The sequence below is a fragment of the Pseudomonas sp. SZ40 genome (assembly GCF_052958135.1).
The window spans coordinates 1-56346 of record NZ_JBQWIF010000032.1 but is presented as its reverse complement, the minus strand read 5'-3'; the positions used below and the strand labels follow the sequence as shown (position 1 = coordinate 56346).

The window sequence follows — 56346 nt, the reverse complement described above, 5'->3', positions numbered from 1 at the left end:
GCCGCTGCTCGACAAGGTCGAGGCACGCGACCGTGGCCTCGCTCAGGACCTGGCCTTCGGCGCCGCGCGCTGGCAGCCACGTCTGGCGCTGATCGCCGACAAGCTGCTGCGCAAGCCTTTCAAGGATGGCGACCGCGACCTCGAAGCCCTGCTGCTGATTGGCCTCTACCAACTGTTCTACACACGCATACCCGCCCACGCGGCCATCGGCGAGACGGTTGGCTGCGTCGACAAGCTGAAGAAGACCTCGGCCAAGGGCCTGCTCAATGCCGTGCTGCGCAACGCCCAGCGCGACAGCGAGAGCCTGATCAAAGAACTGGATCGCGACCCGGTGCTGCACACCGCTCATCCGCGCTGGCTGCAAAAACAGCTCAAGGCATTCTGGCCCGAACACTGGCAGGCGATCTGCGCAGCCAATAACGCCCACCCGCCGCTGATCCTGCGGGTCAACCGTCGCCACGGCAGCCGCGATGACTATCTCGCTCGGCTGCGCCAGGTCGGTTTCGAAGCAGAGCCCTGCACCTTCAGTCGCGATGGCATCCGCTTGCTGCAAGCCTGCGACGTGACCCTGCTGCCAGGGTTCGCCGAGGGGCATGTCAGCGTGCAGGACGAAGCCGCGCAGCTGGCTGCCGATCTGCTGCAACTGGCGCCCGGGCAACGCGTGCTGGACGCCTGCGCCGCCCCCGGTGGCAAAACCTGCCACCTGCTCGAAGCCGAGCCCGGGCTGCAACAGGTGGTCGCCGTGGACCTGGAAGCCAAACGCCTGCTGCGCGTGCGCGAGAACCTCGATCGCCTGCAGCTCGATGCCACCCTGATCGCCGCCGATGGCCGCGATACCGCTGCCTGGTGGGACGGCAAGGCGTTCCAGCGCATTCTCCTCGATGCGCCCTGCTCGGCCACCGGGGTGATCCGTCGCCACCCCGACATCAAGCTGACCCGTCAGCCCGACGACATTCAGGCGCTGGCCAACCTGCAGGGCGAAATGCTCGACGCACTGTGGCCCACGCTGGAAGTCGGCGGCATGCTGCTCTACGCCACCTGCTCGACCCTGCCGACGGAAAATACCGAGGTGATCGGCGCGTTCCTGGAACGTACGCCAGGTGCCCGCGAACTCGACATCGCCGGCCCCTTCGGCCTGCAACAGCCCCATGGCCGGCAACTGCTCGCCCAGCAGGACGGCCACGACGGCTTCTACTATGCCAAGCTGATCAAGATCGCAGCTGCTGGAGCACCCCGATGAAGATCATCATCCTCGGCGCAGGCCAAGTGGGCGGAACGCTGGCCGAGCACCTGGCCAGCGAAGCCAATGACATCACCGTGGTGGACACCGACGGTGACCGCCTGCGCGACCTCGGCGACCGCCTCGACATCCGTACCGTCCAGGGCAAGGGCTCGTTCCCGACCGTACTGCGTCAGGCCGGTGCCGACGATGCCGACATGCTGGTGGCGGTGACCAACAGCGATGAAGTCAACATGGTCGCCTGCCAGGTCGCCTATACCCTGTTCCACACGCCGACGCGCATCGCCCGCGTCCGCGAAGCGGCCTACCTGACCCGCGAAGCGCTGTTCGACAACGAGGCGATTCCGGTCGACGTGCTGATCAGCCCCGAGCAGGTGGTGACCAACTACATCAAGCGCCTGATCGAATACCCCGGCGCCCTGCAGGTCATCGACTTCGCCGACGGCAAGGCGCAACTGGTGGCGGTCAAGGCCTACTACGGCGGCCCGCTGGTCGGCCAGCAACTGCGCCAGCTGCGCGAGCACATGCCCAAGGTCGATACCCGGGTGGCGGCGATCTTCCGTCGCGACCGGGCGATCATGCCCCAGGGCGATACGGTGATCGAGGCCGATGACGAAGTGTTCTTCATCGCCGCCAAGGCCGACATTCGCGCGGTGATGAGCGAGATGCGTCGCCTCGAGGAAAGCTACAAGCGCGTGGTGATCGCCGGTGGCGGGCACATCGGCGAGCGCCTGGCCGAAGCCATCGAAAGCCGCTATCAGGTCAAGATCATCGAGATGAACCCGGCGCGCTGCCGCTACCTCTCGGAGAACCTGGAAAGCACCATCGTGCTGCAAGGCAGCTCCTCCGATCGCGACCTGCTGGTGGAAGAGAACATCAAGGATGCCGACATCTTCCTGGCCCTGACCAACGACGATGAAGCCAACATCATGTCCTCGCTGCTGGCCAAGCGCCTGGGCGCGCGCAAGGTGATGACGCTGATCAACAACCCGGCCTACGTCGACCTGATTCAGGGCGGCGAGATCGACATCGCGATCAGCCCGCAATTGGCGACCATCGGCAGCCTGCTGACCCACGTGCGTCGTGGCGATATCGAGAGCGTGCACTCGCTGCGCCGCGGCGCAGCCGAAGCCATCGAAGTCATCGCCCACGGTGACGCGCGCTCGAGCAAGGTGGTCGGCAAGGCCATCAAGGAAATCTCGCTGCCGCCTGGCACCACCATCGGCGCGATCATCCGCGACGAAGAAGTGCTGATCGCCCATGACGTGACGGTGATCGAGTCCGGCGACCACGTGATCCTGTTCCTGATGGACAAGAAGCACATTCGCGACGTGGAACGGCTGTTCCAGGTCGGACTGACGTTTTTTTGAGTGGCCAGCCTCGAGCGCTTTACATGCCGCGTGAGGCTTGCCGCTTGAAGCTGCCGACGAAGGAGGCGCCATGAGCACCGAAGCACTGGAAAAGATGCTCGCCAAGGGTGTGGATAACTCGCTACTGCGCTTCGGCCTGGGCAAGGGATATCTGGATGCCGGCGAGGCCGCGAAGGCCGCCGAACACCTGCAGCGCTGCGTCGAACACGACCCGCAGTACTCGGCCGCATGGAAATTGCTCGGCAAAGCCCACCAGGCCGCCGGCAACCCGGACGCCGCCCGCAGCGCCTGGCAAAGCGGCCTGCAAGCCGCACAAGCCAAGGGCGACAAGCAGGCGGAAAAGGAAATGAGCGTGTTCCTGCGCAAGCTGGACAAGAACGCCAGCGCTTGAGCCGCGGCGCAGTGCGCAGCCTCCAGCCCGTAGCCTGGGTTGAGGGCAGCGATACCCAGGTACTCGTTCCCGGATGCCGCGGCGCTCTACCCGGGCTACCGAAAGCCATTGAGCCCCATCTATTTGCGCGCCTGCACTTCCCGAGTCAGCAGATCGATAAAGGCCTGCGCCAGCGGCGAGCGTTCCTGGCGCCGCTTGACCAGCCATACCGCGGTGGTGGCATCGGCATCCATCAGGGTGCGGAACACCACGCCGTCGATGCGGATGCGCCGGAACGAGGCCGGTAGCACGGACACCCCGAGGCCCGCGGCCACCAGGCCGATGATGGTCAGCGCTTCGTGAGCCTCCTGAGTGACCCGCGGGGTGAAGCCGGCCTGCCGGGCCAGGTTGAAGAACTGGCCATACAGACCTGAGCCGTAATTGCGTGGAAAGTACACGAAAGGCTCATCAGCCAGTTCGGCCAGGGCCAGCCCCCGATCCTGCTCGCCGGCCAGCGGATGGCCAGCATGCAGCAGCGCCACCAGCGGCTCGCTGAGCAGCTCCACGGCGTCCAGCTCGGCGGGCAGCTCCAGCGGGCGAATCATGCCGATCTGCAGTTTCTTTTCCAGCAGCGCCTGGCTGACCTGGCGGCTGGTCATTTCCTGCAGGTTGAGGTGCACCGCCGGAAACGCCTGGCGAAAGGCGAACACCGCCCGCGGGATGATCGACACGAACGGCGCCGATGCGGTGAAGCCGATCTGCAACTCGCCGATCTCGCCCTGTTCGGCGCGGCGCACCACATCCACCGACTTGCTGACCTGGGCCAGGGTCTGCCGGGTCTCCTCGAGGAACAGTCGCCCAGCATCGGTGAGCGCCACATGGCGGTTGCTGCGCTCGAACAGACGCACCCCGAGTTCCTGTTCCAGCGCCTGTATCTGCTGGCTCAGCGGTGGCTGGGAAATGCCCAGCAGCTCGGCGGCGCGGCCGAAATGCAGCTCTTCGGCGACGGCCACGAAGTAACGCAGATGGCGCAGCTCCATGAATTCTCCATAGGTCGTAAAACATATCGATCGTGTCGAATATTATATTGGAAAGAACTTGCTCGCCTATTTATCCTTGTGAACATTCCCAATTACAAAAAACCAAGCCATGCTGGCATCCGCCAGTGCATACGGCAGCGTTTCGCCTGGGAATCGAGTTTTCAAGAGGTCGTAATGAGTCAGCCCGTTCCACACGCGCCCAACGAGTGCGTGCCCGCCAGCAGTGAGCAGCCAGCCCCCCGCAGCCTCGCCGCAGAGCCTGTTTATATCCAGAAAGGCACCCGCGCCTTCCTGCGCACCATTCTCGCCATGTGCTCCGGTGGTTTCGCCACCTTCGCCCTGCTCTATTGCGTGCAGCCGATGATGCCGATGCTGGCGCAGCAGTTCGAGCTCAGCGCCGCGCAAAGCAGCCTGATCCTGTCGGTTTCCACCATCACCCTGGCCGTCGGCCTGTTGATAACCGGGCCACTGTCCGACGCACTCGGGCGCAAGCCGGTGATGGTCGTCTCGCTGCTCGCCGCTGCCGTGTTCACCGTCGGCAGCGCGCTGATGCCGACCTGGGAAGGCGTGCTGGTGATGCGCGCACTGGTCGGCCTGGCCCTCAGCGGCCTGGCCGCCGTGGCCATGAGCTACCTGAGCGAGGAAATCGACCCGCTGCACCTGGGCCTGGCCATGGGCGTATATATCGGCGGCAACGCCATCGGCGGCATGAGTGGCCGTCTGCTCAGCGGCGTACTGGTGGACTTCATGTCCTGGCACGCCGTGCTGGGCACGCTCGGCGGCCTGGGCCTGCTGGCCGGTGCGCTGTTTTGGCGCCTGCTGCCCGAATCCCGCAACTTCCGTCCTCGCTCGTTGCGCCCGCGCAGCCTGCTGCAGGGCTACACCCTGCAATTCCGCGATGCCGGCCTGCCGTGGCTGTTCCTGCAGGGTTTCCTGCTGATGGGCGCCTTCGTGACGATGTTCAACTACATCGGGTACCGCCTGATCGAAGCACCGTTCAAACTCGACCAGACCAGTATCGGCCTGCTCTCGGTGGTTTATCTGTCGGGTATCTACAGCTCCGCGCAGATCGGCGCTCTGGCCGACAAACTGGGCCGTCGCAAGGTGCTCTGGGCGGTGATCGGCCTGATGCTGGCGGGTCTGGTGCTGACCCTGTTCGACGTGTTGCCGGTGATTCTGGTCGGCATGCTGCTGTTCACCTTCGGCTTCTTCGGCGCCCACTCGGTGTCGAGCAGCTGGATCGGCCGCCGCGCCACCCAGGCCAAGGGCCAGGCCTCATCGCTGTACCTGTTCTGCTACTACCTGGGCTCCAGCGTTGCCGGCACTCTGGGCGGCGTGTTCTGGCAGGCTGGCGGCTGGGACGGCCTGGGCCTGTTCATCGGCTCGCTGCTGCTGGTGTCCCTGGCCGTGGCCCTGCATCTGTCGCGCCTGCAGGCGTTGCCGGTGGCCATGCCTACGCGCTAAGTCATCAACGTCGCAACGAAAAACGCCGGACACCCTGAGGGGCTCCGGCGTTTTCGTCTGATGATGGTTCAGTTCACCACGGTACGCTGCGGCAGCCTCTTCACGATGGCGCCAAGCAGCACGCCATACAGCGGCACGAACAGGATCAGGCTGACCGCCAGCTTGATCACGTAGTCGACCACGGCGATCTCCACCCAGTTGGCCGCCATGAAGGGGTCACTGCTCTGCCAGAAGGCGATGGAGAAGAACGCCAGGGTATCCATGGCCTGGCCGAACACGCTGGAGGCTGCCGGAGCGACCCACCAGTGCTTCAGCCTGCGCAGGCGGTCGAACACCTGAATATCGAGCAGTTGCCCAAGCACGTAGGCCAGGAAGCTGGCCAGGGCGATGCGGAACACGAACAGGTTGAATTCGCCGAGGGCCGCCACGCCACCGAATGCGCCCTCGTGGAACAGCACCGAGACGATATAGGACGCGACCAGTGCCGGCACCATCACCCGGGCGATCACCACCCGTGCGGCGTGCTTGCCGATCAGCCTGACGGTCAGGTCGGTCGCCAGGAAGATGAATGGAAAGCTGAACGCGCCCCAGGTGGTGTGCCAGCCGAAAAGGGTGATCGGCAGCTGCACCAGGTAGTTGCTGGCGATGATGATGAGGATGTGAAACGCGATCAGCGCAGCCAATACGGCGCGGCTGACCGATGCGGGAAGCAGGGTCATGGCATGTCCTTTTTCGTGGAATGGGGTTAGGGAACCCATTGCCGCGACCGACATGGCCACGAGCGGCGCGCAGTGTACCGCCTGCACCGGCACCAGGACAGCCCGCCGGCGGATGGCAGACGGCTTCATCGGTGCCGACTTGAAGGCGATAGCGGTCATCGGTGCAGTACCTGTGGGAGCGGGCCATGCCCGCGGTTTTTTCGCGGGCATGGCCCGCTCCCACAGAATGTAGACCGAGCTTCTACTTCCACTACTCAGCTGTAGGGTGGGCTTCAGCCCACCAAACCGAACGGCTGCTATCGCCTTACAACAGTCGTTTCGCCGACTCCGTCAGCCGTTGCTGGCCAGCTGGGTTTCTTCCGGCATCACCCGGCGAGCCAGCTGGAAATGCTTTTTCCAGTAGCCGTCGCTGAGCTTGTCGATACGCACGTTGCTGCCGCGCCGTGGCGCGTGGATGAAGCGGTCGTTACCCAGGTAGATGGCCACGTGATCGACGCTGCGCCCGCGAATGCGGAAGAACAGCAGGTCGCCAGGTTCCAGATCGCCCTTGGCCACCTTGGGGCCATCGACCCGGGACAGGGCACGGGAGGTACGCGGCAGTTCCAGGTCATCGACCTTCTTGAACGCATAGTTGACCAGGCCGCTGCAGTCGAAACCACGCTCCGGGCTGCTACCGCCCCAGCGGTAAGGCGTGCCCAAGGTGCTCATGGCTCGCTTGACCACGCTTTGCGCCGGCGTGTGCTCGACCTTGGTCGGTGGCACCACGCGGCTGCTACCGTCCTGCAGGTGAACGCGAAAACTGGCGGAGGCATTACCGACGGCGGCGCAGCACAGGGCGCCACCGAGAAACAGAGACAGGAAAAATTTATTCAACGTGATGACCTTGAAGATACCCAAGCCGCCGTGAATCCTTTCCTGAAATCAGCCACTTGTAACATTGATGAAATAGAGAGGGGGCACTCCGCTCGTCCCGCAGGACGGACAAGCGAAATCGACGGCAAGTTCAATCTTTTCGCCGATCCCTCGACCAGCGGTCGTGCTGTTTATCAGTATGCACGGAGCCTGCTGTCCAGCTGCTGAATGAACCCAGAGGATCGATACAGCCTTGCCGATTTTCAGCGCCAATTGCCTTGCGCTGCCGTGCTGACAGCCCTAGGGTTAGGGCTCCCTATGCAAAAGGACGATGCCGATGAAGCCCCTGAAGACCGTGATCGCCGTCAGCCTGCTGGCCATGAGCGCCAGCTTCCACAGCATGGCGGAAGACGCCAAGTGCGCCACCGTCAGCCTTGCCGATCCGGGCTGGAGCGACATCGCGGTTACCAACGGCATCGCCAGCCTGCTGCTCGACGGCCTTGGCTACAAGCCGCAGACCCGTACCCTGGCGGTGCCGATCATCTTCGCCGGATTGCAGAAGGGGCAGGTCGATGTATTCCTCGGCAACTGGATGCCGGCCGGGCAGCACGACTACGAGCGCTACGTCACCAGCGGCCAGGTCGACAAGGTGGTGGAGAACCTCGGTGGCACCGAGTACACCCTGGCGGTACCGACCTATGCCTACGAAGAGGGCGTGCAGGACTTCAAGGACCTGAACAAATTCGCCGCGCGCTTCGGCAAGAAAATCTACGGCATCGGCTCGGGCTCACCGGCCAACGACTACATCCGCCAGATGATCGCCAACAACGAGTTCGATCTTGGCGACTGGGAACTGGTCGAGTCGAGCGAGCAGGCCATGCTGGTGCAGGTCGGCAGGGCCGAGAAGCGTGGCCAGTTCGTGGTCTTTCTCGGCTGGACACCGCACCCGATGAACATCCAGTACGACATGCAGTACCTCAAGGGCGGCGAGAAATTCTTCGGCAGCACCGGCTCGGTCAACACCCTGGCGCGCAAGGGCTACGTGGCCGAGTGCCCGAACGTCGGCAAGCTGCTGACCAACCTGAAGTTCACCCAGGACATGGAGAACACCATCATGGACCAGGTGCTGAACGGGAAGGTCGCCAACGCCACGGCCATCAAGACCTGGATCAAGGCCAACCCTGAAGTGCTCGATGGCTGGCTCGACGGTGTAACCACCCGAGACGGTGGCGATGCGCTGCAAGCGGTCAAAGCCAAGCTCTAGCCCAGCCTCGCTGCTGCCTGCCACCGTTGCGCTGCAGGCAGCAGCGCAACCTTAGTGGCGCGGGACCTCGAACGACAGGGTCGCCACGTGTACCACGCTGTCGTAGCGCTTGCCGTCGACGGTGGCGGCGCCGTTGACCTGGGCGGTCACTTCCAGCACGTAGCGAGCGGGGAAGGAGGGGTCGAGGGTCACGATGCCCTCGGCATTGGGCTTGAGGGTTCGCGTCCATTGCTCGGAGGTGTACACATTGACCTGCGAGGCCGATACCACGGTGCCTTTCCAGTGCAGTTCGAAGGCGTTGCCGTTGGGCTCGGTCGGCACCAGTTCCAGGTCATTGACCGCCTTGGTTTCGCTGCGCCCGGCCTTGGCTTCGTAGATCACCAGCTTGTCGCCTTCCGGCAGCTTGGCACTGACGCGCAGATCCCCCTGGCCGTCGTCGACGATCGGGTAAGCATCGCCACTGGCATGCAGCGCGGCGGCCTTGCCGTCGGCCTGACGGGTACTCGCTTCCAGCAGCTTGCCGAGGCTCAGTTGCTCCGTTGGCTGGAAATCACTCAGATAAGCCTTGGCTTGCGGAGCAGGGCCACGCTCGATCCACAGGTACTCGGCCTGGGCGAAGGGCAGGGCCAGGCTGCAGCCCACCAGCAGGGCCAGGGAAGCCGCGTGGCGGCAACGGATCGGGGTCATGGGAACTCCTTTTCACGGAATTGAACGAGAGGCCCGGCACCAGCGCCGGGCAAAAAAAGTGGTGGTTCATCTACAAAGACGGATAACTCGGGGAAAACCCGCACTCCGCGATGAAAAAACGCCACGACTCATTCGACAGCCATGAAAAGCAGCGTGCCCACGCAAAGGTGGGCACGCCAGGAAGTTGCAGCAGCCAAGCTGTCAGTCGCGGATGAAGCGCAGCCCGACCCCATCGGGATCGACGCGCATCACTTCCATTTCCAGGATCGGTGCTTCGAAGGGCATGTCCTGCACCTGGCCGGTCACTCGTGTACCCAGCTCCAGAGCTGCCAGGTCCTCATGCCGGACGTACACGCCACCATCGGAAAGATCGCGGGTCTGAGCAACCCGTTCACCGAAGCTCGGATGGCAGATCTTGATGCGGCACTTCATCGGTGTACGGGGATACTGGCGCTGGTTGGCGGACATGTCCTGAACAGCCTCGTGCGAAAAGATTTGCCCTGTTAATAACTCAATTTTCCGCTTACGCCCAGCCCACCGGCGCCTCGTTGCGAGGCGCCGTGGATTTCAGTACCAGCGCTCCTCACCTTCGGGGCGCTTCTTGAAGCGTTTCATGCTCCACATGTACTGGCTCGGGTAGGCACGCACGTATTTCTCTACCACGGCGCTCATGGCCGCCACGGCGGTGTAGGTGTCTTCGCTGTACATGCCTTCCGGCGCGGCTTCCAGGATCACCTTGTAACCGGAGCCGTCTTCCAGACGCAGCGCATGCAGGAACACGCCTACCGCTTTGCCACCGGCGAGCATGCCCGGCACGAACTTGCTGGTCAGCGCCACGGTGCCGCAGAAGGGCACGAACATGCCGGACGACAGGCTCGGCTCGGGGTCCGCGGGGATGCCCACGGCACCGCCCTTGCGCACTTCCTTGATGACGCTGAGGATGCCTTCCTTGGTCGACGGTGCCACGCGGTTGCCCAGCTGCACGCGCTGCTCACGGAGCAGATCATCCACGGCCTTGAGCTTTGGCGGACGGTAGAAAATGATCGGTTTGCACTGCGAACAGTAGAAGTGGTTGAGCACTTCCCAATTGCCCAGATGGCTGGTGATGCCAACCACGCCCTTGCCGGAGGCGAGGGCGGCTTCGAGCACTTCCAGGCCTTCGACCTCACGCACGCGGGCCAGCGACTTGTGCGCCGGCCAGACCCAGGCGCAGGCGCTTTCGGTCAGTGTGCGACCAATGTCCATCAGGCTGCGGCCGACCAGCTTGTCGTGCTCGGCGGCAGTCAGTTCAGGGAAACACTTGGCCAGGTTGATGCGCACCACATCGCGCGAGCCCGATGGCAGCTTCCACATCAACCAGCCGATCATCGCGCCAAGCGACTGCACGGCTCGCCATGGCAACAGGGCGAACAAGCGCAGGGAACCGACCACCAGCGCGCCTTTGAGCTTTTCCACAAGCTGCTCCCATCCAAAAAGGGAGCGCATTGTAACCGGCTGAGGGGTCGCGTGACTGTTACATACACGTGCAGAAACGAGGAAACGTTCAGTAGAGCATGGTTTTCAGGCGTTCCTGCAACTCGCGCTCATAGGCCTGCGCATCGAATTGCGGGTCCATGACCGCCTTGAGGATGTCGCCCGCCGACGGCAGGCTGGAGCGCTCGACATGGCGCTCGGCATCCCACAGCCCGGAGCGCACCGCCGCCTTGGAACACTGGAAATAGCAGGTGTCGACGCTGATACGCAGCACGCTGCGCGGCAGCTTGCCCTGTGCGCTGCAACGTTCCAGCAGGGCGGGATCGACGGAAATGCTGGCACGGCCATTGACCCGGAAGCTCTCGCCAACCCCGGGAATCAGGAACAGCAGCGCCACGTGGGGGTCGTGGACGATATTGCGCAGGCTGTCGATGCGGTTGTTGCCCGGGCGATCCGGCAGCAGCAGGGTGCGCTCATCGACGACCCGCACGAAGCCCGGCGCATCGCCACGGGGCGAGCAATCCAGCCCATCCGGGCCATGGGTACCAAGCACCACGAAGGGCGACGCAGCGACCAGTGCCTGATAGGGCTCGCTGAGGTAGGGGATTTCCTTGCGCAACGACCGCTCGTGGGCTTGGCCGTACAGCGCCTGCAGTTGTTCCAGGGTGTCGATGGTGGTACTCAAGGGCGTGCCTCCTGTTGCAGCTCTGCGTAGCGATCACAATCGCGGGTGTGGTCCATGACCATGCCGGTGGCCTGCATGAAGGCATAGCAGATGGTCGGGCCGACGAAAGTGAAGCCGGCCTTTTTCAGCGCCTTGCTCATGGCCTCGGCTTCGGGGGTGACCGCCGGCACGTCGCCGCGGCCGTCGAAGTGATTGATTTTCGGCTGGCCGCCGACGAACGACCAGAGCAGCGTCACCGGATCGTCGAGGCGCAACCAGGCCTGGGCGTTCTTGCGCGCGGCCTGCAGCTTGAGACGATTGCGGATGATGCCGGGATCCTGCATCAGGGTTTCGATATGGGCGTCGCTCATCGCCGCCAGCCGTTCGGCATCGAAACCGAACAGGACTTCGCGGTAGCGCTCGCGCTTCTTCAGCACCGTGATCCACGACAATCCGGCCTGGGCGCCTTCGAGCAGCAGCATCTCGAACAGGTGCTGTGGGTCGCGGGACGGCACGCCCCATTCCTGGTCGTGATAAGCCTGATAGAGCGGGTCGTCGTTACACCAGAAACAGCGGGGCATGGCAATCGGCTCGGCGATGGGCGAGGGCAGACTATAACCGGGGATCGATTACGAGTGAGCCAGCGCCGACTCTCGTAGCCTGGGTAGAGCGCAGCGAAACCCGGGAAGCAGTTGATCGTTCCCACGCTCTGCGTGGTAATGCATTGGCAGGACGCTCTGCGTCCGTACATCGTTATCCGAGTTCGCAAATCGTGGCGCGGAGCGCCACAGGATGAATGCCCACGCAGAGCGTGGGAACTATAGGCCCCTACACATCCGTCACTCAGGATTCGCGTTCGAGAAACGCCGCCAGCTCGGGCGACACTTTGTCGATGTCCACCGCCGCGTGATGCACGCTGCCGTCCTTGCCTTCCACGGTCAGCCACAGCTGATCGCTGAGTGTGGCCTTGGCGGGAATCTGGATTTCCACCCAGCGATCCCAGCGGTTGCCAGAGAACACCAGGCCCGCGGCACGCAGTGAACGTGGCTTGCGGATCTTCAGATAGGCCGCGCGTATCTGGTCATCACAGGTTTCGCAAAAGCGTACTTCGAAGGCCTTGAATGGCGTGCCCAGTACCCGATGCGGTGCCTTGCGCTGCGCCTCGGCCAGGGTGAACGCCCAGGGGCCGACCTGGCCCTGCACGGCATCGTCGCTGTGTAGCGGCTTTGGCGAAGCGGTCAGTAACAGGCCGAGCACCGCCAGGGGCACCAGCAGCAACACGCCGGTGGCTCCACGACGCATCCAGTGCAGGCGCTCGACCGGCTGCGCCACGAGGTTCTCGACCAGCGCAGGTTTCTTCTCGCGACGCGGCGCGGCCTTACCCGGCGACGGCTGCCAGGGCCACTTCGGCAGGTAGAAAACCAGCACGATCCCGGCGACCGACAACCAGCCCAGCCAGGCCGCCGCACCGACACTCACGCCCCACCGACTGAGGCTCAGGCCCAATGCCAGGGCCAGCAGCGACCAGCCTGCGATACGCAAAGCACGCAACCAAAACGGCGACAGTACCCGGCGCAGCAGGTGCTTGCAGTGCTTGTCCATGGCCAGCGCCAGGGCGATGAACCCACCCAGGCTGGCGAGCAGAATGGAGAGGTTCAGGGTCATGCCGGACCTCCCGATTGCAGCACCCAGCACAGCAGCGCGATCACCGCGGTGGGGATCAGCATGCCCAGCCAGGCGCGGGTCACGCTGCGCACGCTGAACACCCAGATCACCGCACCGGCATACAGGGTAAAGCTGAGCATCGTGGCAGCCAGCACGGCCTGGCTTTTCGGCAGCGGCCAGACGAGCGACAACAAGACGGTCAGCGCGGAGGTCAGGGCATAGCCACCCAGTGCAGCAGCCAACACGCGCGAGGCGACCAACCAGCGATAACGCGCCATCGAACCTTCTTTCATGCCAGCGCCTCCTTGCCCGACAACGCAGCAGCCGCATCGGCCTTCAGCCAGCGACGACGAATCTTCATGGCGCCATAGGCGAACAGCGCCGCCAGGCCGAACATGCTCAGATCGAACCCGGCCAGCACCCAGTCACCCTCGACGAGGGTCACGCCCAGATGGCGGTCGGTGGTCAGGCCGTTGATCACGGGAACCAGCCCGTAGGCCGCCACGGCCATCCAGGCCATCTCCAGCCAGGCCTTCTTCAGCGGCCGCAGCGAAGCATAGAGGAACAGCCAGCCCCAGGTCAGGAACAGGCAGTGCATCTCCCAGTCCGCACGATCCCCCATGCCCACCGGCAACAGCCGGTTGGCCCAGAAGTAGGCGGCCACCGCCACCGGCAGGCCGACCAGGGTACCGGCATTGAGCACTTCCACGAGGCGCAGGCCGTAGGCGTCGAACAGTGCCGCACCATCATTGCGCTTGAGGTGCTGATTACGCCGCTTGACCGTCCACAGCACCAGCCCGGTACCGATCATCCCGCAGCCGAGCAGGCCGGCGATCAGGTACAGCCAGCGCAGCCACCAGTCGGCGAACAACCCCTCGTGCAGGCCGATCAGCATGCGGTGGGTCTTGCCGGCGCCATGGGTCTTGTCCGGGTAGAGCGTAGGCTGGCCATCGGCAGCGGCGAAGCTCAGCATCACCGGGTCATAAACGTTGACCGAGTCGCCGATGATCCGCTGCACGTCGACACGCGCCGGCTCGCCCTTCACCTGGCTGATGGTCAGGCTCGACACGCCGCGCTCGGGCCATTGCGCTTCGGCGCGCTGCACCAGTTCTTCGAGCGAGGCTTGCGGCCGGCTGGCGGGCAGATGCTCGCGCTTGTCACGGGCAAAGAGGTCATCGAACAGCGCGCGCTGCTGCAGGTTGCCGGTGCCATATACCGCCGCGACCCCTGCCGGCATGTAGTTGAAGACGAAGAAGACCAGGCCGCTGTAGGTGATCATCAGGAAGAACGGCAGCGCCATCACGCTGATCACGTTGTGCGCGTCCAGCCAGGAGCGCTGCCCCTTGCCAGGGCGGAAGGTGAAGAAGTCCTTGAAGATCTTCTTGTGGGTGATGACTCCGGTGAGAATCGCCAGCAGCATCAGCATGGTGCACACGCCGACGATGGTGATGCCCACGTTGTAGGGCATGTAATGCAGTATGTAGTGCATCTCGTAGAGGGCGGCACCGCCACCGGTGGCGCGCGGCTCGACTTCCTGGCGCGGCAGGCCGGTTTCGGCGTTCAGCTCTTCACGGCCGCGGCGGCCGAAATCGTGGCCACGCTCGGGCAGGTCTTCCCAGGCGATCGCCAGACCCTGCTCGCCACGCGGACGCAGCGAAGTGTGCGGCAGGGTGATGGTCCAGCTCTTGGCGTTGCTGGCGACCTGCTCCAGGCGCTTGAGGCCGCGCTCGAGCATTGCGCTGCGTTCCACGCCTTCGACGCGTACCTGCAGCGGCCGCTCGGGCTCCATCCAGCGGGTGATTTCATCGTCCACGTAACCGGCGGTGCCGGTCACGAACACGAAAAACAGCACCCAGCCCACCACCAGCCCCGTCCAGGTATGCAGCCAGGCCATGGACTGGCGAAATCCCTCTTTCATCGACACACCCTGTTTATTGTCATGAACACGGTCGGCTCTGCGTGCGACGCAGGCCTGACACCGTGGCTTTCCGTAGATAAACGATGCCGCTCTGCAAGACGATTCGAGCATCTGCATGCGAGTAGGCGGAGCTCATCCCCATCTCCATAAAGACGGACGAGCGCAGAAAAACCGGCATTTTAACGCGAGTGATTATTATTGACAGGATATTTCATGGGGTCGTAGCCGATGTGGCCAACGCACCACCGTCGCGCACGCAAGTCGGTCAGTAGAGACGGCGCAGCATGCGGGCTGCGCCTTGCTTCGGGTATACTCTCCGGCTTTCTGTCGCAGCCCCAACAGGTGAATTTTTCGTGAGCCAGACAACGCCTGCCGTGCGCACCTTCCAGGACTTGATCCTCGCCCTGCAACAATACTGGGCCGAGCAAGGCTGTGTGGTATTGCAACCCTACGATATGGAAGTGGGCGCCGGTACCTTCCACACTGCCACCTTTCTGCGTGCCATCGGCCCGGAAACCTGGAATGCCGCTTACGTGCAGCCATCGCGCCGCCCGGCCGACGGTCGTTATGGGGAGAACCCCAACCGTCTGCAGCACTACTACCAGTTCCAGGTGGTGCTCAAGCCGAACCCGGAGAACTTCCAGGAGCTGTACCTGGGCTCGCTGAAGGCCATCGGCATCGATCCGCTGGTGCATGACATCCGTTTCGTCGAAGACAACTGGGAATCGCCGACCCTGGGCGCCTGGGGTCTGGGCTGGGAAATCTGGCTCAACGGCATGGAAGTCACCCAGTTCACCTATTTCCAGCAGGTTGGTGGCATCGAGTGCTACCCGGTCACGGGTGAGATCACCTACGGGCTCGAGCGCCTGGCCATGTACCTGCAGGGCGTCGACTCGGTCTACGATCTGGTGTGGACGGACGGCCAGTTCGGCAAGGTGACCTACGGCGACGTGTTCCACCAGAACGAAGTGGAACAGTCGACCTACAACTTCGAACACGCCAACGTCGAGAAGCTGTTCGAGCTGTTCGATTTCTACGAGAGCGAAGCCAATCGCCTGATCGCACTGGAGCTGCCACTGCCGACCTACGAGATGGTGCTCAAGGCCTCCCATACCTTCAACCTGCTCGACGCCCGCCGCGCCATTTCGGTGACCGCGCGCCAGCAGTACATCCTGCGCGTGCGCACCCTGGCCCGCGCCGTGGCGCAGAGTTATCTGCAGGCCCGACGCCGCCTGGGCTTCCCGCTCGCCGCCCCCGATCTGCGTGATGAAGTACTGGCCAAGCTGGAGGCAGCAGAATGAGTGCGCTCGATTTTCTCGTTGAACTGGGCACCGAAGAGCTGCCACCCAAAGCCCTGAAGAACCTCGGCGATGCCTTTCTTGCCGGCGTTGAAAAGGGCCTCAAGGCCGCTGGCCTGAGCTACAACAGCGCGCGCATGTATGCCGCGCCGCGCCGCCTCGCGGTGCTGGTCGAACAGCTTGCCACCCAGCAGCCGGATCGCACCGTCAATCTCGACGGCCCGCCGCTGCAGGCCGCCTTCGACGCCGACGGTAACCCGACCCAGGCCGCCCTGGGCTTCGCCAAGAAGTGTGGCGTCGAGCTGGACGCCATCGATCAGAGCGGGCCGAAGCTGAAGTTCAGCCAGCACATCCCGGGGCAGGGCGCCGCCGGGCTGCTGCCGGGCATCGTGGAAAACTCGCTGAACGAACTGCCGATTCCCAAGCGCATGCGCTGGGGCGCGCGCAAGACCGAATTCGTCCGCCCGAGCCAGTGGCTGGTGATGCTGTTCGGTGACCAGGTGATCGATTGCGAAATCCTCGCCCAGAAGGCTGGGCGCGTGTCCCGCGGGCATCGCTTCCATGCCAACCACGAGGTGCGTATCTCGGCCCCGGCCATGTACGCCCAGGAACTGCGTGCCGCCTATGTGATCGCCGATGCCAGCGAGCGTCGTCAGCTGATCGCCAAGCGCGTCGACCAGTTGGCTGCCGAGCAGCAGGGCACGGCCATCGTGCCACCAGCACTGCTCGAGGAAGTCAGTGCGCTGGTCGAGTGGCCGGTACCGCTGGTCTGCTCTTTCGAAGAGCGTTTCCTGGAAGTACCGCAGGAAGCCCTGATCACCACCATGCAGGACAACCAGAAGTACTTCTGCCTGCTGGACGCCAACGGCAAGCTGCTGCCGCGCTTCATCACCGTGGCCAACGTCGAAAGCAAGGATCCGGCGCAGATCATCTCCGGCAACGAGAAGGTGGTGCGCCCGCGTCTCACCGATGCCGAGTTCTTCTTCAAGCAGGACAAGAAACAGAAGCTGGAAAGCTTCAACACGCGTCTCGCCAACGTGGTCTTCCAGGCCCAGCTCGGCACCGTCTATGACAAGGCCCAGCGTGTCTCGGCCCTGGCCGGCTTCATCGCCGAGCGCATCGGTGGCGACGCCCGCCGTGGTGCCCGCGCCGGTTTGCTGAGCAAGTGCGACCTGGCCAGTGAAATGGTCGGCGAGTTCCCGGAGATGCAGGGTATCGCCGGTTACTACTACGCGCTGAACGACGGCGAGCCACAGGACGTTGCCCTGGCGCTGAACGAGCAGTACATGCCGCGCGGTGCCGGTGCCGAACTGCCGAGCACGCTGACCGGTGCCGCCGTGGCGCTGGCGGACAAGCTGGACACGCTGGTCGGTATCTTCGGTATCGGCATGCTGCCCACCGGCAGCAAGGACCCCTACGCCCTGCGCCGGGCGGCACTGGGCGTGCTGCGCATTCTCATCGAGAAGGGTCTCGATCTGGATCTGGGTGCCACCGTCGACTTCGCCATCCGCCAGTTTGGCGGCAAGGTCAAGGCACAGGGCCTGGCGCCACAGGTGCTGGACTTCATCTTCGACCGCCTGCGTGCGCGTTATGAAGACGAAGGCGTGGATGTCTCCGTGTACCAGGCCGTTCGTGCGGTAAACCCTCAGTCGCCGTTGGACTTCGATCAGCGCGTGCAGGCCGTTCAGGCCTTCCGCCAGCTGCCGGAGGCCGAGGCCCTGGCCGCGGCCAACAAGCGTGTGTCGAACCTGCTGAGCAAGGCCGACGGGCAGATCGCCAAGAGCATCGAGGCGCATTACTTCGATACGCCAGCCGAGTTCACCCTCAACGCGGCCATTCAGCAGGCCGACAACGCTGTGCAGCCACTGGCGCGAGAGCGCCAGTATCGCGAAGCACTGGCGCAGCTGGCGTCGCTGCGCAAGCCGGTGGACAGCTTCTTCGAAGCGGTGCTGGTCAACGCCGAAGACCCCAAGGTACGTGCCAATCGCTATGCGCTGCTGGCGCGTCTGCGCGGGCTGTTCCTGGGTGTCGCCGATATCTCCGTGCTGGGCTAGAGCAGCCGCAAGCTGCAAGCCACAAGCTGCACGTAGCGGCTTTGGCCTGCAGCTTGAGGCTTGGAGCTTGCAGCTATGAAGCTGATCATTCTCGACCGCGACGGCGTCATCAATCATGACTCCGATGCGTATATCAAAAGCCTCGACGAGTGGATCCCGATAGCGGGCTCCATCGAGGCCATCGCTCGCCTGAGCAAGGCGGGCTGGACGGTGGCGGTGGCGACCAACCAATCCGGTATCGCCCGCGGTTACTACCCGCTGGCCGTGCTGGAGGCCATGCACACGCGGCTGCGCGATCTGGTGGCGGAGCAGGGCGGTGAAGTCGGCCTGATCGTGCAGTGCCCGCATGGTCCGGATGATGGCTGCGATTGCCGCAAGCCGAAGCCCGGCATGCTGCGCCAGATCGCCGAGCACTATGGCGTACCACTGAGCGGAATCTGGTTCGTCGGCGACAGCGGCAGTGACCTGCAAACGGCACTGGCCGTCGATTGTCAGCCCGTGCTGGTGAAAACCGGCAAGGGTCAACGCACCCTGGCCAAAGCATTGCCAGCGGGAACCCTGGTATTCGATGATCTGGCAGCGGTCGCTGCTCAGCTTCTCACTTGATAGCGCAGGCCAGGCCTGCAACGGTAATTGCTCACATGTCGACAGTGCAGTTCTTCAGAACCTTCCTCTTCTATCTGTTGCTGTCCTCCAGCTCGTTCGTCTGGTGCATCATCAGCGTGTTCGTCGCACCCTTCCTGCCGTTCCGGGCACGCTACCGGTTCGTGGTGCAGAACTGGTGCCGCTGCGCCGTATGGCTGGCCAAGGTGGTCGCCGGCATTCGCTACGAGATCAAGGGCCAGGAGAACATTCCCGACCAACCCTGCGTGATCCTTGCCAAGCACCAGAGCACCTGGGAAACCTTTTTCCTGTGCGCCTACTTCGAGCCACTGAGCCAGGTGGTCAAGCGCGAGTTGCTGTACGTGCCGTTCTTCGGCTGGGCGATGGCCATGCTCAAGCCAATCGCCATCGACCGCAGCAACCCCAAGGCGGCCCTCAAACAGCTCGCCAGCCAGGGTCGCGCACGTCTGGAGCAGGGCGCCTGGGTGCTGGTCTTCCCTGAGGGCACACGGATTCCGGACGGCCAGATCGGCAAGTTTTCCCGAGGTGGTACGGCGCTGGCGGTTAACAGCAAGCTACCGGTGCTGCCCGTCGCCCACAACGCTGGCCAGTTTTGGCCGAAAGAGGGCTGGGGCAAGAAGCCGGGTACGGTGCAGGTGGTATTCGGCCCGCCGCTGTTTGCCGAGGGCGAAGGCCCGCGAGCGATCGCCAACCTCAACGACCGCGCTTTCGCATGGGTCAGCCAGGCGCAACAGGAACTCGGTGCTCTCGATCCACAGAGCACTGCCGTAGAGACGGCCAACGATCTCGCCTGAGTCGTCACGATCTGTGGATAACCTGTTGAACGTTTTACCGTAAAATCTAAATAGTCCTCTCAAGGTACTGATAAAAATGGACTTTTATCGGTACCTGAAATGTCGATAAATTGGGCATAAGTTTTCATGCGGCAACATGACAATGATCACGTTGGCGTATCGCTTGTGGGTGCCCGACCGGCTAAGCTGGCGTTCGGCCACATACAGAAAGATGGCGGAAGGGAGTTCCAAACATGCTTTCGATTTATCAGCTCAAACCTCGCTTCCAGAACCTGCTGCGCCCATTGGTTCAGCGCCTCTTCGACCGTGGCGTGACAGCCAATCAGGTCACGTTGAGCGCTGCCGCCGTGTCGGTGCTGATAGGTCTGCTGCTCGCCTTTTTTCCCGACCACCTCTGGCTGTTCGCGCTGATCCCGCTGTGGATGCTGCTGCGGATGGCGCTCAATGCGGTGGACGGCATGCTGGCCCGTGAGTTCGGCCAGCAATCCACACTCGGCGCTTACCTCAACGAACTCTGCGACGTGATCGCCGATGCCGCGCTGTTCCTGCCTTTCGCGCTATTGCCCGGCGTGTCTCCCGTGCTGGTGGTGCTGTTGGTCATCGCCGCGCTGATCAGCGAGTACGCCGGCGTCATGGGGCCCATGGTGGGCGCTTCACGGCGCTACGACGGGCCGATGGGCAAAAGCGACCGCGCCTTCTGCTTTGGCGTGCTCGGCGCTGGTGTAGCTACCGCGCTGCTGCCGCTGAGCTGGATAAACCCGATTCTCGCGGTCATCACCGCGCTGCTGCTGTACACGCTCTACAACCGCGTACGCCAAGGTCTGGCGCAAGCGGCTTCCCCCACTGTGGAATAGGGATGCTCCAATGAATGAAGTCCGCTCCAATACCTTCACGACCCATGACGGCGTCAGCCTGTTCTACCGGCACTGGCCTGCTGCAGATGCACAGCCCGACACGCCGCGTCGTGCTGTCGTCATGTTCCACCGCGGCCACGAACATGGCGGGCGCATGGCCCACCTGGTCGAGGAGCTGGGCCTGCAGGGTTTCGATTTCTTCGCCTGGGACGCTCGCGGTCACGGTGAATCACCGGGTGCACGGGGCGATAGCCCAAGCTTCGCCACCAGTGTGCGCGACGTGCAGACCTTCATCGATCACATCGCCAGTGCTCACGGCATCGATACCGCGGACATGGTGGTACTGGCGCAAAGCGTCGGTGCGGTGATCATCGCCACCTGGGCGCATGACTACGCACCGAAGATCCGCGCACTGGTGCTCGCCTCACCCGCCTTCAAGGTCAAGCTGTACGTACCGTTCGCACGGCCCGGGTTGAAGCTCATGCGCGCCTGGCGTGGCAATTTTTTCGTCAACAGCTACGTGAAGGCCAAGTACCTCAGCCACGATCCGCAGCGCATAGCGTCCTTCGAACAGGACCCGCTGATCAGCCGGCCGATCTCGGTGAACATGCTGCTGGGCCTGTACGAGGCTGCCGAGCGCGTGGTCGCCGACGCTCAGGCGATCCAGATCCCCACCCAGTTGCTGATCTCCGGCAGCGATTTCGTGGTGCACCGCAAGCCCCAGGAGCAGTTCTTCGAGCGCCTGGGCAGCCTGGACAAAGAAATGCACAGCCTGCCCGGGTTCTTCCATGACACCCTGGGCGAGCGTGACCGTGCCCACGCACTGACCCGCATTCGCCGCTTCGTACTGAAAGCCTTCGAGCAGCCGCTGCAGCGACCCTCACTGCTGGACGCCGACCGCCTCGGCTGGAGCTGCGCCGAGGCGGAAGAACTGGCTGCACCGCTGCCGAAGAACTCACTGCGCGATCTCTACTGGCGCGCCACGCGGGCCAGCATGCGGCTTGGCAGCAGTGTTTCTGCGGGCGTGAAGCTGGGTTTCGACACCGGCTTCGATTCCGGCAGTACCCTGGATTACGTTTACCGCAATACGCCCACCGGCAGCTCGCCAGTGGGCCGACTGATCGATCGCAACTACCTGAACTCCATCGGCTGGCGGGGTATCCGTCAACGCAAGGTGCACGCCGAAGAACTGCTGCGCCTGGCCATGGGCAAATTGCGTGAGCAAGCGCGCCAGGTACGCATCGTCGATATCGCTGCAGGCCACGGCCGCTACATCCTTGAAGCGCTGGAGCAGGGTACCGACAAGCCCGACTCGATCCTGCTGCGCGACTACAGCGACATCAACGTGCGCGACGGTGCCGCGCTGATCGAGCAGAAGGGCCTGGGCAGCATCGCCCACTTCGTCAAGGGCGATGCCTTCGACAAGGCCGACCTGGCTGCGCTGGATCCGAAGCCGACGCTGGCAGTGGTCTCCGGCCTCTATGAGTTGTTCGGCAGCAACCAGATGGTCGGCGACTCGCTGGCGGGTCTGGCGGCAGCCGTGGAAGAGGGCGGCTACCTGATCTATACCGGTCAGCCGTGGCACCCGCAACTGGAGCTGATCGCTCGCGCGCTGACCAGCCACCGTGGCGGCGAGGCGTGGGTGATGCGTCGGCGCAGCCAGGCGGAAATGGATCAGTTGGTCGAAGCGGCAGGCTTTCGCAAGCTGACTCAACGTGTCGACGAGTGGGGCATCTTCAGCGTGTCCCTGGCGCAGCGGGTGTCTTGATGACGCCCGCCGCGGTCATCCGCGAAAGCGGGTTATGGAAGCGCGGCGTCCTCTGGCTGCTACTGCTCGCGCCACTGTTCTTCGGCACCTATGGCTTCGCCAACTGGTTCACCGGGCAGCGCGATGACGTCGGCAGCCTGGTATTCGCCTGGGAGCGGCAGATTCCCCTGTGGCCCTGGACGATCATTCCCTACTGGTCGATCGATCTGCTCTACGGCCTGGCCTTCCTGCTACCGGCCACCCGTGGTGCAGTGGACAGGCTCGGCTTGCGTTTGCTGACCGCGCAAGTGATCTGCATCACCTGCTTCCTGCTCTGGCCGCTGCGCTTCACCTTCGACCGTCCGGCGCTGGATGGCCTGTTCGGGCTGATGTTCGACGTACTGATGGGCTTCGACAAACCCTTCAATCAGGCACCCTCGCTGCACATCACCCTGCTGGTGGTGCTCTGGGCCTGCTTTGCCCATTCGGCGGCTGGTGTATGGCGTGTCGTGCTGCACGTCTGGTTCTCTCTGATCAGTTTGTCGGTACTGACCACCTGGCAGCATCATTTCATCGACGTGCCGACCGGCATGCTCGCCGGCTTCCTGTGCCTGTGGCTATGGCCCAGCAAGGGGCGCAGCCCACTGTTCGCCTGGCGCCTGGCTCGCGATCCGAAGCGCTGGCGGCTGGCCTTGCGCTACGCCTTCGGTGCAGCGCTGTGCAGTGCGCTGGCGATCCACTTCGGCGGCTTCGCTCTGTGGTTGCTGTGGCCGGCGGTTTCGTTGCTGATGGTGGCGCTGAACTATGCACTGTTCGATGCACAGGGTTTTCAGAAGCGTGCCGACGGCCGCCTCAGCGCTGCCAGCACCTGGTTGTTGGCGCCTTATCTGCTGGGTGCCTGGATCAACTCTCGGGCCTGGACGCGCAAGCATCCGCAACCCGATGAAGTGGCCGACGGCGTCTGGTTGGGTCGCATTCCAGCCAAGGGAGAAGGGCAGGCCTTCAGCGCTATCGCCGACCTGTGTGCCGAACTACCGTGCCGGGTTGAAGGCAAGGTCTACCGTGAACTGGCTTGCCTCGATCTGATCGCCCCGAGCACTGCGCACTGCCTGCAGGCCGCGGTGGCCATCGACGATCTGCGCGAGCACGGGCCGGTGCTGGTGTGCTGCGCGCTGGGCTACTCGCGCAGCGCCACCGCTATCGCTGCCTGGCTGCTGCACAGCGGCCGCTGCAGGAGCGTCGCAGAGGCTGTTTCACAGCTTCGCCAGGCTCGCCCCCAGGTTGTGCTTGGAAACGCTCATTTACAGGCGCTGGAGGGCATCTTGAGCCAACCGGCCGCCACGGCTGGAGGCGCCTTGCATGACCGATGAAATGCACCTGCAACTGATCGCCGGGCTGTTGCGCCGCGGCAAAGCCCTCGACCGTTTCTCCAGCGCCCTGACCCTGATCGCTCTGGTTATCGGCCTGGGGCCGCTGCTCGGTTTCATGGCGCTCACTACCGGCGGTGCAGTGTGCGTACTTCTGCTGGTCTGCGGCCTGCTGCAGAAGTACTACGCGCTGCGCGTGGCGCTGGATGCCGAGCTGTTCACGCACGTGTCGGGCGACCCCACGCAACTCGCCCGCCGCACCGCCGAGCTCGATCAGGCGCTGGTCATGCTTGGCCATAAGGCCGATCAGCGTTTTCGCTCCTGGGATCAACGCGGCCAGGGCGCGCTGCGTCTGCTGCGACTTCAGGGCCTGTGGCTCGGCCTGCAGGTATTCATCGCCCTGGCGGCCATCGTCTTGATGCCCTGGCTTTCACACATTCGATTCGGATAAGGAGCTGTCCATGCTTGCGTCACTGGTCGCCTTTCTCATCACCTCCGGTGCGCGTCTGCTCACGGGAGCCCGCGCCTTGTGGCTGGGCAGCACCGCGCAACCGGTACAGCGCATCTACTACGCCAATCACAGCAGCCACGGTGACTTCGTGCTGCTGTGGGCATCGCTACCTGCCGAATTGCGCAAACGCACCCGCCCGGTAGCCGGGTCGGATTACTGGATGAAGGGCTCATTGCGCAGCTTCCTGATCCAGCGGGTTTTCAATGGTGTGCTGGTGGACCGTCAACGCAGTGACCCAAATGCCAACCCACTGCAGTCGATGCTCGACGCATTGGCAGAGGGCGACTCGTTGATCGTCTTCCCGGAAGGCACACGCAACCTCGAGGACGGCCTGCTGCCCTTCAAGGCAGGTCTCTATCACCTGGCCAAGACGCGGCCGGACGTGGAAGTGATTCCGGTATGGATCGCCAACCTCAATCGGGTGATGCCCAAGGGCCGAGCCCTGCCATTACCGCTGCTGTGCACCCTGAATTTTGGCGCACCACTGGGCTTGGGCGAGGAGGAGGGCAAAGACGCTTTCCTCGAACGCGCCCGCGACGCTCTGCTGGCCCTGGCTCCCGAGGAGGTTTGAGATGGATCGCAATACCTTGCTGTTGTTCGCCGGCATTGGCGCCCTGCTGCTGCTCGCCAGCCTGATCGGCTGGCTGCTGAAATTTCGTGCCGGCCCCGGTCCACATCCGGTCATCGACAACCTCAATGCGCGCATCAATGCCTGGTGGGCGATGGTGCTGGTCATCGGCTTCGCCTTCCTGTTCGGCAATATCGGCGTGGTGGTGCTGTTCTACTGCGTGTCGTTCTATGCCCTGCGCGAGTTCATGACCCTGACGCCGACCCGGCGCAGCGACTATCCGGCACTGGTCGCGGCGTTCTACTTCGCGCTGCCGATGCAGTACCTGCTGATCGGCATTGGCTGGTACGGTCTGTTCGCCATCTTCATTCCGGTCTACCTGTTCCTGCTGCTGCCGATCCTTTCGTCCCTGGGCGGAGACACCACACGCTTCCTGGAGCGCACGTCCAAGGTGCAGTGGGGGCTGATGATCGCCGTGTACTGCATCTCCACCGTGCCGGCGCTGCTGACGCTGCAGATCGCCGGTTACGAGGGCCGCAACCTGCTGCTGATCGCCTGGCTGGTGATCGTGGTGCAGATATCCGACGTGCTGCAGTACGTCTGCGGCAAGCTGGCTGGCAAACGCAAGATCGCCCCCAACCTGTCGCCGTCGAAGACCGTGGAGGGCTTCTTCGGTGGCGTGGCCCTGGCGACCCTGATCGGCGCGTCGCTGTACTGGATCACCCCGTTCGCCTTCTGGCAGGCCGGCCTGTTCGCCTTGCTGGTGTGCCTGCTCGGCTTCGCCGGTGGTTTGGTGATGTCGGCGATCAAGCGCGATCGCGGCGTGAAGGACTGGGGCCACATGATCGAAGGCCACGGCGGCATGCTCGACCGACTCGATTCGGTGTGCTTCGCGGCCCCGGTGTTCTTCCATATGGTGCGGTACTGGTGGGCTTGAAGCTCAAGTATCGATAACTAGCTGATTAACAATAAAAAACCCGGCTTTAAGCCGGGTTTTTTGTGCATCGCAAATGCAATTCTCAGACGTCGAGGTTGGACACCGCCAAGGCGTTGGTCTCGATGAAGTCGCGGCGTGGTTCCACTTCGTCACCCATCAGGGTGTTGAAGATCTGATCCGCAGCGATGGCATCTTCGATACGCACCTTGAGCATGCGACGAACTTCCGGGTCCATGGTGGTTTCCCAGAGCTGATCCGGGTTCATCTCACCGAGACCTTTGTATCGCTGAATGCTGTGACGCTTGGTGCTTTCGGTCATCAGCCAGGTCAGGCCTTCCTTGAAGGTGGTGACCGGCTTCTTGCGTTCGCCGCGCTGCACGTAGGCACCTTCTTCGAGCAGGCTGTTCAACTGGTCACCCAGAGTGGTGACGGTCTTGTAATCGTTGCTGGTGAAGAAATCACGGTTGAAGGTGATGTAGCTGGAGTTGCCGTGGGAGATCAGCTCCACCACCGGCAGCCACAGGTGGCGCTCGGTGTCTTCGCGCAGACTGGTCTTGTAGGCCAGGCCGGACTTTTCCATGGTTTTCAGGCGAGCGTCGAACAGGGTCAGCCAACTTTCCATCGCAGCCTTGTCGGCCATCAATTCGCTGGTGACACCCGACAGGTAGACGAAATGCTCGGTGAGCTCCATGGGATACAGGCGCGAAAGGCGCTTGAGGGTCTTCATCACCAGGCGGTAGTCGTTCACCAGGCGCTCAAGCGCTTCACCGGACAGGCCAGGCGCACTTTCGTTGACATGCAGGCTGGCGTCTTCAAGGGCCGACTGGGTCATGTATTCCTCCATGGCCTCGTCGTCCTTGATGTACTGCTCCTGTTTGCCCTTCTTGACCTTGTACAGCGGCGGCTGCGCGATGTAGATGTAGCCGCGCTCTACCAGCTCCGGCAGCTGACGGAAGAAGAAGGTCAGCAGCAGGGTACGGATGTGCGAACCGTCGACGTCAGCATCGGTCATGATGATGATGTTGTGGTAACGCAGCTTGTCGATGTTGTATTCCTCACGGCCGATGCCGCAACCCAGAGCGGTGATCAGCGTGCCGACCTCCTGGGAGGAAATCATCTTGTCGAAGCGTGCTTTCTCGACGTTGAGGATCTTGCCCTTGAGCGGCAGGATCGCCTGGGTCTTGCGGTTACGGCCCTGCTTGGCAGAACCGCCCGCGGAGTCACCCTCCACAATGTACAGTTCGGAAAGGGCAGGGTCCTTCTCCTGGCAGTCGGCCAGTTTGCCTGGCAAGCCGGCAATATCCAGCGCGCCTTTACGGCGAGTCATTTCACGAGCTTTACGCGCCGCTTCACGGGCACGAGCAGCGTCGATCATCTTGCCGACAACGGCCTTGGCTTCGTTGGGGTTTTCCAGCAGGAAGTCAGAGAAGTACTTGCCCATTTCCTGCTCGACCGCGGTTTTCACTTCGGAAGAGACCAATTTGTCCTTGGTCTGCGAACTGAATTTCGGATCTGGCACCTTGACCGAAATGATCGCGGTCAAACCTTCACGGGCGTCATCACCCGTGGTGGCGATCTTGTGCTTTTTGGCCAGGCCTTCCTGCTCGATGTAGTTGTTCAAGTTACGCGTCAGCGCAGAACGGAAGCCAGCCAGGTGGGTACCGCCGTCACGCTGAGGAATGTTGTTGGTGAAGCACAGCAGGTTTTCGTTGAAGCTGTCGTTCCACTGCAGGGCCACTTCCACACCGACACCGTCATCTCGTTGCACGGAGAAGTGAAACACCTGGTTCACGGCTGTCTTGTTGACGTTCAAGTACTCAACGAATGCACGCAGGCCACCCTCGTACTTGAACAGCTCTTCCTTGGCGGTACGCTCATCCTTCAGAAGAATGCCGACACCAGAGTTCAAGAACGACAGTTCGCGCAGGCGCTTGGCCAGAATGTCCCAACTGAAATGAATGTTGGCGAAGGTGTCAGCCGACGGCTTGAAGTGGATCTGCGTACCCGTGGTATCGCTGTCACCAACCGCTGCGATTGGGGCTTGTGGCACGCCATGCACGTAGGTCTGTTCCCAGATCTTGCCGCTGCGACGGATGGTCAACACGAGCTCCTTGGAGAGCGCGTTGACTACCGAAACACCAACACCGTGCAGGCCGCCAGAAACCTTGTAGCTGTTGTCGTCGAACTTACCACCGGCGTGCAGCACGGTCATGATGACCTCAGCAGCAGAAACGCCTTCTTCCTTGTGAATGTCGACCGGAATACCACGACCATTGTCACGCACACTGATCGACTCATCCGGGTGGATGGTGATGGTGATGTCACTGCAATGACCGGCCAGGGCCTCGTCGATGGAGTTATCGACCACCTCGAAGACCATATGGTGCAGACCGCTGCCGTCATCGGTGTCGCCGATGTACATGCCAGGCCGCTTGCGTACGGCATCCAGGCCCTTGAGGACCTTAATGTTATTGGAGTCGTACGTTTGGTTTTCGCTCATGCTTCACTCCCGGTGGTCGAGGTCTGGGTGATACGTCCATGTTCCACGTGGAACATGGAAACCGGCGTATCCGTTTGCCAGCCATCGCTCAACAATTCATGGTCTACACAGGTGATGAATACCTGGCAGTTCAAATCTTCCAATAAACGGCACAATGCGCGGCGGTGCTGTTCATCCAGTTCTGACGGCAAGTCATCCACCAGATAGATACATTGGCCACGCTTGGCCTGATCAACCAAATGCCCTTGGGCAATCCGCAAGGCGCACACCACCAGCTTCTGCTGGCCCCGGGACAAGATGTCCGCTGCATTGTGCGCACCAAGCCTCAACCTGAGGTCTGCTCGCTGCGGGCCGGATTGAGTATGCCCAATCTGCTGGTCACGCAACAAAGAAGACGTCAGCACTTCATTCAGGGGGCGCTCTTTGTCCCACCCCCGGTAGTAGCTCAGCGTAAGCCCTTGGAGCTCAACCAGCTCGCTGAGGGTACGCTCGAAGACAGGCTTCAGTTGCTGTATGTAGGATCGCCGATAACTGTCGATTTCATCGCTGGCCAGGCACAACTCGCGATCCCAGGCCGCTTGAGAAACGGCATCAAGTGTACCACGGCGAAGCCACGAGTTCCGCTGCTTGAGGGCCTTCTGCAGGCGTTGCCAGGCGGGGAGAAACCGAGGTTCCACGTGGAACACTCCCCAGTCGAGGAACTGCCGGCGAATTTTCGGAGAGCCCTCCAGTAAACGGAAGCTGTCCGGATTGATCAGTTGCAGGGGCAGGGTTTCGGCAAGTTGCGCAGCACTGCGCGCGTTCTGACCGTCGATGCGGATCTGGAACTCGCCCTGGCGATCGCGCGAAACGCCAAGATTGCTCTGCCGACCGTCCGCCAGACTTACTTGCCCGAACAGGGTGCAGACCTGTTGCTCGTACTGGATGACGGGCAAGAGACGGGCACTGCGAAACGAACGCGCGAGTCCCAGCAGGTGAATACCTTCGAGAACGCTGGTTTTACCGCTGCCATTAGCGCCGTACAAAATATTGATGCGCGGGGAGGGAGCCAACGTCGACGGTTCGAGGTTGCGCACTGCGGTCAGGTTAATACGGATCAGGGACATCAAGCGGACCGTGGAGGAGGGGAGCAAACAATTGAGGGACCAGAAACGAAATCAGCTTTGGATGTGCGGATCAGGATCTGATCCGAACATGCCAAAGCTGATTTCAATAACGCCTGGAGTGCCGCTAGCGGCAGCGACAATTACAGGCGCATCGGCATGACGACATAAGCCGAGTCGTCGTTATCGGCTTCCTGCACCAGTGCACTGCTGTTGGAGTCGGACAGAATCAGACGCACCTTCTCGGTGGTCATTACACCCAGGACATCGAGCAGATAGCTGACGTTGAAACCGATCTCCAACGCACCACCGTTGTACTCGACGGCAATTTCTTCTTCGGCTTCTTCCTGCTCCGGGTTGTTGGCCTGAATTTTCAGAAGGCCGGACGCCAGTTGCAGGCGAATGCCGCGGTACTTTTCGTTCGACAGAATCGCGGTGCGGCTGAAGGCTTCACGCAGGCCCTGGCGATCAGCGACGACCAGCTTGTCACCGCCACGCGGCAATACGCGCTCGTAATCCGGGAACTTGCCGTCTACCAGTTTGGAGGTGAAGGTGAATTCACCCGTGGTCGCGCGGATGTGGTGCTGGCCCAGGACGATGCTGACACTGCCATCCTGCTCGGTAAGCAGACGAGCCAGTTCCAGGATACCTTTGCGCGGCACGATCACCTGATGACGCTCGACCTGCTCGATGCTGGCTTCCATGGAACACATCGCCAGGCGATGGCCGTCGGTAGCGACAGCGCGCAGAACACCCGTCTGCACCTCGAGCAACATGCCGTTGAGGTAGTAACGTACGTCCTGCTGGGCCATGGCGAAGCTGGTACGTTCGATCAGACGACGCAGCTTGCTCTGCACCAGATCGAAGGTCAGCGAACCCGGGCCTTCTTCAACGGTAGGAAAATCGTTCGCAGGCAGGGTGGACAGCGTGAAGCGACTGCGACCGGCCTTGACCAGCAGCTTCTGCTCATCGACACGAATGTCGATCAGCGCATCAGACGGCAGGCTTTTGCAGATGTCCATCAGCTTACGCGCCGGCACGGTGATCTCACCCGGCTCGGCAGCATCTTCAAGCGCCACACGCCCGACCAGTTCGACCTCCAGGTCAGTGCCGGTCAGCGACAGCTGCTGGCCTTCGACGACCAGCAGAACGTTGGACAGAACCGGCAAGGTCTGGCGGCGTTCCACGACGCCGGCGACCAGTTGCAGGGGTTTCAACAGGGCTTCGCGTTGAATGGTGAAGTGCATGGTCTAGTCCCTTGCCTCGTGCATGGAATTGCGCATCACGTTGTCAGTGTACGCAGCAGGTTCTTGTAATCCTCGCGGATATCCGCGTCGGATCCTCTAAGTTCAGCAATCTTACGACAGGCGTGCAATACAGTGGTGTGATCGCGACCGCCGAAGGCCACACCTATTTCAGGCAGGCTGTGGTTGGTCAATTCCTTCGACAACGCCATGGCCACCTGACGCGGCCGCGCGATCGACCGCGAACGGCGTTTGGACAACAGATCGGTAATCTTGATCTTGTAGTACTCCGCCGTGGTGCGCTGGATGTTGTCGATACTGACCAGCTTGTCCTGAAGGGCCAGCAGATCCTTCAACGACTCGCGAATCAGCTCGATGGTGATATCGCGGCCCATGAAGTGCGAATGCGCGATCACACGCTTCAGCGCACCTTCAAGCTCACGTACGTTGGAACGAATACGCTGGGCGATGAAGAATGCGGCGTCGTGTGGCAGATCGACCCTGGCCTGGTCGGCCTTTTTCATCAGGATCGCTACCCGTGTTTCCAGCTCGGGTGGCTCGACCGCAACGGTCAGGCCCCAGCCGAAGCGCGACTTGAGCCGCTCTTCCAGGCCTTCGATTTCCTTCGGGTAACGGTCGCTGGTGAGGATCACCTGCTGGCCGCCTTCGAGCAAGGCATTGAAGGTATGGAAAAACTCTTCCTGCGAACGCTCCTTCTTGGCGAAGAACTGGATGTCATCGATGAGCAGCGCATCCACCGAGCGATAGAAGCGTTTGAACTCGTTGATGGCATTGAGCTGCAGCGCCTTGACCATGTCGGCCACGAAACGCTCGGAGTGCAGATACACCACCTTGGCATTCGGATTCTTGGCCAGCAGGTGGTTACCCACCGCATGCATCAAGTGAGTCTTGCCGAGGCCGACGCCACCATAAAGGAAGAGCGGGTTGTAACCGTGCTTGGGATTGTCCGCGACCTGCCAGGCAGCGGCACGAGCCAGCTGGTTCGACTTGCCTTCGACGAAGTTGTCGAAGGTGAATGTGCGGTTGAGGTAGCTGGTGTGCTTGAGGCCACCTTCTACTTGCACGTTACGCTCACCACGAGCCGGCGCGACACTGGACGCAGCACCCGCCATGGAATCGAAACTGGCCCGCGACGGCTCGGCTTGCACAGGCGGTTTGGGCGGCGGTGCGCTGACCTGCGGTGCAGGCGCGGACGGGCTGCTGTAGTTGGACACCGAGGGCGAGGGCGTCAGCACTGCACGCGGCGTGGAGCTGCGGCGGCTGCCTATCAACAGCGATATCGCCGGTACCAGGCCCGTGGCACGCTCACCGAGCAGCTCGAGCATACGACCCATGTACTTTTCATTGACCCAGTCGAGCACGAAACGATTGGGTGCGTAGACACGCAGCTCGTCGCCTTCGGCTTCTACCTGTAGTGGACGGATCCAGGTGTTGAATTGCTGGGCAGGCAGTTCGTCGCGTAGGAGTTCTACGCACTGCTGCCAAAGTTCCACGGACACGGACATCCCCTGATCAAAAGCGCTGAGGCAAAAACAGCCGCTATTGTAGCCTCCACGGCCAGAGTTATCCACATAGGAAAGGTGATCAGTACATGACAAATCAAGGTGTTATCAAAAACACCGCACGTCGGCTGAACAACTTTGAACCCTGTGGATAACAGCCCATGAGGCCGGTGTGAAAGCAGGGGGAAAACCGAGTGGATAATCGGCCTGTGGGTAAACAGCCGTTTCTTCCCCAGCTTATGCCCGCTGATCCAACAGGCGCAGCACCGCTTTCTGACAGGGTTTCGGATTCTCGTAGCCCCCGAAAGCAGAGACGCCAAGCTACTTATCCACAGAAACCGAATTGGCTAATTATAAAAAACATAACAAGCCTTTCTAAAAAGATTCTTTCCTTTATATTTCTCTATATGGAAAACACCTGGTTGGAAATTGACCTGGCCTGCGGCTTTCTCTAGAATCGCCGGTCTCTTAAAACGGGGACCATTCCGGTCCGTTGTCGACAACCAGGTAACCGCATCATGAAACGCACTTTCCAACCCAGCACCATCAAACGCGCTCGTACCCACGGTTTCCGTGCTCGCATGGCTACCAAGAACGGCCGTGCCGTCCTGTCGCGTCGTCGCGCCAAGGGCCGTGCTCGTCTCGCAGTCTGATTTTCCAGTCTTGTGGTGAGTCGAGGCTTCGGCCGGGAGAAGCGCCTGCTAACTCCCCGGCAATTCAAGGCAGTCTTCGACTCTCCCAGTGGCAAAGCGCCGGGCAAGAGTGTCCTGCTGCTTGCGCGCAACAATGAGCTTGATCATTCACGCCTAGGTCTGGTGATCGGCAAGAAGAGCGTCAAGCTCTCCGTTGAGCGCAACCGCCTGAAACGCCAGATCCGCGAATCGTTCCGCCTCAACCAGGACAACCTGGTGGGCTGGGACATCGTGGTGGTCGCGCGTAAAGGCCTTGGTGATCTGCAGAACGCCGAACTGGCTCAACAGTTCGGCAAGCTGTGGAAACGCCTCGCCCGCAGCAAGCCTGCCCAACAGGCCGATGCCCAGACCGGGGTGAACGACAATCCCCATGCGTAAACTGGTCCAAGCTCCAATCCGGTTTTACCAGTACGCCATCAGTCCATTGATGGCCAGTCATTGTCGTTTCTACCCCTCTTGTTCCTGCTACGCGCTTGAAGCCATCGAAACCCATGGCGTCCTGCGTGGTGGCTGGCTGACCGTTCGTCGTCTGGGACGCTGTCACCCCTGGCATCCCGGAGGCTACGATCCGGTTCCCCTCGCGAAACACTCCCGATCCTCTTCGATGGCCGAATAATCATGGATATCAAACGCTCGATCCTGATCGTCGCCCTGGCAGTCGTGTCCTACATGATGGTTCTCCAATGGAACCAGGACTACGGCCAGGCCGCTCTGCCGAATCAGACAGCTTCCACCAGCAAGGCCACCCCAGGCTTGCCGGAAACCGCCTCCGTTGCCAGCAATGACGATGTCCCGACGGCAAACGCCGAAGGCACCGATCCAAGCCCGGTGGAGGCCGTCGCTGTCAGCGATGAGCTGATCCAGGTTAAAACCGACGTTCTGGATCTGGCCATCGATCCACGCGGTGGTGATGTGGTGCGCCTGCAACTGCCCCACTACCCGCGTCGTCAGGACCGTCCCGATGTTCCGTTCCAGCTGTTCGACAATGGCAGCGAGCACCTGTACCTGGCGCAAAGCGGCCTGACCGGGGCAAACGGCCCTGACGCCCGCGCCAATGGTCGTCCGCTGTACAACAGCGAGCAGCGCGTCTATCAGCTGGCTGATGGTCAGGACCAACTGGTCGTCGACCTGAGCTTCAGCGAAGCCGGCGTCAACTACATCAAGCGTTTCACCTTCAACCGTGGCCTCGATACCAGTTGCTCGGCCAAGGAAGTGGAGCAGAAGAAAGCTGGCTGCATCAGTGGCAATGGTTATCAGATCGGCGTGACCTACCTGATCAACAACCAGAGTGCCACACCGTGGACCGGTAACCTGTTCGCCCAGCTCAAGCGTGACAACAGCGGTGACCCGTCTTCCAGCACCGCCACCGGCACTGCCACCTACCTGGGTGCAGCGCTGTGGACCGCCGAGAAGCCGTACACCAAGGTGTCGATGAAAGACATCGACAAGCAAGGCCTCAAGGAAACCGTGCAGGGCGGCTGGGTTGCCTGGTTGCAGCACTATTTCGTGACCGCCTGGATTCCTTCGAAAGACGATACCAACCTGGTGCAGACCCGCAAGGACAGCCAGGGTAACTACATCATCGGCTACACCGGCCCGGCTCTGAACATCCCTGCCGGCGCCGAAGCCCAGGCCAGCACCACCCTGTATGCCGGTCCGAAGATCCAGAAGGATCTCGCTGCGCTGTCGCCGGGCCTGGACAAGACCGTCGACTACGGCATCCTGTGGTTCCTTGCCGAACCGATCTTCTGGTTGCTGGAACATATCCACAACCTGCTCGGCAACTGGGGCTTCTCGATCATCGTGCTGACGCTGATCATCAAGCTGGCCTTCTTCCCGCTGTCGGCCGCCAGCTACCGTTCCATGGCGCGCATGCGTGCCGTCTCGCCGCGCCTGCAGGCGCTGAAGGAACAGTTCGGTGACGATCGCCAGAAGATGTCCCAGGCGATGATGGAGCTGTACAAGAAAGAGAAGATCAACCCGCTGGGCGGCTGCTTGCCGATCCTCGTGCAGATGCCGGTGTTCCTGGCCCTGTACTGGACCCTGCTGGAATCCGTCGAGATGCGTCAGGCACCGTGGATCCTGTGGATCACCGACCTGTCGATCAAGGACCCGTTCTTCATCCTGCCGATCATCATGGGCGCTACCATGTTCATCCAGCAGCAGTTGAACCCGACGCCGCCGGACCCCATGCAGGCTCGTGTGATGAAAATGATGCCGATCATTTTCACCTTCTTCTTCCTGTGGTTCCCGGCTGGTCTGGTGCTGTACTGGGTGGTCAACAACGTCCTGTCCATCGCCCAGCAGTGGTACATTACCCGCAAGATCGAAGCGCAGACCAAGGCTTCCGCAGCCTGATCTACTAAGCTTCGCCGGCTACACACAGAACGCCCCCTCGTGGGGCGTTTTGCTATCCAGCGTTTGGAGAGTTTTATGTCCACATCCCGTGAAACCATCGCCGCCGTCGCCACTGCCCAGGGTCGTGGCGGTGTGGGCATCGTGCGGGTCTCCGGGCCCCGTGCACGGATGATCGCCATTACCCTGAGCGGTATCGAGCCGACACCACGGCATGCGCACTACGGTGCCTGGCATGACGATTCCGGCGAGGTGATCGACGAAGGCCTGCTGCTGTTCTTCCCCGGACCCAACTCCTTTACCGGGGAGGACGTGCTCGAGCTCCAGGGCCATGGCGGTCCCGTGGTTCTGGACATGCTGCTGCAACGCAGCATGGAACTGGGCGCACGCCAGGCCCGCCCTGGTGAGTTCAGCGAACGGGCATTCCTCAATGACAAGCTCGACCTGGCTCAGGCGGAAGCGATCGCCGACCTGATCGAAGCCAGTTCCGCCCAGGCGGCGCGCAATGCCGTGCGCTCGTTGCAAGGCGAATTCTCCCGTCGAGTGCATGAGCTGACCGAGCGACTGATCAGCCTGCGTATCTACGTCGAAGCCGCCATCGACTTCCCAGAAGAGGAAATCGACTTTCTGGCCGATGGCCACGTACTGAGCCTGCTTGAAGCTGTACGCACACAGTTATCCACAGTGTTGCGTGAGGCGGGCCAGGGCGCATTGTTGCGCGATGGCATGAACGTGGTGATCGCCGGCCGGCCGAATGCCGGAAAATCCAGCCTGCTCAATGCGCTGGCCGGGCGCGAAGCCGCCATCGTCACCGACATCGCCGGTACCACCCGGGATGTGCTGCGCGAACATATCCACATCGATGGCATGCCACTGCATGTGGTGGATACCGCAGGGCTGCGCGATACCGACGATCAGGTCGAGCGCATTGGCGTGGAGCGTGCGCTGAAGGCAATCGGCGAAGCGGACCGCGTGCTGCTGGTGGTCGACTCCACTGCACCCGAGGCCAATGATCCCTTCGCGCTGTGGCCGGAGTTTCTCGAGCGGCGCCCGGACCCTGCTCGTGTCACCCTGATCCGCAACAAGGCAGACCTTTCCGCCGAACCTGTCGGCCTGCAACTCAGCGACGATGGCCATGCCACGCTGGTGCTATCGGCCAAATCCAGCGAAGGCCTGGACCTGCTGCGTGAACACCTGAAAGCCTGCATGGGCTTCCAGCAGACCGCTGAAAGCGGCTTCAGCGCGCGCCGCCGCCACCTCGATGCCTTGCACCAGGCACAGAGCCACCTCGACCACGGCCACGCCCAACTGACGCTCGCAGGCGCCGGGGAACTGCTCGCCGAGGACCTGCGGCAGGCTCAGCAGGCGCTCGGTGAGATCACCGGTGCCTTCAGCTCGGACGATCTGCTGGGGCGCATCTTTTCGAGCTTCTGCATCGGTAAATGAACGTGTCGGGGCTCTGTAGCTTCGCGCAAAGCCCTGCTTGCTCTCCCGCCTGCTGACCGATCTGCACTTATCCCCAGGGGCCACAGGCGTTCCGCACGCCCTGTCGGCCGACCGCCGCAGTGAATGGCAGTCCTGCCAAATTTTGCAGCATCACGCCATCGCATCGCCCACAGGCGTGTTCCTACAGGTCGCGGCTTGCTCCATTCAGCCAGCCATCTCCCTCATACAAAAGCCTCTCCCTTCTCTGCAATTTCTCTCACTTGCAGGTCCCGCATTCTGACCAGGACCTGCCAGCCGTACCCTGTCTCATAGCTCATTACCTGCCTATCGAGGATTTCAACAGCCCAAATAAACCCTGTGGAAAACCGCCACTGAGCTATGCCCATAACCCGGTGACAAAGCTAGGGATAACCCACCCTGTGCATAAGTACCCGTTTTACACACAGGCTGATAACCGCTACCTAACACCTGCAGCCCAGGTTAATCCCGCTTTCATACATCGCTGTACATCACGTGGTTAAAGGCCTGTAGCAATGTATCCACAGAAATGCCCGCCACCATTTATAAACATAAAAACAAGCCTTTTAAAAAAATCATTCTTTTTTCTTTTATTTACCTCCAGACCATCTGACCTGCAGGAGCGATGAGCGGACAAGGTGAAGCGCATCGGGACATCGGATGATTTCCCTGACACCCGATTGGCTATTTTTTGTGCAAAAGGCTTCTTTCAACCTGCCTAAGTCCCTATACTTGCCGCCCTTTCTCGCTTTCAAACCAAAAAGCTCCCTTACTCAACAGGCACGAGGTGCGTGGTGGATTTCCCTTCCCGTTTTCAGGTGATCGTCATCGGCGGCGGCCATGCCGGTACCGAGGCTGCGCTTGCAGCGGCGCGCATGGGTGTAAAAACCCTTCTGCTGACCCACAACGTGGAAACCCTCGGGCAGATGAGCTGCAACCCGGCCATCGGCGGGATCGGCAAAAGCCATCTGGTCAAGGAAATCGACGCCTTGGGTGGTGCCATGGCGATCGCCACCGACAAGGGTGGCATCCAGTTCCGCGTACTCAACAGCCGCAAGGGCCCGGCAGTACGTGCGACCCGTGCTCAGGCTGACCGTATCCTGTACAAGGCAGCGGTACGCGAGATCCTGGAAAACCAGCCCAACCTGTGGATCTTCCAGCAGGCTGCCGACGACCTGATCGTCGAGCAGGACGAAGTCAAGGGCGTGGTCACTCAGATGGGCCTGCGTTTCTTCGCCGATTCCGTGGTGCTGACCACCGGGACCTTTCTCGGTGGACTTATCCACATCGGCCTGCAGAACTATTCCGGCGGCCGCGCCGGTGATCCGCCCTCGAATGCCCTCGCCAAACGCATGCGTGAACTTCCGCTGCGCGTCGGTCGCCTGAAAACCGGTACGCCACCACGCATCGATGGTCGCTCGGTGGATTTCTCGGCGATGACCGAGCAGCCAGGCGATACGCCGATTCCGGTGATGTCGTTCATGGGCAGCAAGGAACAGCATCCTCGCCAGGTGAGCTGCTGGATCACCCACACCAATGCGCGTACCCACGAAATCATCGCTGCCAACCTCGACCGTTCGCCGATGTATTCCGGGGTCATCGAGGGTGTCGGGCCGCGTTACTGCCCGTCCATCGAGGACAAGATCCATCGCTTCGCCGACAAGGACAGTCACCAGGTGTTCATCGAGCCGGAAGGCCTGACCACCCATGAGCTGTACCCCAACGGAATCTCCACCTCGCTGCCGTTCGACGTGCAATTGCAGATCGTGCAAAGCATCCGCGGGATGGAGAATGCCCATATCGTGCGTCCGGGCTACGCCATCGAGTACGACTACTTCGACCCGCGCGACCTGAAGTACAGCCTGGAGACCAAGGTCATCGGCGGGCTGTTCTTCGCCGGTCAGATCAACGGCACCACCGGCTACGAAGAAGCCGGTGCACAGGGCCTGCTGGCCGGTGCCAACGCCGCGTTGCGTGCCCAGGGCAAGGACAGCTGGTGCCCGCGTCGCGATGAGGCCTACATCGGCGTGCTGGTCGACGACCTGATCACCCTGGGTACCCAGGAGCCTTACCGCATGTTCACCTCGCGGGCCGAGTACCGGCTGATCCTGCGCGAAGACAACGCCGATCTGCGCCTGACCGAAAAAGGTCGCGAGCTCGGCCTGGTCGACGACGATCGTTGGGCAGCCTTCGAGGCCAAGCGTGAAGGTATCGTCCGTGAAGAGCAGCGCCTGAAAAGTACCTGGGTACGCCCGAACACGCCTCAGGGCGATGCGCTCGTCGAGCGTTTCGGCACGCCGCTGACCCACGAGTACAACCTGCTCAACCTGTTGGCGCGCCCGGAGATCGGCTACGCCGGCCTGGTCCAGGTGACCGGTGAAGGCGCCGAGGATCCGCAGGTCGCCGAGCAGGTCGAGATCAAGACCAAGTACGCGGGTTACATCGAGCGTCAGCAGGACGAGATCGCTCGCTTGCGCGCCAGTGAAGAAACCGCGCTGCCTGTGGATATCGACTACGCGACGATTGCCGGTCTGTCCAAGGAGATCCAGCACAAGCTCGGCAATGCCCGACCACAGACCCTGGGCCAGGCATCGCGGATTCCGGGCGTCACCCCAGCCGCGATCTCCCTGTTGCTGATCCACCTGAAGAAACGTGGCGCCGCTCGCCAGATGGAGCAGACCGCCTGATGTCCGTGACCTCTCGCCACGCCGAAGAATTGCAACAAGGCGCCCTCGAACTGGGTGTCACCCTGTCCGAGCAACAACACCAGCAATTGCTTGCCTACCTGGCCCTGCTGATCAAGTGGAACAAGGCCTACAACCTGACCGCCGTACGCGACCCCGACGAGATGGTCTCGCGTCATCTGCTCGACAGCCTCAGCGTGGTGCCCTTCGTCGCGGAGGCTGGGGATAACTGGCTGGATGTCGGCAGTGGCGGCGGCATGCCCGGTATTCCGCTGGCTATCCTGTTTCCGGAGCGGCGCTTCACACTGCTCGATTCCAACGGCAAGAAAACCCGCTTCCTGACCCAGGTGAAACTCGAGCTGAAGCTGGCCAACCTGGAAGTTATCCACAGCCGTGTGGAAGGCTTCACGCCTGAGCGGCCGTTCGGCGGTATCTGTTCACGGGCTTTCAGCTCACTGGAAGATTTTTCCAACTGGACGCGCCACCTTGGCGATACCCAGACCCAGTGGCTGGCAATGAAAGGCGTGCATCCGGACGATGAGTTGCAGGCATTGCCAGCGGACTTCCGTCTCACTGCAACCCACGTGCTCAAGGTTCCCGGTTGCCAAGGTCAGCGCCATCTGTTGATACTGCGTCGCTCGGTTTAGGGGGAACGGCAACATGGCTAAAGTATTCGCAATCGCCAACCAGAAAGGCGGGGTGGGCAAGACCACCACCTGCATCAACCTGGCGGCTTCCCTGGTTGCGACCAAACGCCGTGTGCTGCTCATCGACCTCGACCCGCAGGGCAACGCCACCACTGGCAGCGGTGTGGACAAACAGGCGCTGGAGCACTCGATCTACGACGTACTGGTCGGCGAGTGCAATCTGGTCGAGGCCATGCAGTTTTCCGAGCATGGTGGCTACCAGCTGCTGCCCGCCAACCGCGACCTGACCGCCGCGGAAGTGTCCCTGCTGGAAATGAAGATGAAGGAAAGCCGCCTGCGTTATGCGCTGGCGCCGATCCGCGAAAATTACGATTACATCCTCATCGACTGCCCACCGGCGCTGTCCATGCTGACGGTCAACGCCCTGGTCGCCGCCGATGGAGTGATCATCCCCATGCAGTGCGAGTACTACGCACTCGAGGGGCTGAGCGATCTGGTCAACAGCATCCAGCGCATCGGCAAGCTGCTCAATCCGTCGCTGAAGATCGAAGGCCTGTTGCGCACCATGTACGACCCGCGCATCAGCCTGACCAACGATGTATCGGCGCAGCTCAAGGAACATTTCCCCGAGACGCTCTATCAAACCGTGATCCCGCGTAACGTGCGACTGGCCGAAGCGCCGAGCTTCGGCATGCCGGCGCTGGTCTACGACAAGCAATCCCGTGGTGCGATCGCCTATCTGGCGCTGGCTGGCGAACTGGTTCGCCGGCAGCGCGCGAACGCCCACACCGCAACCGTATAAGGAATCTGTGCATGGCCGCCAAGAAACGTGGGCTGGGACGAGGCCTGGACGCCCTGTTGGGGGGCACCAGCGTCGACGCCCTTGAGGAAGAAGCGGTCAAGGCCGATACCAGTGAGTTGCAGCACCTGCCTCTGGATCTGATCCAGCGCGGCAAGTACCAGCCGCGCCGCGACATGGACGCCACCGCCCTCGAAGAACTGGCCCACTCGATCAAGACCCACGGCGTGATGCAGCCCATCGTGGTGCGTCCGGTCGGTGACGGCCGTTACGAAATCGTCGCGGGTGAACGTCGCTGGCGGGCCACTCAGCAGGCCGGCCTGGACCGCATCCCGGCGCTGGTCCGCGAACTGCCGGACGAAGCCGCCATCGCCATGGCGCTGATCGAGAACATCCAGCGTGAAGACCTCAACCCGATCGAAGAAGCCATGGCCCTGCAGCGCTTGCAGCAGGAGTTCCAGCTGACGCAGCAACAGGTCGCCGAAGCCGTCGGCAAGTCGCGGGTGACCATCACCAACCTGCTGCGCTTGATCGCTCTGCCCGAAGAGGTGAAAACCCTGCTTTCCCACGGTGACCTGGAAATGGGTCACGCTCGCGCCCTGCTGGGCCTGCCTGCCGAACAGCAGACCGAAGGAGCGCGACACGTTGTCGCACGGGGCCTGACCGTCCGTCAGACCGAGGCGCTGGTGCGGCAATGGCTGAACACCCAGGAGAAGCCCGTAGCCGCCACCAAGACCGATCCGGATATCAGTCGGCTCGAACAGCGCCTGGCTGAGCGCCTGGGCTCTCCAGTGCAGATCAAGCACGGTCAGAAGGGTAAAGGCCAACTGGTCATTCGCTACAATTCCCTCGATGAGCTCCAGGGCGTCCTAGCCCACATCCGCTGAAACAATTGCCCGCGCAGCACTAGTGCGAAAAGACTTTCGGGCAGTTGAACGGGGTGGGAACCACCCCTATACTCTGCGCGCATTTCGACGGCACAAAATGTGCCAAGTTATTGATTAGCTTGGTAACGAAGTCTGAGTACGATTTACCGGGAAAAATGATGGATATACGCACGCCAAAACGCCTGCCATTCCATCGACTGCCGGTGTTTCCTGTTCTGGTAGCTCAACTGATCGTGGCATTGGTTCTTGCCGCTGCCTGCTGGCACTGGCGGGGCTCGATCGGCGGATATTCAGGCTTGTGTGGCGGGCTGATTGCCTTGCTGCCGAATGTGTACTTCGCCCACAAGGCATTCCGGTTTTCCGGAGCGCGGGCAGCCCAGGCCATCGTTCGGTCGTTCTACGCCGGCGAAGCTGGGAAACTGGTTCTGACAGCGGTGCTTTTTGCGCTGGTGTTTGCAGGTGTGAAGCCTTTGGATGCGCTGGCGTTGTTCGGCGTGTTCCTGCTGACCCAATTGGTCAACTGGTTCGCACCCTTGCTGATGAAGAGATAACTTTTAAAGCCTTAGAGCGTTTGAGGGATTTATGGCAGCTGCAGAAACCGCTTCGGGTTATATCCAGCATCACTTGCAGAACCTGACCTATGGTCAGCATCCGGTGAATGGCTGGGGTTTCGCCCACTCCGCTGAAGAAGCCAAAGAAATGGGCTTCTGGGCATTCCACCTCGACACCCTGGGTATCTCCGTGGTGCTGGGCCTGATCTTCATTCTGCTGTTCAAGGCTGCCGCAAGCCGCGCAACCTCGGGCCAGCCTGGCGGTCTGCAGAACTTCGTCGAAGTGCTGGTCGAGTTCGTCGACGGCAGCGTCAAGGACACCTTCCACGGTCGTAACGCACTGATCGCCCCGTTGGCCCTGACCATCTTCGTCTGGATCTTCCTGATGAACCTGATGGACTTGGTGCCGGTGGACTGGATTCCAGTCGCTGCTGCCAAGATCGCCGGCGACGAGCACCTGTTCTTCCGCGCCGTTCCGACCACTGACCCGAACGCGACCCTGGGCATGGCCCTGTCGGTGTTCGCGCTGATCATTTTCTACAGCATCAAGGTCAAGGGCATCGGCGGCTTCCTCGGCGAACTGACCCTGCACCCGTTCAGCGCCAAGAACATCTTCGTGAAAATCCTGCTGATCCCGGTCAACCTCCTGCTGGAGTTCGTGACCCTGATCGCCAAGCCGATTTCCCTGGCGCTGCGTCTGTTCGGCAACCTGTATGCCGGCGAGCTGATCTTCATCCTCATCGCGGTCATGTTCGGCGGCGGCATTCTGTTGGCAGCACTGGCAGGCGTACTGCAGTGGGCCTGGGCAGTGTTCCACCTGATCATCATCACGCTGCAGGCATTCATCTTCATGATGCTGACCATCGTCTACCTGTCGATGGCGCACGAAGACAGCCATTGATGGCGTGACGCGCATCCACTGCCCTGGCGGGATGCACGGCGTTTTCGATGGATTCCAGTTTCGGCTGGATCGCCCGCAAGGGCACTGGAAGCAACGATTTTGCTTTACCGCTTTACCCTTAGAAAAACCTTAACCAATACGACGTAAAAAGTCGGGAGGAAAGATGGAAACTGTAGTTGGTCTGACCGCGATCGCTGTTGCTCTGCTGATTGGCCTGGGCGCTCTGGGTACCGCCATCGGCTTCGGCCTGCTGGGCGGCAAGTTCCTGGAAGGCGCTGCGCGTCAGCCGGAAATGGTCCCAATGCTGCAAGTGAAAATGTTCATCGTCGCCGGCCTGCTCGACGCCGTGACCATGATCGGTGTTGGTATCGCACTGTTCTTCACCTTCGCGAACCCCTTCGTTGGTCAAATCGCTGGCTAATCACTCGAATTTTCGAGCTGATTGGTGTGATGGACAACGAACGAGCGAGGTGTTGGCGTGAACATTAATGCAACCCTGATTGGTCAGTCCGTTGCCTTCTTTATCTTCGTGCTGTTCTGCATGAAGTTCGTGTGGCCTCCGGTCATTGCGGCTTTGCAAGAACGTCAGAAGAAGATTGCAGAAGGTCTGGATGCAGCCAGTCGTGCGGCTCGTGATCTGGAGTTGGCCCAAGAGAAAGCGGGTCAACAACTGCGCGAAGCCAAGACACAGGCTGCTGAGATCATTGAGCAAGCCAAGAAACGCGGTACCCAAATCGTCGATGAAGCCCGTGAACAGGCTCGTGTCGAGGCGGATCGTGTGAAGGCACAGGCTCAGGCCGAGATCGAACAGGAAATCAACAGCATCAAAGACGCGCTGCGTGCCCAAGTGGGTGCTCTGGCCGTTGGCGGTGCCGAGAAGATCCTGGGCGCATCTATCGACCAAAACGCGCATGCGGAGCTGGTTTCCAAACTGGCCGCCGAAATTTAAGCGAGGGCGCGATCATGGCAGAACTGACCACGTTGGCCCGACCTTACGCCAAGGCGGCCTTCGAATACGCCCAGGCTCACCAGCAGCTGGCCTCTTGGTCAGCCATGCTCGGCCTGGCAGCGGCGGTGTCGCAAGACGCCACCCTGCAGCGCGTGTTCAAGGCCCCGCGTTTGACGAGTACAGACAAGGCCACCACCTTCGTCGAGGTGTGTGGTGACAAGTTCGACGCCCAGGTACGCAATTTCATCCACGTTGTCGCAGAGAACGATCGTCTGGCCCTGTTGCCGGAAATCTACTCGCTGTTCGAGCTCTACAAGGCCGAACAGGAGAAGTCGATCGACGTGGATGTCACCAGTGCCTTCGCATTGAGCGATGAACAGCAAGACAAACTCGCCAAGGTTCTCAGTGCACGGCTCGGCCGGGAAGTGCGCCTGCATGCTGCGGAGGATGCCGCCTTGATTGGTGGTGTCGTAATCCGCGCCGGCGACCTGGTTATCGATGGCTCAGTTCGCGGCAAAATCGCGAAGCTGGCCGAAGCATTGAAATCTTGAGTTTGAAGGGGCAGCAGAGCTATGCAGCAACTCAATCCTTCCGAAATTAGTGAAATCATCAAGGGACGTATCGAGAAACTCGACGTCTCTTCCCAAGCCCGTAACGAAGGCACTGTCGTCAGCGTGTCTGACGGTATCGTGCGCATTCACGGTCTCGCCGACGTCATGTACGGCGAAATGATCGAGTTCCCGGGCAGCGTCTACGGTATGGCACTGAACCTGGAGCAAGACTCCGTAGGTGCCGTAATCCTGGGTGCGTACACCACCCTGGCCGAAGGCATGAGCGCCAAGTGCACGGGCCGCATCCTGGAAGTTCCGGTTGGTCCGGAACTGCTGGGCCGCGTTGTCGACGCACTGGGCAACCCGATCGATGGCAAAGGCCCGATCAATGCTCAAGCCACCGACGCCGTCGAGAAAGTCGCACCTGGCGTAATCTGGCGTAAGTCGGTCGACCAGCCGGTGCAGACCGGTTACAAGTCGGTCGATGCCATGATCCCGGTAGGCCGTGGCCAGCGTGAGCTGATCATCGGTGACCGTCAGATCGGCAAGACTGCTCTGGCCGTCGACGCCATCATCAACCAGAAGAAAAGCGGCATCTTCTGCGTCTACGTAGCCATCGGTCAGAAGCAATCGACCATCGCCAACGTGGTTCGCAAACTGGAAGAGTCCGGTGCTCTGGCCAACACCATCGTGGTGGCTGCCTCGGCTTCCGAATCCGCTGCGCTGCAGTTCCTGGCTCCTTACGCCGGCTGCACCATGGGCGAATACTTCCGTGACCGCGGTGAAGATGCCCTGATCGTGTACGACGACCTCTCCAAGCAGGCCGTTGCTTACCGTCAGATCTCCCTGCTGCTGCGCCGTCCGCCAGGCCGTGAAGCCTACCCGGGCGACGTGTTCTATCTCCACAGCCGTCTGCTGGAGCGTGCATCGCGCGTTTCCGAAGAGTACGTCGAGAAGTTCACCAATGGCGCCGTGACTGGCAAGACCGGTTCCCTGACCGCTCTGCCGATCATCGAAACCCAGGCTGGCGACGTTTCCGCGTTCGTTCCGACCAACGTGATTTCGATCACCGACGGTCAGATCTTCCTGGAATCGGCCATGTTCAACTCGGGTATCCGTCCGGCCGTCAACGCCGGTATCTCGGTATCCCGTGTGGGTGGTGCTGCGCAGACCAAGATCATCAAGAAGCTCTCCGGTGGTATCCGTACCGCTCTGGCTCAGTACCGTGAACTGGCGGCATTCGCCCAGTTCGCTTCTGACCTGGACGAAGCCACCCGCAAGCAGCTTGAGCACGGCCAGCGCGTTACCGAGCTGATGAAGCAGAAGCAATACGCTCCGATGTCCATCGCGGACATGGCGCTGTCGCTGTATGCCGCAGAGCGTGGTTTCCTGACCGACATCGAAGTCGCCAAGATCATCAGCTTCGAGCAGGCTCTGATCGCCTTCTTCAACCGTGATTACGCCGCTCTGATGGCGAAGATCAACGAGAAGGGTGACTTCAATGACGACATCGATGGCCAGCTGAAAGCCGGTATCGAGAAGTTCAAAGCCACCCAAACCTGGTAAGCCGCAGCGGGCGCCCAACGGCGCCCGCCTGCTAACCCGATAGGTGTGAAATGGCAGGCGCAAAAGAGATTCGCAGCAAGATTGCGAGCATCAAAAGCACGCAGAAGATCACCAGCGCCATGGAAAAGGTGGCGGTCAGCAAGATGCGCAAGGCACAACAGCGCATGGCAGCTAGCCGTCCCTACGCGGAGCGTATCCGCCAGGTAATTGGTCATTTGGCCAACGCCAACCCGGAATACCGTCATCCCTTCATGATCGAACGCGAAGTAAAGCGCGTCGGTTACGTGGTGGTGAGTTCGGACCGTGGTCTGTGCGGTGGCTTGAATACCAACCTGTTCAAGGCCCTGGTCAAGGACATGTCGGCAAACCGCGAGCGCGGCGTGGAGATCGATCTCTGCGTGGTTGGCAGCAAGGGCGCGGCATTCTTCCGCAACTTTGGTGGCAACGTCGTCGCTGCGATCAGCCACCTCGGCGAAGAGCCGTCGATCAATGATCTGATCGGCAGCGTCAAGGTGATGCTCGATGCTTACCTGGAAGGGCGCATCGACCGTTTGTCCGTGGTTTCCAACAAGTTCATCAATACCATGACCCAGAAGCCGACCGTGGAGCAGTTGATTCCACTGGTGGCCGATCCGGATCAGGAACTGAAGCACCACTGGGACTACCTGTACGAACCCGACGCCAAGCAACTGCTTGACGGGCTGATGGTGCGCTACGTGGAGTCGCAGGTGTATCAGGCAGTGGTCGAGAACAACGCAGCCGAACAGGCCGCGCGGATGATTGCGATGAAGAATGCCACCGACAACGCTGGCGACATCATCAAAGACCTGCAGTTGGTTTACAACAAGGCACGTCAGGCAGCGATCACCCAGGAAATTTCGGAAATCGTCGGCGGCGCTGCCGCGGTTTAACGGTTCAAATATTCAGAGGAACCAAAGATGAGTAGCGGACGTATCGTTCAAATCATCGGCGCCGTCATCGACGTGGAATTCCCGCGTGACAAGGTGCCGAGTGTTTATGAAGCGCTGAAAGTAGTCGGCGCCGAAACCACTCTGGAAGTTCAGCAGCAGCTGGGCGACGGCGTGGTGCGTACCATTGCGATGGGTTCGACCGAAGGCCTGAAACGTGGCCTGGACGTCGACAGCACTGGCGCAGGCATCCAGGTACCGGTCGGGGTGAAAACCCTGGGCCGTATCATGGACGTACTGGGCAACCCGATCGACGAAGCTGGCCCGATTGGCGAAGAAGAGCGTTGGGGCATTCACCGTCCTGCGCCGACCTACGCCGAGCAAGCTGGCTCCAACGAGCTGCTGGAAACCGGCATCAAGGTCATCGACCTGGTCTGCCCGTTCGCCAAGGGCGGTAAAGTCGGTCTGTTCGGTGGTGCCGGTGTCGGCAAGACCGTGAACATGATGGAACTGATCCGTAACATCGCCATCGAGCACAGCGGTTATTCCGTGTTCGCCGGTGTGGGTGAGCGTACTCGTGAGGGTAACGACTTCTACCACGAGATGAAGGACTCCAACGTTCTCGACAAGGTAGCCCTGGTCTACGGTCAGATGAACGAGCCACCAGGCAACCGTCTGCGCGTAGCACTGACCGGCCTGACCATGGCCGAGAAGTTCCGTGACGAAGGCCGTGATGTTCTGTTCTTCGTGGACAACATCTACCGCTACACCCTGGCCGGTACCGAAGTATCCGCACTGCTCGGCCGTATGCCGTCTGCAGTAGGTTATCAGCCGACCCTGGCTGAAGAGATGGGTGTTCTGCAAGAGCGCATCACGTCGACCAAGACCGGTTCGATCACCTCGATCCAGGCCGTATACGTCCCTGCGGACGACTTGACCGACCCGAGCCCGGCGACCACCTTCGCCCACTTGGACGCCACCGTCGTACTGTCCCGTGACATCGCTTCCTTGGGTATCTACCCAGCGGTCGATCCACTCGACTCGACTTCGCGCCAGCTGGACCCGAACGTGATCGGCCAGGAGCACTACGACACCGCTCGCGGCGTTCAGTACGTGCTGCAGCGCTACAAAGAGCTGAAGGACATCATCGCGATCCTCGGCATGGACGAACTGTCGGAAGAAGACAAGCAGCTGGTATCCCGTGCTCGTAAGATCCAGCGCTTCCTGTCCCAGCCGTTCTTCGTGGCCGAAGTCTTCACCGGTTCGCCAGGCAAGTACGTTTCCCTGAAGGACACCATCGCTGGTTTCAGCGGCATCCTCAAAGGTGAGTACGATCACCTGCCGGAGCAGGCGTTCTACATGGTCGGCGGCATCGAAGAAGCCATCGAGAAAGCGAAAAAACTGTAATCACCCGTGCGCCCGGCAACGGGCGCTTACGTGAGGCTAGATATGGCTATGACAGTCCATTGCGACATCGTCAGCGCAGAAGGCGAGATCTTCTCCGGTCTGGTCGAAATGGTGATCGCCCACGGCAACCTGGGTGATCTGGGGATTTCCCCGGGCCACGCACCGCTGATCACCGACCTCAAGCCGGGCCCGATTCGTCTGGTCAAGCAGGGTGGCGAAACCGAGGTGTTCTACATCTCCGGTGGCTTCCTCGAAGTGCAGCCGAGCATGGTCAAGGTACTTGCCGATACCGTGCAACGTGCTGCCGACCTGGACGAAGCCTCTGCTCAGGAAGCCGTCAAGGCTGCCGAGAAAGCGCTGAGCGAGCAGGGTGCCGAGTTCGACTACGGTTCTGCCGCTACGCGTCTGGCCGAGGCCGCAGCCCAGCTGCGCACCGTCCAGCAACTGCGCAAGAAGTTCGGCGGTAGCTGATACCTGCGGGCTTCATCGTTGCTTGGTAAAAGGGTAGCCTTGGCTACCCTTTTGCTTTTCTATCGTTTTTGTTTCGCAGCCGACCCGTGCGGCTGCGATTGCCAAGGAACCGCTCGCCATGTCCCTCGATATCGTCATCCTCGCCGCCGGCCAAGGCACCCGCATGCGCTCCGCTCTGCCCAAGGTTCTGCACCCGGTGGCCCACAAGCCCATGCTCGCCCACGTCGTCGACACCGCCCGCAGCCTGCAACCTCAGAGCATTCAGGTGGTGATCGGGCATGGCGCCGAGAAGGTGCGTGAGCAGCTGGCAGCGGACGACCTGAATTTCGTCATCCAGGCCGAGCAGCTCGGTACCGGCCACGCAGTGGCTCAGGCGCTGCCGCAGCTCAGTGCCGATACCGTATTGATCCTCTACGGTGACGTGCCGCTGATCGAGACCGCGACCCTGCAGCGCCTGCTGGCTCTGGTCAATGACGACCAGCTTGGCCTGCTCACCGTCGAGCTCGCCGATCCGACCGGCTACGGCCGCATCGTGCGCGACGATCAGGGCGTGGTGCAGGCCATCGTCGAGCACAAGGATGCCAGCGCAGCGCAGCGGCAGATCCGTGAAGGCAATACCGGCATTCTCGCGGTGCCGGGCAAGCGCCTGGCCGACTGGCTGGGGCGGCTGTCGAACAGCAATGCCCAGGGCGAGTACTACCTGACCGACGTGATCGCCATGGCAGTGGCCGACGGCCTGGTGGTAGCCACCGAACGGGCCGCCGACGAGATGGAAGTGCTCGGTGCCAACGACCGCATCCAGCTCTCGCAGCTGGAGTGTCATTACCAGCAGCGCATCGCCCGCCGCCTGATGGCGCAGGGCGTCACCCTGCGTGACCCGCATCGTTTCGATGTGCGCGGCGATGTCAGCGTGGGCCGCGATGTGACCATCGACATCAACGTGATCCTCGAAGGCCGGGTAGTCATCGAAGATGACGTGCAGATCGGCCCCAACTGCGTGATCAAGGACAGCACCCTGCGCAAGGGCGCCATCGTCAAGGCCAACAGCCATCTGGAAGGTGCCGAAGTGGGTGAGGGTGCCGATTGCGGCCCGTTCGCCCGTCTGCGCCCGGGCAGCGTGCTGGGTGCCAAGGCCCATGTGGGTAACTTCGTGGAACTGAAGAATGCCGTGCTGGGGGAGGGCGTGAAGGCGGGTCACCTGACGTACCTGGGTGACACGGTCATTGGTGCGCGCACCAACATTGGCGCTGGCACCATCACCGTCAACTATGACGGCGCCAACAAGCATCAGACTGTGATCGGAGAGGATGTATTCATCGGCTCCAACAACGCGCTGATTGCACCTGTGGATATCGGTGATGGCTCCAACACCGCCGCCGGCTCGACCATTACCAACGACGTGCCACCCAGGAACCTGGCTGTGGCCCGTGGCCGCCAGCGCAATATCGAAGGCTGGCAGCGCCCGACCAAAAAGCAGAAGTAAGCTCCTTCTGTGGATAACTTGATCTTCCGGCTGCAGTCCGGGACGAGTCAGCTTATCCACAGGGCTTGAGCGTCTTGACAGAGAAGCTTCGTTAGGTTTTGATTCGCTCCATTATCTTTCGAATCGAAACTTAAGCATGTCGAAGCGCAACACACCGCAGCGCCGCCACACCATTCTCACCTTGCTCGCCGAGCAGGGTGAGGTGAGCGTGGATGCCTTGGCCAAGCGTTTCGCGACGTCCGAAGTGACCATCCGCAAGGACCTCGCCGCTCTGGAAACCAACGGCCTGCTGCTACGCCGCTATGGCGGTGCCGTGCCGTTGCCCCAGGAACTGATCGTCGAGAGCAGTCAGCCGATTTCCCGCTACAAGCAGGCCATCGCCCGTGCCGGCGTGGCGCGGATTCGCGAGCATGCGCGGATCATCATCGACAGCGGTACCACCACGGCGGCGATGATTCCCGAACTGGGCCACAAGCCCGGCCTGGTGGTCATGACCAATTCACTGAGCGTGGCCAACGCCCTGAGCGACATCGAGCACGAGCCGGTGCTGTTGATGACCGGCGGAACCTGGGATCCGCACTCGGACTCCTTCCAGGGGCAGGTCGCCGAGCAGGTGCTGCGCTCCTATGATTTCGACCAGTTGTTCATCGGTGCCGACGGCATCGATCTGCAGCGCGGTACCACCACCTTCAACGAATTGCTGGGTCTTTCACGGGTGATGGCCGAGGTGGCCCGTGAAGTGATCGTGATGGTCGAGAGCGACAAGATCGGCCGCCGCATTCCCAACCTCGAGCTGCCCTGGAGCAGCGTGCACACCCTGATTACCGACGAGCGTCTCGCTGATGAGGCGCGTGAACAACTCTTGGCCCGCGGGATCCAGTTGATCTGCGCGGTAGCTGACGCTTCCTGAGGAGAACGCTATGTGTGGCATCGTAGGCGCCATCGCCGAACGTAACATCACCGCTGTGCTGGTCGAGGGCCTCAAGCGCCTCGAGTACCGTGGCTACGACAGCGCCGGTGTGGCACTGGTCGATGATCTGGGCGCCTTGCAGCGTCGTCGTCGCGTTGGCAAGGTCAGCGAACTGGAAAGCGCGCTGAGCAGCGAGCCGCTGCCAGGCCGTCTGGGTATCGCCCACACCCGCTGGGCTACCCACGGCGTGCCGACCGAGCACAATGCCCACCCGCATTTCTCCGGTGATCAGCTGGCCGTCGTGCACAACGGCATCATCGAAAACCACGGTCCGCTGCGCGAGCGCCTGCAGGGCCTGGGTTATACCTTCAGCTCCGATACCGATACCGAAGTCATCGTGCACCTGCTCGATCACACCCTGAAATCGCAGAGCGACCTCGCTGACGCCCTGAAGGCGGTGGTCAAGCAGCTTCAGGGTGCTTACGGTCTGGCCGTGATCAGCGCCGCTCGCCCTGATCGTCTGCTCGCTGCGCGCAGTGGCAGCCCGCTGGTCGTTGGCCTGGGCCTGGGTGAGAATTTCCTCGCCTCCGACCAGCTCGCCCTGCGTCAGGTCACCGATCGCTTCATGTATCTCGAAGAAGGCGACATCGCCGAGATCCAGCGCGACAGCGTGCAGATCTGGGATACCAACGGCACTGTCGTGCAGCGTGAAGTGGTGCAGTACCACGAAGGCGCCGATGCGGCCGACAAGGGCGCGTTCCGCCACTTCATGCTCAAGGAAATCCACGAACAGCCCACCGTCGTGCAGCGTACGCTGGAAGGCCGTCTGGGCAGCGATCATGTCCTGGTGCAGGCTTTCGGCCCTCAGGCTGCCGAACTGTTCGCCAAGGTGCGCAACGTGCAGATCGTCGCCTGCGGCACCAGCTACCATGCCGGCATGGTCGCCCGTTACTGGCTCGAAGGGCTGGCGGGCATTCCCTGCCAGGTCGAAGTGGCCAGCGAGTTCCGTTATCGCCGCGTGGCGGTGCAGCCGGACACCCTGTTCGTCAGCATCTCCCAGTCCGGCGAGACGGCCGACACCCTGGCCGCCCTGCGCAACGCCAAGGCCGATGGCGGCTACCTGGCCAGCCTGGCCATCTGCAACGTCGGCATCAGCTCGCTGGTGCGTGAATCCGACCTGACCCTGCTGACCCACGCCGGCCCCGAGATCGGCGTCGCCTCGACCAAGGCCTTCACCACTCAACTGGTCGGCCTGATGCTGCTGACCCTGGCCGTCGGCCAGGTCAAGGGCTCCCTGCAAGCCGGTGTGGCTGCCGAACTCGTCGAAGAGCTGCGTCGCCTGCCGGCCCGCCTGGACGAAGCGCTGGCCATGGACAAGATCGTCGAGAAGGTCTCCGAGCTGTTCGCCGAGAAGCACCACACCCTGTTCCTGGGGCGCGGCGCTCAGTACCCGGTGGCGATGGAGGGCGCGCTCAAACTCAAGGAGATCTCCTACATCCACGCCGAAGCCTACCCGGCCGGTGAGCTGAAACATGGCCCCCTGGCCCTGGTGGATGCGGACATGCCGGTGGTCACCGTCGCACCGAACAACGAGTTGCTCGACAAGCTCAAGTCCAACCTGCAGGTGGTACGCGCCCGTGGCGGCGAGCTGCTGGTGTTCGCCGACGAGCAGGCCGGCATGAGCAATGGCGAGGGCACCCACGTGGTGAACATGCCGCACATCCACGACGCCCTGGCGCCGATCCTCTACACCCTGCCGCTGCAGTTGCTGTCCTACCACGTGGCCGTGCTGCGCGGCACCGACGTCGACCAGCCGCGTAACTTGGCCAAAAGCGTAACGGTGGAGTAATGGGCAACAGAGCTACGCTCGCCCAGCTTGGCCCAATCGAGCAGTTGCGCGCAGGCAAGCTGATGCGCCGCCTCGTGCAACTGATGGTCGGCCTGACCTTCTTCGGAATTTCCATGGCGCTGATGATTCGCGGCAATCTCGGCCTGTCGCCATGGGATTCGCTGCATGTCGGCCTGGCCAAACTGCTGCCTGTCAGTTTTGGCTGGATCGTGGTTGGTGTTTCGTTCCTGGTGCTGCTGTTGTGGATCCCACTGCGGGAGATACCTGGCATCGGTACCATTGCCAACGCAGTGGTCATTGGCGTTGTGGCTGACATCAGCTTGCGATTACTGGCTGCACCGGACGCGTTCGTCTGGCGCCTGCTGTTCACCATTGGCGGGGTACTGCTGTGCGGGCTGGGTTCGGCCCTTTACATCGGTGCCCAGCTCGGTCGTGGCCCGCGGGACGGGCTGATGACCGGGCTCAACCGGGTCACCGGCTACTCGCTGCGTTCCATGCGCACCGCCATAGAATTGAGCGTGCTCCTGGTGGGGTTCCTGCTCGCCGGTTCGACTGTCCTGGGCGTAGGCACCCTGTTGTTCGCGTTGGGCATCGGGCCGCTGACACAGTTGATGCTGCCCTGGGTGATGATCACGCTCGAGACGGCTGGATAACAACAGCAGGGCTGTGCTCGAGCGTCAGTGTTGCGGCGTCTCGTCTGGCCTTAGCGTGAGCACCTGTACACCATCTCTAGTGACCGCCACCGTGTGTTCGAACTGCGCCGACAGGGCGCCGTCGCGGGTCACCACCGTCCAGCCGTCGCGCAGGGTGCGTACGCCAGGCTGGCCCTGATTGATCATCGGCTCGATGGTAAAGGTCATTCCTTCGCGCAGCGTCAGGCCAGTCTTCGCCTTGCCCCAGTGCAGCACTTCCGGTGCCTCATGCATTTCCTTGCCGATACCGTGGCCGCAATACTCGCGAACCACCGAGTAGCCGTGGGCCCGGGCGTGCTTTTCTATGGCGTGACCGATATCGCCCAGGCGGCCGCCGGGGCGCACGGCTCCGATGCCTTTCCACATCGCCTCATAGGTCACTGCGGCGAGTTGCCGGGCCTGTGGAGAAACCTCGCCAATCAGGTAGGTCTTGCTGGAGTCGGCGATGTAGCCGTTCTTCTCCAGGGTGATGTCGAAGTTCACCAGGTCACCGCTTTGCAAAATCTCGCCGGCGCTGGGCACGCCGTGGCACACCACCTCGTTGCGGGAGGCATTCAGCGCATAGGCATAACCGTACTGCCCCTTGCTGGCAGGGCGGGCCTGGAGCTGCTGGACGATAAAGTTATCCACAAGGTCGTTGACCTGCAGGGTCGACATGCCCTGCAGGCTGAGCCCATCGAGATGGCTGAATACCGATGCCAGCAGCCTGCCGGATTCCGCCATCAGGGCGATCTCTTCCGGCTTCTTGATCATACCGCTGCCTCTACACGGCGCGGGGGGACTACACCGGCAGCGCGCATTTCCTCGGCGATCACCTCGTTGAAGCTCAGGTTCGGGTTCATCTCGCACAGCATGCCGATGCGGATCCAGAAGCTGGCCTGGGCGTTGATCGAGCGACACGACACGCTGCTGGCCTTGCGAATCTGGTCGTGCAGTTCATCTTCGATATTGACGATGCCCATGGTAGCTCCTGATATACGAAATATATATGAATCATATATCAGCACTTGCATTTCTGTCATCACAGGGTGCAGGTGATGCCATTTATCGACCCTGCCCGTCGGCTGAACCACGTCAGTGGTTGTAATAAGAACGATTCGCGAATAATGTTCGCGGTCGCCAGCTTATCCACGCTGTTCTTCGCGCTTGTCGGCCTCGGAGGGCGTCCATGTCGCTACCTGAAACGGATTCCATCGTTCCGCTCGATGTGCTCTACGGCACGCACCACGGCTGGCTGAATGGCTGGCTGCGGCGTTCGCTCGGCTGTTCGCAGCAGGCGGCGGATCTGGCTCAGGACACCTTCGTGCGGCTGCTGATGCGTAACAAGCCGATCAGCGATCGTGCACCGCGTGCCTTGCTGGTTCGTATCGCCCGCGGCCTGGTGATCGATCACTGGCGCCGTGACGCGCTGGAGCGTGCCTACCTCGACGCATTGGCACAGTTGCCCGAAGCCAGTCACCCGTCGCCGGACGTACGCCACGAGGCGCTGGAGTGCCTGGAGCGAATCGCCTGCTTGCTCGACGGCCTCAAGCCAGCCATACGCGAGGCCTTCCTGCTCTATCAGCTCGGCGGCCTGACCCATCAGCAGATTGCCGAGCAACTGGGTATTTCCAGCCGTACCGTCGAGCGGCATGTGGCGAGTGCGCTGTTGCACTGTTACCGCGGCTGCTTCGAGGCAGCGCTGTGAGTGCAGCCGCGGAGCGTTTGCCGGAGGCCATCGTTTGCGCGGCCATCGAGTGGCAGATGCGTCTGCGCGACGATAGCGCCGGTGCCCATGTGCCGGAGCAGTTACAGGACTGGCTGGAGCGCGATGCGCGTCATCGACTGGCCTGGCAGCGCCTGCAGCAGATGGGTGGTCTTTTCCAGGCCAGTCAGTTGCCGGATGCCGCACAAACCATCCCCGTGTTGCGCCGCGCCGAAGCCGATCTGGGCCGGCGACGCACACTGAAGTTGCTCGGTTTCGGCCTCGTGGCGGGCGGCACCACGCTGGTGGTGACGCAGACCTCGCCCACCTGGCGGGCCGACTTCGCCACTGCGACGGGTGAGCGCCGCCGCATCAGCCTGGATGCGGCTGCCGAGGTGATGCTCAACACCGGCAGCGCCCTGGATGTCGAGGGGCATCAGGTGATCCTGCGTGCTGGTGAGGCGCTGGTGGAGGGCGCGCAGTGGCAGGCACGCTGCCGTTTCGCCACCTGCCAGGGCCGCAACGCCAGCGTGCTGCTGCGCGAGCATGACGATTACAGCGAGATCCGCGTTCAGCGTGGCGAAGCGCTGGTGTCCACTGCAGCCGGCCAATTGCGGCTACGGGGCGGCGAGGGGATCGGTGTGTCGGCAGTCGGCACGACCACCCTCGGCAAGGGGCCTATCGATCCTTTCGCCTGGGCACGTGGCCTGCTGGTGGTCAGCGACATTCGCCTGGCCGACTTCCTGGCCGAAGCAGGGCGTTATCGCAAGGGCTGGCTGGGCTGCGATGCCGCCGTTGCCGACCTGCGCCTTTCCGGGGTTTTCCGCCTGGACGAGCCGGAGGTGATGGTGAGCAACATCACCCACCTGCTGCCGGTGAGGATCGTCGAGCGTACGCGCTGGTGGGTACGGGTGATGCCGTTGGCCTGAGGCGGGCGTTCGATGTGGTGGGCTGAAGCCCACCCTACGTCTGCGATGCCGCCGTTGCCGACCTGCGCCTTTCCGGGGTTTTCCGCCTGGACGAGCCGGAGGTGATGGTGAGCAACA

The 56346-nt window shown here is 61.8% G+C and carries 55 protein-coding genes and 1 pseudogene (1 of these 56 only partly in view); 39 read left to right on the top strand and 17 right to left on the bottom strand.

Translation table 11 applies throughout. The features are described 5' to 3' along the window. From rsmB to ACT9T4_RS20990, 3 genes are all read left to right on the top strand, one after another. Positions 1–1240, top strand: partial view of a 16S rRNA (cytosine(967)-C(5))-methyltransferase RsmB gene (gene rsmB / locus ACT9T4_RS21000; protein WP_499118773.1) — the 3' portion only. The gene continues 77 nt to the left of window position 1, outside the view; only the last 1240 of its 1317 coding nucleotides appear in the window; its start codon lies off the left edge, out of view; it ends in the stop codon at positions 1238–1240. Beyond that, positions 1237–2610: a Trk system potassium transporter TrkA gene (gene trkA, locus ACT9T4_RS20995; RefSeq protein WP_042556038.1), complete on the top strand. Its 1374-nt coding sequence runs from the start codon at positions 1237–1239 to the stop codon at positions 2608–2610. The genes rsmB and trkA overlap by 4 nt, the downstream gene beginning before the upstream one ends. 70 nt (positions 2611–2680) lie before the next feature. Beyond that, complete coding sequence (locus tag ACT9T4_RS20990; RefSeq protein WP_042556039.1) at positions 2681–3001, top strand: tetratricopeptide repeat protein; 321 nt, start codon at positions 2681–2683, stop codon at positions 2999–3001. Positions 3002–3120: 119 nt separating this feature from the next. Here the strand turns inward: ACT9T4_RS20990 and ACT9T4_RS20985 are convergent, their stop codons facing one another. After that, a complete protein-coding gene (locus tag ACT9T4_RS20985; protein ID WP_042556040.1) occupies positions 3121–4020 on the bottom strand; it encodes a LysR family transcriptional regulator in 900 nt (299 codons plus the stop codon). Between the two features lie 174 nt (positions 4021–4194). On the opposite strand from ACT9T4_RS20985, the gene ACT9T4_RS20980 reads away from it, so the two are divergent. Beyond that, on the top strand, positions 4195–5484 hold the full coding sequence (locus ACT9T4_RS20980) for an MFS transporter (protein ID WP_499118771.1): 1290 nt from the start codon (positions 4195–4197) through the stop codon (positions 5482–5484). Positions 5485–5552: 68 nt separating this feature from the next. Here ACT9T4_RS20980 and ACT9T4_RS20975 read toward each other — a convergent pair whose 3' ends face one another. Both ACT9T4_RS20975 and ACT9T4_RS20970 read right to left on the bottom strand, forming a co-directional pair. Continuing rightward, positions 5553–6203 (bottom strand): 7-cyano-7-deazaguanine/7-aminomethyl-7-deazaguanine transporter, encoded by a 651-nt coding sequence (locus ACT9T4_RS20975; protein WP_042556042.1) that lies wholly within the window; start codon positions 6201–6203, stop codon positions 5553–5555. Between the two features lie 330 nt (positions 6204–6533). Beyond that, positions 6534–7037, bottom strand: a complete 504-nt coding sequence (locus ACT9T4_RS20970; protein WP_499118780.1) for a C40 family peptidase — start codon at positions 7035–7037, stop codon at positions 6534–6536. A gap of 397 nt (positions 7038–7434) precedes the next feature. On the opposite strand from ACT9T4_RS20970, the gene choX reads away from it, so the two are divergent. Next, positions 7435–8319 (top strand): choline ABC transporter substrate-binding protein, encoded by an 885-nt coding sequence (gene choX, locus ACT9T4_RS20965; RefSeq protein ID WP_257027147.1) that lies wholly within the window; start codon positions 7435–7437, stop codon positions 8317–8319. Positions 8320–8370: 51 nt separating this feature from the next. Here the strand turns inward: choX and ACT9T4_RS20960 are convergent, their stop codons facing one another. From ACT9T4_RS20960 to ACT9T4_RS20925, 8 genes are all read right to left on the bottom strand, one after another. Next, positions 8371–9006, bottom strand: a complete 636-nt coding sequence (locus ACT9T4_RS20960) for a hypothetical protein (RefSeq protein WP_042556045.1) — start codon at positions 9004–9006, stop codon at positions 8371–8373. Positions 9007–9207: 201 nt separating this feature from the next. Next, positions 9208–9474, bottom strand: coding sequence for a PilZ domain-containing protein (locus tag ACT9T4_RS20955; RefSeq protein WP_042556046.1), 267 nt, complete (start codon positions 9472–9474; stop codon positions 9208–9210). A gap of 99 nt (positions 9475–9573) precedes the next feature. Then, a complete protein-coding gene (locus tag ACT9T4_RS20950; RefSeq protein WP_042556047.1) occupies positions 9574–10461 on the bottom strand; it encodes a lysophospholipid acyltransferase in 888 nt (295 codons plus the stop codon). An 88-nt stretch (positions 10462–10549) separates the two neighbouring features. After that, positions 10550–11164, bottom strand: a complete 615-nt coding sequence (locus ACT9T4_RS20945) for a pyridoxamine 5'-phosphate oxidase family protein (protein ID WP_042556048.1) — start codon at positions 11162–11164, stop codon at positions 10550–10552. Then, a complete protein-coding gene (locus ACT9T4_RS20940) occupies positions 11161–11724 on the bottom strand; it encodes a DNA-3-methyladenine glycosylase I (protein ID WP_499118768.1) in 564 nt (187 codons plus the stop codon). Before ACT9T4_RS20940 ends, ACT9T4_RS20945 begins: the two co-directional genes overlap by 4 nt. A 262-nt stretch (positions 11725–11986) precedes the next feature. Continuing rightward, complete coding sequence (locus ACT9T4_RS20935) at positions 11987–12808, bottom strand: DUF3325 domain-containing protein (RefSeq protein ID WP_499118766.1); 822 nt, start codon at positions 12806–12808, stop codon at positions 11987–11989. Beyond that, on the bottom strand, positions 12805–13101 hold the full coding sequence (locus ACT9T4_RS20930) for a DUF3649 domain-containing protein (RefSeq protein WP_042556051.1): 297 nt from the start codon (positions 13099–13101) through the stop codon (positions 12805–12807). Before ACT9T4_RS20930 ends, ACT9T4_RS20935 begins: the two co-directional genes overlap by 4 nt. Continuing rightward, positions 13098–14726, bottom strand: coding sequence for a PepSY-associated TM helix domain-containing protein (locus tag ACT9T4_RS20925; RefSeq protein ID WP_042556052.1), 1629 nt, complete (start codon positions 14724–14726; stop codon positions 13098–13100). Before ACT9T4_RS20925 ends, ACT9T4_RS20930 begins: the two co-directional genes overlap by 4 nt. A 353-nt stretch (positions 14727–15079) precedes the next feature. On the opposite strand from ACT9T4_RS20925, the gene glyQ reads away from it, so the two are divergent. From glyQ to ACT9T4_RS20875, 10 genes are all read left to right on the top strand, one after another. Continuing rightward, positions 15080–16027, top strand: a complete 948-nt coding sequence (glyQ, locus tag ACT9T4_RS20920; RefSeq protein ID WP_042556053.1) for a glycine--tRNA ligase subunit alpha — start codon at positions 15080–15082, stop codon at positions 16025–16027. Beyond that, positions 16024–18078 (top strand): glycine--tRNA ligase subunit beta, encoded by a 2055-nt coding sequence (gene glyS / locus ACT9T4_RS20915; protein WP_499118764.1) that lies wholly within the window; start codon positions 16024–16026, stop codon positions 18076–18078. Before glyQ ends, glyS begins: the two co-directional genes overlap by 4 nt. A 75-nt stretch (positions 18079–18153) precedes the next feature. Beyond that, positions 18154–18684 (top strand): D-glycero-beta-D-manno-heptose 1,7-bisphosphate 7-phosphatase, encoded by a 531-nt coding sequence (gene gmhB, locus ACT9T4_RS20910; protein ID WP_042556055.1) that lies wholly within the window; start codon positions 18154–18156, stop codon positions 18682–18684. A 35-nt stretch (positions 18685–18719) separates the two neighbouring features. After that, the gene (locus ACT9T4_RS20905) at positions 18720–19496 is read left to right on the top strand and encodes a lysophospholipid acyltransferase family protein (protein ID WP_042556056.1); all 777 of its coding nucleotides are present in this window, start codon (positions 18720–18722) and stop codon (positions 19494–19496) included. A 233-nt stretch (positions 19497–19729) separates the two neighbouring features. Further along, positions 19730–20350, top strand: coding sequence for a CDP-alcohol phosphatidyltransferase family protein (locus ACT9T4_RS20900; protein WP_042556057.1), 621 nt, complete (start codon positions 19730–19732; stop codon positions 20348–20350). Positions 20351–20360: 10 nt separating this feature from the next. Then, the gene (locus ACT9T4_RS20895; RefSeq protein ID WP_499118761.1) at positions 20361–22118 is read left to right on the top strand and encodes a bifunctional alpha/beta hydrolase/class I SAM-dependent methyltransferase; all 1758 of its coding nucleotides are present in this window, start codon (positions 20361–20363) and stop codon (positions 22116–22118) included. Beyond that, positions 22118–23467 (top strand): phosphatase PAP2/dual specificity phosphatase family protein, encoded by a 1350-nt coding sequence (locus ACT9T4_RS20890; RefSeq protein WP_499118759.1) that lies wholly within the window; start codon positions 22118–22120, stop codon positions 23465–23467. Before ACT9T4_RS20895 ends, ACT9T4_RS20890 begins: the two co-directional genes overlap by 1 nt. Next, positions 23457–23915, top strand: a complete 459-nt coding sequence (locus tag ACT9T4_RS20885; RefSeq protein WP_499118757.1) for a hypothetical protein — start codon at positions 23457–23459, stop codon at positions 23913–23915. Before ACT9T4_RS20890 ends, ACT9T4_RS20885 begins: the two co-directional genes overlap by 11 nt. Positions 23916–23925: 10 nt before the next feature. Next, positions 23926–24546 carry a lysophospholipid acyltransferase family protein gene (locus tag ACT9T4_RS20880; RefSeq protein WP_499118756.1) on the top strand — a complete coding sequence of 207 codons (621 nt, stop codon included), beginning with the start codon at positions 23926–23928 and terminating at the stop codon, positions 24544–24546. Position 24547: 1 nt separating this feature from the next. Next, the gene (locus ACT9T4_RS20875) at positions 24548–25480 is read left to right on the top strand and encodes a phosphatidate cytidylyltransferase (RefSeq protein ID WP_179539435.1); all 933 of its coding nucleotides are present in this window, start codon (positions 24548–24550) and stop codon (positions 25478–25480) included. Between the two features lie 82 nt (positions 25481–25562). Here the strand turns inward: ACT9T4_RS20875 and gyrB are convergent, their stop codons facing one another. The 4 genes and pseudogenes from gyrB to dnaA form a co-directional block, all read right to left on the bottom strand. Beyond that, positions 25563–27980 carry a DNA topoisomerase (ATP-hydrolyzing) subunit B gene (gyrB, locus tag ACT9T4_RS20870; protein ID WP_042556063.1) on the bottom strand — a complete coding sequence of 806 codons (2418 nt, stop codon included), beginning with the start codon at positions 27978–27980 and terminating at the stop codon, positions 25563–25565. Positions 27981–27983: 3 nt separating this feature from the next. Next, a pseudogene (gene recF / locus ACT9T4_RS20865) lies at positions 27984–29086 on the bottom strand (DNA replication/repair protein RecF). A 140-nt stretch (positions 29087–29226) separates the two neighbouring features. After that, positions 29227–30330, bottom strand: a complete 1104-nt coding sequence (dnaN, locus tag ACT9T4_RS20860) for a DNA polymerase III subunit beta (protein WP_179539434.1) — start codon at positions 30328–30330, stop codon at positions 29227–29229. 35 nt (positions 30331–30365) lie between these two features. Beyond that, positions 30366–31847 (bottom strand): chromosomal replication initiator protein DnaA, encoded by a 1482-nt coding sequence (gene dnaA, locus ACT9T4_RS20855; protein WP_042556079.1) that lies wholly within the window; start codon positions 31845–31847, stop codon positions 30366–30368. 521 nt (positions 31848–32368) lie between these two features. On the opposite strand from dnaA, the gene rpmH reads away from it, so the two are divergent. From rpmH to yczE, 22 genes are all read left to right on the top strand, one after another. Then, positions 32369–32503 (top strand): 50S ribosomal protein L34, encoded by a 135-nt coding sequence (gene rpmH / locus ACT9T4_RS20850; RefSeq protein ID WP_003213577.1) that lies wholly within the window; start codon positions 32369–32371, stop codon positions 32501–32503. A gap of 15 nt (positions 32504–32518) precedes the next feature. Next, positions 32519–32920 (top strand): ribonuclease P protein component, encoded by a 402-nt coding sequence (gene rnpA, locus ACT9T4_RS20845; protein WP_042556080.1) that lies wholly within the window; start codon positions 32519–32521, stop codon positions 32918–32920. Then, on the top strand, positions 32913–33158 hold the full coding sequence (yidD, locus tag ACT9T4_RS20840) for a membrane protein insertion efficiency factor YidD (RefSeq protein ID WP_082045890.1): 246 nt from the start codon (positions 32913–32915) through the stop codon (positions 33156–33158). Before rnpA ends, yidD begins: the two co-directional genes overlap by 8 nt. Before the next feature lie 2 nt (positions 33159–33160). Next, on the top strand, positions 33161–34900 hold the full coding sequence (yidC, locus tag ACT9T4_RS20835) for a membrane protein insertase YidC (RefSeq protein WP_499118753.1): 1740 nt from the start codon (positions 33161–33163) through the stop codon (positions 34898–34900). 75 nt (positions 34901–34975) lie between these two features. Next, positions 34976–36343 carry a tRNA uridine-5-carboxymethylaminomethyl(34) synthesis GTPase MnmE gene (gene mnmE / locus ACT9T4_RS20830; protein ID WP_179539432.1) on the top strand — a complete coding sequence of 456 codons (1368 nt, stop codon included), beginning with the start codon at positions 34976–34978 and terminating at the stop codon, positions 36341–36343. Between the two features lie 812 nt (positions 36344–37155). After that, positions 37156–39048 (top strand): tRNA uridine-5-carboxymethylaminomethyl(34) synthesis enzyme MnmG, encoded by a 1893-nt coding sequence (gene mnmG, locus ACT9T4_RS20825; protein WP_499118751.1) that lies wholly within the window; start codon positions 37156–37158, stop codon positions 39046–39048. Then, a complete protein-coding gene (rsmG, locus tag ACT9T4_RS20820; RefSeq protein ID WP_373565126.1) occupies positions 39048–39692 on the top strand; it encodes a 16S rRNA (guanine(527)-N(7))-methyltransferase RsmG in 645 nt (214 codons plus the stop codon). The genes mnmG and rsmG overlap by 1 nt, the downstream gene beginning before the upstream one ends. A gap of 13 nt (positions 39693–39705) precedes the next feature. Continuing rightward, positions 39706–40494 (top strand): ParA family protein, encoded by a 789-nt coding sequence (locus ACT9T4_RS20815; RefSeq protein WP_042556070.1) that lies wholly within the window; start codon positions 39706–39708, stop codon positions 40492–40494. 11 nt (positions 40495–40505) lie between these two features. Next, positions 40506–41378 carry a ParB/RepB/Spo0J family partition protein gene (locus tag ACT9T4_RS20810; RefSeq protein ID WP_179539430.1) on the top strand — a complete coding sequence of 291 codons (873 nt, stop codon included), beginning with the start codon at positions 40506–40508 and terminating at the stop codon, positions 41376–41378. 158 nt (positions 41379–41536) lie between these two features. Next, a complete protein-coding gene (locus tag ACT9T4_RS20805) occupies positions 41537–41929 on the top strand; it encodes a F0F1 ATP synthase subunit I (protein WP_042556072.1) in 393 nt (130 codons plus the stop codon). A gap of 31 nt (positions 41930–41960) precedes the next feature. Next, entirely contained in the window at positions 41961–42830 is an 870-nt protein-coding gene (gene atpB, locus ACT9T4_RS20800; protein WP_042556073.1) for a F0F1 ATP synthase subunit A, read from the top strand. 163 nt (positions 42831–42993) lie between these two features. Continuing rightward, entirely contained in the window at positions 42994–43251 is a 258-nt protein-coding gene (atpE, locus tag ACT9T4_RS20795) for a F0F1 ATP synthase subunit C (protein WP_003097235.1), read from the top strand. A 57-nt stretch (positions 43252–43308) separates the two neighbouring features. After that, entirely contained in the window at positions 43309–43779 is a 471-nt protein-coding gene (locus ACT9T4_RS20790) for a F0F1 ATP synthase subunit B (RefSeq protein WP_070882403.1), read from the top strand. A gap of 14 nt (positions 43780–43793) precedes the next feature. Continuing rightward, a complete protein-coding gene (locus tag ACT9T4_RS20785; protein WP_042556075.1) occupies positions 43794–44330 on the top strand; it encodes a F0F1 ATP synthase subunit delta in 537 nt (178 codons plus the stop codon). Between the two features lie 21 nt (positions 44331–44351). After that, positions 44352–45896: a F0F1 ATP synthase subunit alpha gene (gene atpA / locus ACT9T4_RS20780; RefSeq protein WP_179539429.1), complete on the top strand. Its 1545-nt coding sequence runs from the start codon at positions 44352–44354 to the stop codon at positions 45894–45896. A gap of 50 nt (positions 45897–45946) precedes the next feature. Beyond that, the gene (gene atpG, locus ACT9T4_RS20775; protein ID WP_042556077.1) at positions 45947–46807 is read left to right on the top strand and encodes a F0F1 ATP synthase subunit gamma; all 861 of its coding nucleotides are present in this window, start codon (positions 45947–45949) and stop codon (positions 46805–46807) included. 27 nt (positions 46808–46834) lie between these two features. Next, positions 46835–48211 carry a F0F1 ATP synthase subunit beta gene (gene atpD / locus ACT9T4_RS20770; protein ID WP_073263617.1) on the top strand — a complete coding sequence of 459 codons (1377 nt, stop codon included), beginning with the start codon at positions 46835–46837 and terminating at the stop codon, positions 48209–48211. 42 nt (positions 48212–48253) lie between these two features. After that, complete coding sequence (locus tag ACT9T4_RS20765; protein ID WP_042554474.1) at positions 48254–48682, top strand: F0F1 ATP synthase subunit epsilon; 429 nt, start codon at positions 48254–48256, stop codon at positions 48680–48682. A gap of 118 nt (positions 48683–48800) precedes the next feature. Continuing rightward, positions 48801–50165, top strand: coding sequence for a bifunctional UDP-N-acetylglucosamine diphosphorylase/glucosamine-1-phosphate N-acetyltransferase GlmU (gene glmU / locus ACT9T4_RS20760; RefSeq protein ID WP_499118744.1), 1365 nt, complete (start codon positions 48801–48803; stop codon positions 50163–50165). A gap of 136 nt (positions 50166–50301) precedes the next feature. Then, positions 50302–51075, top strand: a complete 774-nt coding sequence (locus ACT9T4_RS20755) for a DeoR/GlpR family DNA-binding transcription regulator (RefSeq protein ID WP_499118742.1) — start codon at positions 50302–50304, stop codon at positions 51073–51075. Between the two features lie 10 nt (positions 51076–51085). After that, a complete protein-coding gene (glmS, locus tag ACT9T4_RS20750; RefSeq protein ID WP_499118740.1) occupies positions 51086–52924 on the top strand; it encodes a glutamine--fructose-6-phosphate transaminase (isomerizing) in 1839 nt (612 codons plus the stop codon). After that, positions 52924–53577: a membrane protein YczE gene (gene yczE, locus ACT9T4_RS20745; RefSeq protein WP_042554478.1), complete on the top strand. Its 654-nt coding sequence runs from the start codon at positions 52924–52926 to the stop codon at positions 53575–53577. Before glmS ends, yczE begins: the two co-directional genes overlap by 1 nt. Before the next feature lie 24 nt (positions 53578–53601). Here the strand turns inward: yczE and map are convergent, their stop codons facing one another. Continuing rightward, on the bottom strand, positions 53602–54369 hold the full coding sequence (map, locus tag ACT9T4_RS20740) for a type I methionyl aminopeptidase (RefSeq protein ID WP_042554479.1): 768 nt from the start codon (positions 54367–54369) through the stop codon (positions 53602–53604). Continuing rightward, entirely contained in the window at positions 54366–54578 is a 213-nt protein-coding gene (locus ACT9T4_RS20735) for a ParD-like family protein (protein WP_179539427.1), read from the bottom strand. The genes map and ACT9T4_RS20735 overlap by 4 nt, the downstream gene beginning before the upstream one ends. A 206-nt stretch (positions 54579–54784) precedes the next feature. On the opposite strand from ACT9T4_RS20735, the gene ACT9T4_RS20730 reads away from it, so the two are divergent. Together ACT9T4_RS20730 and ACT9T4_RS20725 are read left to right on the top strand one after the other, a co-directional pair. Next, positions 54785–55303, top strand: a complete 519-nt coding sequence (locus ACT9T4_RS20730) for a sigma-70 family RNA polymerase sigma factor (protein WP_042554481.1) — start codon at positions 54785–54787, stop codon at positions 55301–55303. Next, positions 55300–56229, top strand: a complete 930-nt coding sequence (locus tag ACT9T4_RS20725; RefSeq protein ID WP_499118737.1) for a DUF4880 domain-containing protein — start codon at positions 55300–55302, stop codon at positions 56227–56229. Before ACT9T4_RS20730 ends, ACT9T4_RS20725 begins: the two co-directional genes overlap by 4 nt. Positions 56230–56346: the final 117 nt, after the last annotated feature.

Bases quoted from the DNA above. Each gene is read 5' to 3' on its own strand.
- trkA (WP_042556038.1), top strand. From the start codon at position 1,237: ATGAAGATCATCATCCTCGGCGCAGGCCAAGTGGGCGGAACGCTGGCC.
- ACT9T4_RS20990 (WP_042556039.1), top strand. From the start codon at position 2,681: ATGAGCACCGAAGCACTGGAAAAGATGCTCGCCAAGGGTGTGGATAAC.
- ACT9T4_RS20985 (WP_042556040.1), bottom strand. From the start codon at position 4,020: ATGGAGCTGCGCCATCTGCGTTACTTCGTGGCCGTCGCCGAAGAGCTG.
- ACT9T4_RS20980 (WP_499118771.1), top strand. From the start codon at position 4,195: ATGAGTCAGCCCGTTCCACACGCGCCCAACGAGTGCGTGCCCGCCAGC.
- ACT9T4_RS20975 (WP_042556042.1), bottom strand. From the start codon at position 6,203: ATGACCCTGCTTCCCGCATCGGTCAGCCGCGCCGTATTGGCTGCGCTG.
- choX (WP_257027147.1), top strand. From the start codon at position 7,435: ATGAGCGCCAGCTTCCACAGCATGGCGGAAGACGCCAAGTGCGCCACC.
- ACT9T4_RS20960 (WP_042556045.1), bottom strand. From the start codon at position 9,006: ATGACCCCGATCCGTTGCCGCCACGCGGCTTCCCTGGCCCTGCTGGTG.
- ACT9T4_RS20955 (WP_042556046.1), bottom strand. From the start codon at position 9,474: ATGTCCGCCAACCAGCGCCAGTATCCCCGTACACCGATGAAGTGCCGC.
- ACT9T4_RS20940 (WP_499118768.1), bottom strand. From the start codon at position 11,724: ATGCCCCGCTGTTTCTGGTGTAACGACGACCCGCTCTATCAGGCTTAT.
- ACT9T4_RS20935 (WP_499118766.1), bottom strand. From the start codon at position 12,808: ATGACCCTGAACCTCTCCATTCTGCTCGCCAGCCTGGGTGGGTTCATC.
- ACT9T4_RS20930 (WP_042556051.1), bottom strand. From the start codon at position 13,101: ATGAAAGAAGGTTCGATGGCGCGTTATCGCTGGTTGGTCGCCTCGCGC.
- ACT9T4_RS20925 (WP_042556052.1), bottom strand. From the start codon at position 14,726: ATGAAAGAGGGATTTCGCCAGTCCATGGCCTGGCTGCATACCTGGACG.
- glyS (WP_499118764.1), top strand. From the start codon at position 16,024: ATGAGTGCGCTCGATTTTCTCGTTGAACTGGGCACCGAAGAGCTGCCA.
- gmhB (WP_042556055.1), top strand. From the start codon at position 18,154: ATGAAGCTGATCATTCTCGACCGCGACGGCGTCATCAATCATGACTCC.
- ACT9T4_RS20905 (WP_042556056.1), top strand. From the start codon at position 18,720: ATGTCGACAGTGCAGTTCTTCAGAACCTTCCTCTTCTATCTGTTGCTG.
- ACT9T4_RS20900 (WP_042556057.1), top strand. From the start codon at position 19,730: ATGCTTTCGATTTATCAGCTCAAACCTCGCTTCCAGAACCTGCTGCGC.
- ACT9T4_RS20895 (WP_499118761.1), top strand. From the start codon at position 20,361: ATGAATGAAGTCCGCTCCAATACCTTCACGACCCATGACGGCGTCAGC.
- ACT9T4_RS20890 (WP_499118759.1), top strand. From the start codon at position 22,118: ATGACGCCCGCCGCGGTCATCCGCGAAAGCGGGTTATGGAAGCGCGGC.
- ACT9T4_RS20885 (WP_499118757.1), top strand. From the start codon at position 23,457: ATGACCGATGAAATGCACCTGCAACTGATCGCCGGGCTGTTGCGCCGC.
- ACT9T4_RS20880 (WP_499118756.1), top strand. From the start codon at position 23,926: ATGCTTGCGTCACTGGTCGCCTTTCTCATCACCTCCGGTGCGCGTCTG.
- ACT9T4_RS20875 (WP_179539435.1), top strand. From the start codon at position 24,548: ATGGATCGCAATACCTTGCTGTTGTTCGCCGGCATTGGCGCCCTGCTG.
- gyrB (WP_042556063.1), bottom strand. From the start codon at position 27,980: ATGAGCGAAAACCAAACGTACGACTCCAATAACATTAAGGTCCTCAAG.
- dnaN (WP_179539434.1), bottom strand. From the start codon at position 30,330: ATGCACTTCACCATTCAACGCGAAGCCCTGTTGAAACCCCTGCAACTG.
- rpmH (WP_003213577.1), top strand. From the start codon at position 32,369: ATGAAACGCACTTTCCAACCCAGCACCATCAAACGCGCTCGTACCCAC.
- yidD (WP_082045890.1), top strand. From the start codon at position 32,913: ATGCGTAAACTGGTCCAAGCTCCAATCCGGTTTTACCAGTACGCCATC.
- yidC (WP_499118753.1), top strand. From the start codon at position 33,161: ATGGATATCAAACGCTCGATCCTGATCGTCGCCCTGGCAGTCGTGTCC.
- mnmE (WP_179539432.1), top strand. From the start codon at position 34,976: ATGTCCACATCCCGTGAAACCATCGCCGCCGTCGCCACTGCCCAGGGT.
- rsmG (WP_373565126.1), top strand. From the start codon at position 39,048: ATGTCCGTGACCTCTCGCCACGCCGAAGAATTGCAACAAGGCGCCCTC.
- ACT9T4_RS20815 (WP_042556070.1), top strand. From the start codon at position 39,706: ATGGCTAAAGTATTCGCAATCGCCAACCAGAAAGGCGGGGTGGGCAAG.
- ACT9T4_RS20810 (WP_179539430.1), top strand. From the start codon at position 40,506: ATGGCCGCCAAGAAACGTGGGCTGGGACGAGGCCTGGACGCCCTGTTG.
- ACT9T4_RS20805 (WP_042556072.1), top strand. From the start codon at position 41,537: ATGGATATACGCACGCCAAAACGCCTGCCATTCCATCGACTGCCGGTG.
- atpB (WP_042556073.1), top strand. From the start codon at position 41,961: ATGGCAGCTGCAGAAACCGCTTCGGGTTATATCCAGCATCACTTGCAG.
- atpE (WP_003097235.1), top strand. From the start codon at position 42,994: ATGGAAACTGTAGTTGGTCTGACCGCGATCGCTGTTGCTCTGCTGATT.
- ACT9T4_RS20785 (WP_042556075.1), top strand. From the start codon at position 43,794: ATGGCAGAACTGACCACGTTGGCCCGACCTTACGCCAAGGCGGCCTTC.
- atpA (WP_179539429.1), top strand. From the start codon at position 44,352: ATGCAGCAACTCAATCCTTCCGAAATTAGTGAAATCATCAAGGGACGT.
- atpG (WP_042556077.1), top strand. From the start codon at position 45,947: ATGGCAGGCGCAAAAGAGATTCGCAGCAAGATTGCGAGCATCAAAAGC.
- atpD (WP_073263617.1), top strand. From the start codon at position 46,835: ATGAGTAGCGGACGTATCGTTCAAATCATCGGCGCCGTCATCGACGTG.
- ACT9T4_RS20765 (WP_042554474.1), top strand. From the start codon at position 48,254: ATGGCTATGACAGTCCATTGCGACATCGTCAGCGCAGAAGGCGAGATC.
- glmU (WP_499118744.1), top strand. From the start codon at position 48,801: ATGTCCCTCGATATCGTCATCCTCGCCGCCGGCCAAGGCACCCGCATG.
- ACT9T4_RS20755 (WP_499118742.1), top strand. From the start codon at position 50,302: ATGTCGAAGCGCAACACACCGCAGCGCCGCCACACCATTCTCACCTTG.
- glmS (WP_499118740.1), top strand. From the start codon at position 51,086: ATGTGTGGCATCGTAGGCGCCATCGCCGAACGTAACATCACCGCTGTG.
- yczE (WP_042554478.1), top strand. From the start codon at position 52,924: ATGGGCAACAGAGCTACGCTCGCCCAGCTTGGCCCAATCGAGCAGTTG.
- map (WP_042554479.1), bottom strand. From the start codon at position 54,369: ATGATCAAGAAGCCGGAAGAGATCGCCCTGATGGCGGAATCCGGCAGG.
- ACT9T4_RS20735 (WP_179539427.1), bottom strand. From the start codon at position 54,578: ATGGGCATCGTCAATATCGAAGATGAACTGCACGACCAGATTCGCAAG.
- ACT9T4_RS20730 (WP_042554481.1), top strand. From the start codon at position 54,785: ATGTCGCTACCTGAAACGGATTCCATCGTTCCGCTCGATGTGCTCTAC.